The following is a 57,671-nucleotide window of genomic DNA, read 5'->3' as shown; positions in this document are numbered from 1 at the left end:
CTCAATTGTTGATAAATTAATTATTGAAGATTCACAAAGTAGAGTTGCATCGGAAGTATTTGTAGCGGGTAAACATATTGCAATTGGTGGAGAAGTAAAATCAAACTGTAAATTATCAGATGAAGATTATAAAAAGATTGTACTTGACGCTTTAGCTAAAATTGGTTATGACGGTAAATCGTCATTTACTAAAGAACAATGTTTACACCCAGATGATGTAGAAGTACAGGTTCTATTAAATCAACAATCACCTGATATTAATCAAGGGGTTGATCAAGAAACTGGAGAAATTGGTGCAGGTGACCAAGGAATTATGTTTGGTTTTGCCTCAACAGAGACAGCTGATTATATGCCAGCAGCTATTACATATGCAAGAATGTTATGTGATAAAGTGTATAATTATGCATTAAAACATAATCATAAACTTGGAGTTGATATTAAGACACAAGTAACAGTTGATTATGGAACAAAAGAGAATTTTGAGAATTGTAAACCACAAAAAATTCATACTATAGTTGTAAGTGCACCTTCTGTTGAAGGTATGCCAATAGATGAAGTAAGAGCATTAATTCAAGGTTTAATTGATGATACAGGACTTCCAACATCTATGTATAATAAAGATGAAACTATTATTCATATCAATCCAACAGGAAGATATGTAAATCACTCATCTTTACATGATAGTGGATTAACAGGTAGAAAATTAATTGTTGATTCATTTGGTGGATATGCACCAATTGGTGGTGGAGCTCAAAGTTCTAAAGATTATACTAAAGTTGACAGAAGTGGATTGTATGCAGCTAGATGGTTAGCAAAACATATTGTTGCAGCTGGTCTTGCAACTAAAGCTTTAGTTCAAATTTCATATGCAATTGGTGTTGCTAAACCTACATCTGTTGCTGTTGATACATATGGTACATATACAAAATATGATGATGATAAGTTATCTTCGTTTGTTATGGAGAACTTCTCTTTAACTCCAAGATGGATAACAGAAAAATTTGATTTAGATAAACCAAGCGCACAAACTTTCCTTTATGCAGATGTTGCATCAAGAGGTCAAGTTGGTCAAAGTGATTATCCTTGGGAAAAACTAGACGAATTAGACAAATTTAAAAACTTATAATTTACAAAAAGGGTTAATATGGATTTAAAGAATTTATTTAGCAAAATTTCTTTTGATAGTAGTTCAAAAGAACAACCTACTAAAAAAGATGCACCAAGTCACTGGGTTAAGTGTCCTGAGTGTAATTCTTTAATGTTTTTTAAAGAGGTAGAGAATCAAGATAATATTTGTCCAAAATGTAACTTTCATATGAGAGTTGGTGCAAAAAGAAGAATTGAAATACTAACTGATAAAGATAGTTTTGTTGAATTTGACGCAGATTTAAAACCAAATGATCCTTTAAAATTTGTAGATAAAACTTCTTATAAAAAAAGAGTAGAACAAGCTGAAAAGAAAACTGGTAGAACATCCTCTGTAGTAAGTGGTGAAGCAACTATAAATGAAACTCCTGTACAAATCGTTGTATTTGATTTCTCATTTATGGGTGGTTCTTTAGGTTCTGTTGAAGGTGAAAAAATAGTAAGAGCTGTTGATAGAGCAATTGAAAAACATCAAGGTTTAATAATTGTTTCTGCTTCAGGTGGTGCTAGAATGCAAGAGTCTACGTTTGCTTTAATGCAAATGGCTAAAACATCAGCAGCACTTAAAAGATTAGACCATGCTAAACTTCCTTATATCTCAATATTAACTGACCCTACAATGGGTGGTGTTTCTGCATCATTTGCATTTTTAGGTGATATTATTATGGCAGAACCAGGTGCTTTAATTGGATTTGCTGGTCAAAGAGTTATTAAGCAAACAATTGGTGCTGACTTACCAGAAGGTTTCCAAAGAGCTGAGTTCTTACTTGAAAAAGGTTCTATTGATATGGTAGTAAATAGAAGTGAAATGAAAAAAACATTATCTGATTTACTTACTATGTTTCAAAAAGAGAAAATTGCTAACTAATGATGAGTAATTTTGAAGAAGCATTAGGTTTTAAACTTAATGCTTCAAACCTTCTATATATTTTGTGTGATTTTGAAACACTACAAAAAAAATCTTTAAATCTTGAAAATTTTATTGAAATTTGTAAAAAATTGGATGTAAAACTAATTCAATACAGAGATAAAATATCTTCTAACTCTATACAAATACAAAATCTAAAATATTTAAAACAGAATTTAAATATTCCAATTATCATTAATGATAAAATAGATTTAATAGAGTTTGCAGATGGTTTACATTTAGGGCAAGAAGATTTTGATAAAGTACATTCAGATAAAAAAATAGCCATTAAACTAATTAGAAAAAAAATCGGAAATAAGCTTTTAGGTTTATCTACTCATAATGAGATAGAAATCCTTGAAGCAAATGATTTAAACTTGGATATGATTGGTTTAGGGGCATATAAAAATACTAGTACTAAAGATGTATCAACAGTTTTAGGTGATAAAATCTCTTATCTAGCAAAAATATCAAAACATCCTGTTTGTGCAATAGGTGGCGTTAAAATTGAAGATGAGATTGATAATGTTGCTTTTAATGTAGTTGGTTCAGCTATATACTCTATATAAAAGGTTACTTTTGCAAAAAATAAATATTTATACAATTGCTAAACCTTCAAAAGATGAATTTGATAAATTAGTTAATGAATTTAATAAAATGTCTTCAAAATATGCAAAGGTTGAGCTTCACTATATTTTTAATAAAACTATAGCAAAGGCTCAAAATATTGGAGAAAAAGAGGCTCAACAAGCCTATAGTGATGTATATGAACCTTTACTAAAAGGTCATAATATTGCATTGGATGTTCTGGGTAAAAAAGTTGATTCTTACAAATTTGCTAACCTTTTAGAGGGTAAAAATGAAATAAACTTTTTTATTGGTGGCGCATATGGTTTTCAAAGAGAGTTTCTAAAGAAATGTGATAGTATAATATCTTTAAGTGATTTGACAATGGCACATAAAGTAGCAAATGTTGTTTTGGGGGAACAAATCTTTAGAGCATTGAGTATAAATCATAATCATCCATATCATAAATAATTTATATGTTATATGAATTTTTGTATAATTTCAAAATTTAAAAATAAGGGTATATCAAGTGGCGAACACAAAACAGATTGAGGAATTAAAACAGACTTTACTAGAGAGAAAAGAGTTAATTACAAATAGTATTAACGATAGTAGAGAGAGTATCAACTCTTTAAAAAATTCTGAATGTAATGATGAGTTTGATTATGCTGAAGTTTCTAGTGATAGTTTCAAAGAGGGTATTATTGCCAATCAACAAATTAAAGAGCTTGAAGAGATTGAAGATGCACTAAAGAGAATTCAAAAGGGAACTTATGGTGTTTGTGAAATGTGTGATGAATCAATTGCCATTGGAAGATTAAGAGCAAAACCATTCGCGAAGTTTTGTACACCTTGTAGAGAGATTTACGAAGTAGAAAAATAGTAAAAAGGATTAAAGATGGGTTTTAAGAAATATGTTGTTTTTTCTGTAATATTTATCATAGCAGTTTACGGTTATGTATTTAGTTTAGAGTTAGGGAATTATAAAGTAACTGTACTTGATATTGCACTTACATTACCAGTTGCAGTTTGGATTATAGTTCCAATGGCACTATTATTTATTGCAACAATAGGACATATTGTGTTCTATGGTTTATTAAATGTATTTAAACAAAGAGCTATTGATAAAGATCATGAAACAATGATAAATATGATTAAATCAAATTTATTAGAAAAAAGTTTTAATAAAAGATTTAAAACAAAAGGTTTCAGAAACCTATCTTCTATTCTTAACCAATTTCAATTTAGTGTTAAAGATAAAACATTTTCATCTACTGATGAAGAGTTAAACAATGTTGTAGCAGCAATTCAAGATATTAATGCTGGTAAACATGTAGTTGATAAAAATGTTAAATTTAGTGAAGTTTCATCTATTACTAATAGAAATTTAATTAATAAAGTTAACGAACAACCAGATTTTGCTGTTGATGTTGTTAAAAAGAGTGAAAACTACTCTGATAATGTAGTTAAAGCTGCTTTTGAAAAAGTACTTGAAGATAAAAGTATGACAACAGTTAAAAAAATCTATAAAAACATTAAACTTGATAAGCATTTAGCAAAAAGACTTTTTGAAAAAGATGCTGCTAACAACGAGTTTGGATTTACGAGTGAAGAAATTTTAAAAATAGTAAAAGATTTAGATTATACTAAAGAAGATTACATGTCTTTAGCTAAAAACTATGAAGCTATTTTACAACCAGATCAAATCATTGATTTATTTGAAAAACTTTCTTCTGAAATTGACGAAGCTACATCTGCTTACTTACATGTATTATTTGAATACGAAATGATTGATAAAGTAAGAGATGTTATTGCTCCAACAGCAGATGATGAATTTACTGCATTTAAAGCTTTACTAGAGTTAAAAGACGCTGGTAAACACTACGATTTAGAGTCTATATCTTATAAATAATGAAAAATAAAATTGATTTTACTAAACCTCTAGTGGTATTAGCTCCACTAGCAGGTTATACAGATTTACCATTTAGGTCAGTTGTTAAAAAATTTGGTGCAGATATAACAATATCTGAAATGATTTCTTCTAATGCTCTTGTATATAAATCAGAAAAAACTTTAAGAATGATTGAAAAATCTCCAACTGAAGATCCTTACATTGTTCAAATTGCTGGAAATAAACCTGAACTTGTAAGAGATGCAGTAGAAATACTTAATGATATTGAAGGAATTGATGGTATTGATTTAAACTGTGGGTGTCCTGCACCTAAAGTATTTAATCATGGATCAGGTTCAAATCTTTTAGGTGATTTAAAAAAATTAGAAGAGATTTTGACAACTGTTAAAAAGTACTCAAAAAAACAATATACAACTGCAAAAGTTAGAATTGGTGTAAATGAGAAAATCCCTGTTGAGATTGCAAAGGCAGTTGAAGCATGTGGTGTTGACTATATGGCTGTTCATGGTAGAACAAGAGCAGGTAAATATAAAGCTCCTGTTGATTATGATGCAATTAAAGCTATGGTAGAAGCAGTATCAATTCCTGTAATTGCTAATGGTGATATTAAAGATTATGAAAAAGCTAAAGAGGTTTTAGAATACACTAATGCAAAAGGTGTAATGATTGGTAGAGGTGCTATTGGAAAACCATGGATTTTTTATCAATTAAAACATGGAATAGAAGATATTTCTGAAGAAAAGAAAAAAGAGATTATATTAGAGCATTTTGATTCTACTTTAAAATTCCATGGTGAACATGGTGCTTTAATGTTTAGAAAGCTTTTACATTCTTACTCAAAAGGGTACAAAGGTGCCCATGAATTTAGAGATATTATAAATCGAGTTTCAGATAAAACTGTAATGAGAGATATGATAGAGAACTTCTTTTAAGACTCTTAATTATATTCAAAAAATTATTTAGATAAAATATCCTATTTATACGCAAGATAATCTAAATCGTATAAAGTACAAAGGATATATTTGTCTGATAATTATTATGAATTAACAATTAAACCAGAAAAAAATTATGAACTTTTTTTAGACTTACTTAGTTCTTTAACTAATGAAGCTATTGAAGAGCTTGATGGCACTTTAATTGCTAGAAGTGAAAATGATTTAAGTGATGTTGAATTAGGTATCTTAAAGTTTGCAGAAGCTTTAGATACAAAATGTGAAACACAATGTTTAGAAAAAGAGAATATTGACTGGATAAAACAGTATCAAGAATCAGTTAAATCTGTTGAGATAGGTAACTATTTTATTAGACCTTCATGGGAAGAAAAGAATGAAGATAAAATAGATATTATAATTGATCCTGCTTTATCATTTGGTTCAGGTCATCATGAAACAACTTCATCTTGTGTAGAAGCTATTGATAAATATGTGCAAAGTAAGCAAACTGTTCTTGATGTAGGAACAGGTAGTGGTATATTAGCAGTAGCTGCAGCTAAAAAAGAGTGTATAGTTGATATTTGTGATACAGATGAAGTATGTATTAAAGATACAAAATCAAATTTTGATTTAAATGGTGTAAGTTTTAACTCTTCATGGGTAGGTTCTGCAAATAATGCTTCAAAAAAATATGATGTAGTAATAGCAAATATTGTTGCTGATGTATTAAGTATGATTGCTGGTGACTTAAAGAAATGTTTAAATGAAAAAGGTATTTTAATAATTTCAGGTATTTTAGATAAGCACCTTGCTAGAGTTCAAAATAGATTTAAAGATTTAGAGCAAATAGAGTTAATCCATAAAAATGAATGGGTTACAATAGTTTACAAAAATAAGGAGTCATAGTTTATGAATAATAAACCTCAAAATAACAATAATGGTGGAGATAATAACAACTTTTTTAATAATAATCCATTATTAGTATTTGTAATTTTTTCAATAGTTACAATTTTTGCATTTAAAGCAATTTTTCCAGAAGATCAAATGGGTGGTTCTTCAAATTCTCAAGTTGCAGCATTTGGACAATCTCAAAATAAAACTGTTCCATATTCTGATTTAAAACAGTTAATTGCAAGTGGAAAAATTGAGTATGTTGGAATAGGTAATACTCAAATTAAAGCAGTTTCAAAAAATGGTAATCAAATTATCACATATACTGCAAGAAGAGTTATTCCTGATGATACATTAATTCCTACATTAGAGAAGAATGGAATTGCATATGGTGGAGTTAATGAAGAAAATGTATTAGCTGACATTTTATTTGGATGGGTTTTACCTATTTTTATTTTCTTTGCTATTTGGATGTTTATTGCAAAAAGAATGCAAAAATCTATGGGTGGAGGTTCAGGAGGAATTCTTGGAATTGGAAGCTCTAAAAAGATGATTAACTCTGAAAAACCAAAAGTTAAATTTGAAGATATGGCAGGAAATAAAGAAGCAAAAGAAGAAGTACAAGAAGTAGTAGACTTCCTATCTGATCCTGAAAGATACGTAAAACTTGGAGCTCAAATTCCAAAAGGTGTATTATTAGTAGGACCTCCAGGTACTGGTAAAACTTTATTAGCAAAAGCAGTTGCTGGTGAAGCTGATGTTGAGTTCTTATCTGTTTCTGGTTCTGCCTTTATTGAAATGTTTGTTGGTGTAGGTGCATCAAGAGTTAGAGATTTATTTGAACAAGCAAAAAAATCTGCACCGGCAATTATCTTTATTGATGAGATTGATGCAATTGGTAAAAGTAGAGCTAGTGGTGGACCAATGGGTGGTAATGATGAAAGAGAACAAACTCTAAATCAATTATTAGCAGAAATGGATGGTTTCTCAACAGAAGCTGCTCCTGTTATTGTACTTGCTGCTACAAATAGACCAGAAGTATTAGATCCAGCATTATTAAGACCAGGAAGATTTGATAGACAAGTTTTAGTTGATAAACCTGATTATGAAGGTAGAATTGAAATTCTAAATGTACATATTAAAGATGTGAAATTAGCTAAAAATGTTGACTTAAAAGAAGTTGCAAAAATGACTGCTGGTTTAGCGGGAGCTGATTTAGCAAATATTATTAATGAAGCAGCACTTCTTGCAGGTAGAGCAAATAAAGATCAAGTTGAACCAAGTGACTTTAAAGAAGCAGTTGAGAGACAGATTGCAGGTTTAGAGAAAAAATCAAGAAGAATTTCTCCAAAAGAAAGAGAAATTGTAGCTTACCATGAATCTGGACATGCTTTAATTGCAGAAATTACAAAAGGTGCTAAGAAAGTAAATAAAGTATCAATCGTTCCAAGAGGTTTAGCTGCATTAGGATACACATTAAATACTCCAGAAGAGAATAAATACTTAATGCAAAAGCATGAACTTATTGCTGAAGTAGATACTCTTTTAGGTGGTAGAGCAGCTGAAGAGGTATTTATTGGTGAGATTTCAACTGGTGCTGGAAATGACTTAGAGAGAGCTACTGATATTATTAAAGCAATGGCCTCTGTATATGGTATGAGTGATGTTGCAGGTCTTATGGTATTAGAAAAAAGACAAAATCAATTCTTAGGTGGTCAAACTCAAAAAGACTTCTCAAATGAAATGGCTAAAAATTTAGATGAGCATGTAAAAACTGTTTTAAATGAAAGATATGAGGCTGTTTTAGAATCTTTAAGAGAACACAAAGAAGCAATTGAACAAATGACTAAAGAGCTTTTAGAAATTGAAGTTATTTCTGGTGAGAGAGTTAGAGAAATTATTAAAGAAAATGGTGGAGAAGTTTTTGAAGAAGAAGACTTACACTCAGCACCAATCAAAGATAATAAAGAAGTTGATGAATCTGAAGTTAAAGAAGAAGATACAAAGACTGATGATTCAGAAAATAACTCTGAAGAATCAACTGACAAAAAAGAAGAAGATAATAAATAACAACATTCTTTTTTATTGAAAAGTAAGCGAAAGCTTACTTTTTATTTACTATAATATTCCCTTGCAATATAACAAATAATATAATACTAATGCATGGAATACTTATGAAACTAATATTCAAATTATTAATTATTTCATTGTTAACTATAAATTTAAATGCTAATGAAAAAACATATGAATTTAAATCTACTTTTGGTTTTTTACAAACGGGAACTATATTAAATAGATTTAAAGATGCTAGAGTTGCTATAAAAGTGTGGCTTGAAGATATTGCAGCTTCATATGGTGGTAATTTGACTTTAAGATTTTATGATAACAATGCCACATTATATAATGACCTTAGAAATGGCAATCTTGATATGATTGTTTTAAATTTACCATTCTATTTTAAAAATAAATCTATTATTGATAAAGATGCAATTGAGTTTTGGTCAATAGCAATGAGTAAAGATAAATATATAAAATACTATTTAATAGCAGCTAAAGATAGTAATATAAACAGTTTTAAAGATATAAAAGGCAAATCAATTAGTATGATTACAAATGATTCTGTTGGTGATATTTGGATTGATAAAAATACTCTAATAAATTTCAAAAAAACTTATAAAAATGTTTTTTCTGAAATCCATCCTGTTTTAAAAGAATCAACAGCCTTATTGAATGTATTTTTTAAGAAAAAAGATTTAGCTGTTGTTACTAGAAAAACATGGGAAACAATGCTTGAGTTAAATCCTGCTATAAAAAATAGAGTTAAGATAATTGAAGAGTCAAAAGAGAAACATTTACCTTTTATTGGTTTCTTCTCAAAATATGCAGATAAAAAATCAATTGATGCTTTTTTTGAATTAAGTGCAAACTTAAAAGATTTAAAAGGAAGTAGACAAGTAATTGATCTTTTAAAGTTTGATTCAATTATAAAAGTAAATGAAGACTCTTTTTTAGAACTTGAAAAGTATTATAAAGAGTATGAACTATTACAAATGAGATATAAATGAAAAGTATTATAACTAAAGTATTTTTATTAATCTTTACATTGATTTTTACAGTTCTTGCAGTTTTTTCATACCAAGCAATAGAACTTCAAAAAGAATCTATTTTAGATAATTTAAAATCACAAGCAAAAAGTATTGCTTCTTCTATTACTTATGTAAATTCAGATGCAATGATTGTCGATGATGAGATTAGTCTTTTAGAGTTTTCTTATAATTATATACAAACCTCTAAACCTTTACACTCTTTTACAGTTGCTAGGAAAAATGGAAATAGCCTAATAATTACAAAATCTAAATGGTCTGTAGAAGCAACTTTAAATAAAGATTATGATTTTAAAGAAGAATCAAAAATTACATACTCAAAATATGCACAAAAAGCTGCATATTTTTATAGATATCCAATTATTTTATCTGGTATAAAATGGGGATGGATTGATTTAGAATTATCACTTGATGAGTATTATGCAAAACTTGATACTATGTATACACAGTTTTTTTACTTAGCAATCACAATGGTTGTTGTTGCTTTTTTTGCTTCATACTTTATTGCAAAGATGGTTAGTAAACCAATTGTTAAACTTGAAGCAGTTTCTGAAAATATTTCAAATGGTGATTTAAGTAAAAGAGCAGAGATTAATTCTTCTGATGAAATAGGAAGATTGGCTAAAAGTTTTAATAAGATGGTAGATAATCTTGAACTTTCTCAATATAGATTAAAAAAATCCCATGATGAATTAGAACTTAGAGTTTATGAAAGAACAAAAGAGTTAAAAGCCTTAAATGATACACTTGAAGATAGAGTAAAAGAAGAGATATCAAAGCAAAAAGAACAAGAACAGATATTAATCCAGCAGTCGAAACTTGCTGCCATGGGTGAAATGATTGGTAATATTGCTCATCAATGGAGACAACCTTTAAATGCTTTAGGTTTAGTTATGCAAAATATTCAGTTCTCATATCAAATGGATGAGTTAGATGATGAATTTATGCAAAGATCAATTGATAAAGTTAATACTTTAACAAAAAGTATGTCTAAAACAATTGATGATTTTAGAAACTTCTTTAAACCAACAAAAGAGAAATTGCAATTTAATCTAAAAGATCTTGTTCTTAAATCAAGTGCTTTAGTTGAATCAGCCTTTTTACATCATGAAATAAGTATTGAACATAAAAACTTTATAGATATTGATGTTTATGGTTTTGATAATGAATTTTCTCAAACAATTTTAAATGTTTTAAATAATGCAAAAGATGCAATTGTAGAAAATAAAATAGAAAATGGTTTAGTAACTATTAGTTTAGAAAAAGATGAAAAGTTTGGAAAAGTAATTATTCATGATAATGCCGGTGGAGTGCCTGAAGATATTATTGAAAAAATATTTAATCCTTATTTTACTACAAAAGAAGAAGGAAAGGGAACGGGTATTGGGCTTTATATGTCTAAAATCATTGTTGAGCAAAATATGGATGGTAAGCTTCAAGTTAAAAATGAAAATGAAGGTGCTACTTTTACAATTAGTGTTCCTTTATATAAAGATGTATAGAGTATAAAATGAGAAAAATTAATAAAGAACTATTTGAAAATATAAGTTTGTTATATGTAGAAGATGATTTAATGACTTCACAAGAAGTTACATTTTTTTTAAAAAAGTATATAAAGAATTTATATGTAGCAAAAAATGGTGAAGAAGGATTGGAGTTATTTAAAAAGCATAAGCCTGATATGATAATAACAGATGTTCAAATGCCAGTTATGAATGGCCTTGCTATGAGTGAAGAGATATTGAAAATAAGTCCAACTACACCAATAGCTTTAACTACAGCTTTTAGTGAAAGTAGATATATCTTAAAAGCAATAGAATTAGGAATTGATAAATATATTTTAAAACCTATCAATATTAAAGAAGTTCTTATTATTATTCAAAAAGCATTAAATTTAGAAATAAAAAAACATTTAGATAATTATGATGAGTATTTAAATTTTATTTTAAATACAAACCCAACTTTTATGTTTATAACACATAGTGAAAAAATTGAGTATATAAACAATGATTTTTTAGATTTTTTAGGATACACAAATAAAACAGAACTTCAAGAAGAATTAAATAAGTGTCAAGATATCTTCGAAATCAAGGGATTAGAAGAGTCTAATACTAATTGGATTGAATACTTAAAAAATAGTCCTCAAAAAGAGCATCAAATTAATTTTAAAGATAAAAATTTAAAGCAGAAATTTAATAGAGAGTTTGTTGTTACTTATAAGTATTTTAAAAATATGAATAAATCAGTTTTTGTTTTTAATGACAAAAATGAACTTAAATTAGATAAAATTAATTTATTAGCAACACAGTTATTAGAAAAAAATAGAGATAATAAAGAATTATCTTTTTATTTAGAAGAGATTATAAATACCTCAAATAAGATTGATTATTATGAATAACTTTAGTATAAAAGTAAAACTTATTGTAATCTTTATTTTAATAAAGATTATTCCTTTATTATTAATTTCTTATATTGCTTATAATGGGGCATTAAAATTAGATGTTTATTTAAAGCATAGTACTGATTATCTTTTTTCTCAAAGTAAAGAGATTATTATGCAAACAGCCGATCAATCAATTGAAGATAGTATTAAATTTCTTGATAAAAAATCCCAGTTATCTCTTGAGCGATTATCTTTAGAAATTTCTCATAAAGTAGCACAATTTTTATATCAAAGGGATGAAGATATACTTTTTTTATCTAAACTAGATATAAATCAAAAACTTCTTAAAAACTTTTATGAAAGTAAAAATAAAGACATAGTTATCCATGATAAATATTTTTATGATGATAAAACTGCTTCTTGGAATAAAAAAAATAGTGACCAAGAAATAGACTTAACGATTGAAGATATTTTAGAGGATAATAAAAAAGAGTTTAATTATACAAATCTAAAAACATTAAAGAAAAAAAGCATACCAATCTATAAAGAAGTTACTTTTTTTGATTTAGATGGAAAAGAGAGATATAAAGTATCATCAATTAATAATAAGTTATTAGATATCTCAAAAAAACACAATACATATATAAACTCAGAAGAGTATTTCCAAAAAATAGCTTCTCTTAAAAAAGGTGAGATATATGTTTCTAATGTTATTGGTGAATATGTAAAATCAAATGTAATAGGAACATTTACAAAAGAAAAAGCTAAAAAAATGAATATTGATTTTGAACCACAAAATCATGCCTATGCAGGTAAAGAAAATCCTTTAGGAAAAAAATTTGAAGGTATAGTAAGATTTATAACACCTGTTTATAAATCAGGTGAGAAAATAGGTTTCATTTCTTTGGCTTTAGACCATGAACATATAATGCAATTTACAGATACTGTAAATCCTACTTCAAATCAAGCTGTACAAGAAATAGCTGATGCAAGTGTTGGAAACTATGCTTTTATGTGGGATAATAAAGGTAGAAGTATTTCTCATCCAAGGGATTATTTTATTGTTGGTTTTAATAAAAATACAGGAGAGTATGAGAAACCTTGGTTAAGTAAAGATTTAGAAGAAAAGTTACAAGAATCAGGTAAAAGTTATAGCCAATTTTTGAAAAACTATCCAGCTTTTGATAATCAGACATTAAAAAAGAAGGCTAATATTCAACAATTATTACACGATGGAAATGTAGGATTAGATTGTAGATATTTAAATTTTGCTCCACAATGTAAAGGATGGATGCAAATTACTGAAAATGGGGGATATGGTTCTTTTTTAATTTATTGGAGTAAAGTATGGAAGCTTACAACTGCAGCTGCAATTCCTTATTATACAAGTCAATATGCTGAATCTAAAAGAGGTTTTGGATTTGTAACAATTGGTGCAAATGTTGATGAGTTTCATGAAGCAGCAAATCAAACAAAAAAGAGTATTTCTGAAATATTAGAACATCAAACTAATAGTATGGAAAAAGTTGTAAAACAAAATGAATTCGAAATTATAAAGTATATTAACTCTTTGATTAATGAATTGTCATTTATAACTGTTGTTATGGTTTTAGTAGTGATTATATTTGCTTTATATCTTTCTTCTTATATAAGTAATAAAATTGAGAAACTTTTAATTGGAACAAAAAGATTTTCAAATAATGATTTCTCTTATAGAATTGATGTAACAAGTAATGATGAAATAGGTAAGCTTGAGAACTCTTTTAATGAGATGGCTTCAAAACTTGAAAAGGCTTTAAATAAATATAAGAAGTTAAATAAATCTCTAGAAATTAAAGTAAAAGAAGAGATAAAAAAACAAAGAGAGCAAGAACAACTTTTAATTCATCAATCAAAACTAGCTTCTATGGGTGAAATGATTTCAAATATAGCTCACCAATGGAGACAACCATTAAATGCTTTAAGTTTAGTTATTCAAAATATAAAGTTTGCATATGAAATGGATGAATTAAATAAAGAGTATTTAGATAGGTCTGTGGATAAAGCTAATCTTCTAACTTCAAATATGTCTAAAACAATTGATGATTTTAGGGATTTTGTAAAACCAAATAAACTTAAAATAGATTTTGATGTTGAAAATGCAATTGATGAGGCTGTATGTTTAGTGGAAGCTAGTTTTAGTCACAATGAAATAAAAATCCATAAAGATTTTAATGCAAATAATATTAAAATCAATGGTTACAAGAATGAATTTGAGCAGGCTATCTTAAATATATTGAACAATTCTAAAGATGCATTAATAGAAAGAAATATTTCTACAAAAGAAATAATAATAAAAACTTCTGTAGAAAATAACAAACTAACAATTAGTTTTTTAGATAATGCAAAAGGTGTTAATGAAGATATTTTAGCGAAAATATTTGAACCATATTTTACAACTAAAGAAGAAGGAAAAGGAACAGGAATTGGTCTTTATATGGTAAAAACAATTCTTGAAACAAATATGAATGCTCATATTTCAGTTTATAATTATAATAATGGACTGTGTGTAGATGTTGTATTTAGTATTTAAGCATTTAAATAGTATAAATATATAATATAAAAAATTTGCTAGAATGAATTATAAAATAATTAGGTGTATGAAAAAATAATGAAAAAAATAAATAAAGAGCTACTTGCAAACCTTACAGTACTTTATGTTGAAGATGAAGATATGATTAGAGAAGAAGTGACATATTTTTTAAATCGTAATATACCAGATTTTCATACAGCAAAGAATGGAGAAGAAGGTTTAGAACTTTTCCATAAAATAAATCCTGATTTGATAATTACAGATATACAAATGCCAAAAATGAATGGTATTGATATGTTAAAAAAAATAAATAAGAAAAGTGTTCCTGTTATTGTAACTACAGCTTATTCTGATTTAGACTATTTCCTAAAAGCAATTGAACTACAAGTAAATAAATTTGTAATTAAACCAATAGATTTAATGCAGCTAATTTATGATATTCAAGATTGTTTTTTAACTACACATTTAAGAGATCAACTCTTTGAAAAAGATAATTTACTTGAAATAGTTGATGAAAATGTACTTTTATCAATTACAGATAAAGAAGGTAAAATTATAGATGCAAGTACTGCTTTTGCACAGTTTGTAGGTTATGATAAAACTGAGCTAATTGGTAATAAACACTCTATTTTAAGACATGAAGATACTCCAGATGAATTTTATGAGCATATGTGGAAACAAATAAGTTCAGGAAAAGTTTATAAATCAGAGATTAAGAATAGAAAGAAAAATGGAGATATTTATTGGGCAAACCTTTCAATTACTCCTGTTTTTGACAATGAAGATAATATTGTAAACTATACAGCTATTAGACAAGATATTACAGATAATAAAAAGCTTGAACTCTTATCAATAGAAGATGATTTAACAAAACTTTATAATAGAAGATATTTTAATGAGATTATTGAAAAAGAAATAAGAAGAGTAAAAAGAGAAGATATAAGTTTAAGTCTTCTTTCTTTAGATATAGATCATTTTAAAAAATACAATGATACATATGGACATCCAAAAGGTGATGAAATATTAAAAAGCGTTGCAAAAGCTTTAAAAGACTTAACATCAAGAGCAACTGATTATGTTTTTAGAGTTGGTGGTGAAGAGTTTTGTATCCTTTTTTCAGGATTAGATATTGAAGAGTCTTTAGTTTATGCAAAACAAATTGTTAAAAGTATTGAAGAACTTAAAATTGAACATTCTGCTAACTCAGCAAGTGAGTTTGTAACTATTTCAGCTGGTTTAATAGTTCAAAAATCTGAATATATTATAAATCAAGAAGAGTTATATAAAGCCTCAGATAAAGCCTTATATAAAGCAAAGGTTAATGGTAGAAATCAAGTTTATTTATCAAATAAATCTAAATAGTCTTGACAAATTTAAAATTATTAAATATACTTTGCACATAAATTACATAGGAGAGAAAATGAAAATTTTTGATTTTTACAATAATCATTTTATAAAAAGTGTTAACTCTCTTCTGCTTCTTAAAATCTCTCTCTAATTATCAAAATTAGACTTCACATATTTAAATCAAATATAAAATAAATCGTTATAGTTTTCTTTTTTATAAAATAAAAAAAGATATAATATTGCATATTTTAAAGGGTATATACAATGGATAAGAATAAAATTATAGTTTTCGATACTACATTAAGAGATGGTGAACAATCTCCTGGTTGTTCAATGAATACAGAAGAAAAAATAAAAGTTGCTTTACAGTTAGAAAAATTAGGTGTAGATGTAATTGAAGCTGGTTTTGCTGCTGCAAGTCCAGGTGATTTTGATGCAGTTTCAAGAATTGCAGAAGTTGTTAAAAACTCTTCAATTTGTTCTTTAAGTAGAGCAGTTGAAAATGATATTAAACAATCAGGTTTAGCAGTTTCAAAAGCACCATTACATAGAATTCACACGTTTATTGCAACAAGTCCAATTCACATGCAATACAAGTTAAAAATGTCACCTGATGAAGTAATTAAAAGAGCAGTTCATGCGGTTGAGTATGCTAGAACATTTGTTGATGATGTAGAGTTTTCATTAGAAGATGCAGGAAGATCAGAGATTCCATTTATGAAAGAAGTTATGGATGCTGTAATAAATGCAGGAGCTTCAACTATTAACTTACCTGATACAGTTGGATATAGATTACCAAATGAATTAGGTGCAATGGTAAAAGAGTTATCTGAATTTGCAGGTGATAGAGCAAGAATTTCTGTTCATAATCACAATGACTTAGGATTAGCAACAGCAAACACTTTAGCAGCAGTTGCAAATGGAGCTAGACAAATTGAAGTAACAATCAATGGTTTAGGGGAAAGAGCTGGTAACTCATCTTTAGAAGAAGCTGTGATGGCTATTAAAACTAGAAAAGATGCCTTTGGTGAATTATACACAACAATTAATACACCTGAAATTTACCCAACTTCAAGGTTAGTTGCAACTATCACAGGTGTTGAGCCACAACAAAATAAAGCAATCGTTGGTAAAAATGCATTTGCTCATGAAAGTGGTATTCACCAAGATGGTGTATTAAAACACCAAGAAACATATGAAATTATGAAGCCTGAAGATGTAGGTGTATTCAAAGATTCAACTTTAATCTTAGGTAAACACTCAGGAAGAGCTGCATTTAGAGATAAAATTGAACATTTAGGGTTTGACAAAGTAACAGATGAAGAGTTAAACTCTGCATTTGAAAAATTCAAAGTATTAGCTGATAAGAAAAAAGAAGTAACTGATGATGATATTAGAATGTTAATTACTGACGAGTCTTTAAATAGCGCTAAAACTTATGAGTTAGTTGGATTACAAATCTCTGATTGTTCAAATGGTTTACCAACAGCAGCAGTTTCAATTAAACACAATGATGATGTAATGAGTGATGCAAATATTGGTAATGGTACAATGGATGCAATCTTTAAAACTATTGATAGATTAACAGGAATAAATGGAGATCTTCAAAGTTATAATGTAACTTCAGTTACAGAAGGTAAAGACGCACTTGCAAAAGTTACAACAAGAGTAACATTTGATGATGAATCACCATCTTTTGTGGGACATGGTTTAAGCGTAGATACAATGCTTGCAACTGCAAAAGCTTACTTAGGAAGTGTTAACTCTTACCTTTCTCAAAAAGAAAGATTATCAAAGAAAAACGAACACCAAGTTTAATATTATAAAGTAGATTTTCTACTTTATAATAATCTCTTACATATTTAAAAATAACTTAACTTAAAAACTCAACTTTATCCAACAATTCAGTAAAAACAATGTAAAATAGATCTATTAACTAAAGTTAAAATAATTTTAGGATTAGTAGGAGACATAAAATATATGATGCAATTTAACTTCTTTTTGAAGCTATTAAAAGAGTCATTTAGGGATTTAATTCCCATAGTTGTAGTTATTCTATTCTTTCAACTAGCAATTATCCAAGCTGTACCCGAAGGATGGGTTAGCACTGCGATTGGATTAGGTATTGTTGGTGTTGGTTTAGCTATTTTTTTACAAGGGCTTGAAATAGGAATATTTCCTGTTGGAGAAGGCTTAGCAAAAAACTTTGCCAAACATGGCAGTATGGCATGGGTACTGTTTTTTGGTTTTTTAATTGGTTTTGGTACTACAATAGCAGAGCCTGCGCTTGCTGTTATTGCAGATAAAGCAGCCTCAATTTCTAGTGGTCGTATTGATGCCACTATGCTTAGACTTGTTGTTGCTGGCTCAGTTGGATTTGCTATTTTCTTAGGTGTTTATAGAATTTATAAGGGACACCCAATTCATTACTATATAATTGTTGGATATTTATTAGTAGTAAGTGTAACATTCTTTGCTCCAAAAGAGATTATTGGTCTTGCATATGATTTAGGTGGAGTTACAACTTCAACAGTTACAGTTCCTTTAGTAGCTGCACTTGGTATTGGTCTTGCTTCAACTATAAAAGGAAGAAATCCGGTTATTGATGGATTTGGTCTTATTGCTTTTGCCTCATTAACCCCAATGATTTTTGTACAGATTTATGGTATTGCAGTTTATAATCTAGTTGATGCTAAAGCTGTTGCTGAAGTTACTGTTCAAGCTGCTGTATCAAGTAATGCTGATATTTCAATTAGTTCAGTTATAAATGGTATTTTATCTGTTGTAAAAGATGTAGCACCTATTTTATTAATTATTCTTTTCTTCCAGTATGCTGTATTAAAAAAGAGCATTGAAAATGTTAAGACAGTATTTTTAGGTTTTGGTTTAGTAATTATTGGACTTTATGCATTTATTTTAGGACTTGAAATGGGTCTATTCTCTCTTGGAGAGACTATGGCTTATCAACTTACAAAATCTGATTCAATCTTAATGATTTATGCTTTTGCATTTGCTATTGGTTTTTCAACTACTATGGCTGAGCCAGCTCTTATGGCAATTGCTAAAAAAGCAAAAGATATTTCAGATGGTAAAATTAATGATTTTGTATTAAGAATATTTGTTGCAGGTGGTGTTGCTATTGGTATTGCTTTAGGTGCATTTAGAATTGTAGATGGTGGGCATATTCACTACTATATTATTGTTGGATATCTTGTAGTAATTATTCTTACATTTATTGCTCCTAAGTATATTATTCCTATTGCTTATGATAGTGGTGGGGTTACTACTTCAACTGTTACAGTTCCTTTAGTTGCTGCACTTGGTATTGGTCTTGCTACAAATATTGAAGGAAGAAGTCCTCTTATTGATGGATTTGGTCTTATTGCTTTTGCATCTTTATTCCCAATGATTACAGTAATGCTTTATGGTATTATCACTGAGAAAATTGGTGTTAAATCTGATACTGAAATCGAAAAAGAAGAGTTATTAAAAGATGCATTAATTGATGCTGAGAATATGGATTTAGCAACTGTAAATATTGATGGTTCATCAGTTAGACATTCATTAGACTTAGAGTTTAGTGCAGTTGTTATTATTGTTCCTGTAGATAAAAAACTAGATGCAATTGCAGCAGCACATAAAGCAGGAGCTTCAGGTGTTACTGTTTTAAGAGCAGATGGAATAGGTCTTGAAGAGATGGCCAACTTCTATAGAACAAATTTTGAAGCAAATGATACTTTACTTCTTTTCTTACTTCCTAAGTATTTAGTAAATGGTGTTATTAAATCAATAATTCATTCATTACATATTACAACTACAGGAAAAGGTATAGCTTTTGCTTTCCCTTTAACTCATATGAAAGGTATCTCTTTATCAAAAGAGGATATTTTTAAAGAAAAAGCATATGAAGTTAAAATAGATAAAGATGAAACTAAAGAGAAAGAGAATGAAAATGATAGAAGCGAACAACTTAAATCAGATTCAAAATAGTATTAATACAGGGGAACCTGTATTAATATATTTTTCAGGAGAAAACTGTTCTGTTTGTAAGGTTTTAAAACCAAAAGTTGAGAAAAGTGTAAAAGAAGAGTTTTCAAGATTTGTGATGTATGAAGTAAAAACAGATATACATAAAGAACTTACAAGCCATTTTACGGTATTTTCTATTCCTACAATATTGGTCTATTTTGATACAAAAGAGTTTAGAAGGTATGGAAGAAATATGTCTATTCCTTTATTTCTTGAAGAGTTAAGAAGACCTTATACTTTAATGTGTGAGTAAGGATATATGAAAAGAACACTTTTAATTTTTCTTTTAGTATTTATTGCAATGCAAGCAATACAAACTGAACAAAAAAACTATGCTGTTGAAAAAACTTTAGAGATTAAAGCTCCTGATGATATTATGACAATGTTTAAACAATCTTGTTATGATTGTCATTCAAACGAAGTAAACTGGCCTTGGTATTCAAATATTGCACCTTTTTCTTGGATTATTAGTGATCATGTAAATGATGGAAGAAAGTGGTTAAACTTCTCAGAGTGGGAAAACTACACTCAAGAAGAGAAAGAAAAGAAATTAAAAGGTATTTACAGAACAGTTTATGCAGTTATGCCTTTAAACTCATATCTTTGGCTTCATGAAGAAGCTGATCTTACAAAAGAGCAAAGAAAGCAAATAAGAGATTGGACGGGAGTTAGAAAGTAACGTGAGAGAAGAAGTAGCAGAACTTTTAGATAATAAAAAAACACTATTAACAATCACATATTTTAAACTTCAAGAACTTTTTGAAAAAAAGTATGGTGAAAATACAGTAGTTCTTATGGAAATAGGAACATTTTTTGAGGTTTATGAAGTTAATAATGATGAAATGCAAATAGGAAAAGCGAAAGAAATAGCTGAACTATTAAATATTCAATTAACAAGAAAAAATAAAACTATCTTAGAGAATTCTGCTGAAAATCCTATTATGGCAGGTGTTCCTGCTATATCTTTTGATAAGCATCTTGCAAGAATTATTGCAGAGCAAAAATACACAGTTGTAGTAATAAGACAAAAGGGAGTTCCTCCAAAAGTTACAAGATATTTAGATACTGTTGTAAGTCCAGGAACTAACTTTGATTTTGTAATTGACCAAGATGAAAACAATATTACATCACTAGTTATTGAGCAAATAAAAGGTATTTATTTAGTTGGATATAGTGCTATTGATGTAACTACTGGTAAGTGCTACTACAACGAGGTTCATGGAACAAGTGAAGATAAGTTTTATGCTTTAGATGAAGTGTTTAATTATATGAATATGCATAAAACAAATGAAGTTATTGTAAGTTTTGCTGATAAAAGTATAAATCAAAAAGAAGTAATAGATTACTTAGAGCTAAACTTAAAAACTTTTCATATAGGCTCTTTTCGACCTAAAATAAATTACCAAAATGAACTATTTAAAAATGTATTTGATATTCAGTCTTTATTAACTGCGATTGAGCATTTGGATATGGAAAGAGTTCCTTTAAGTACAGAAGCTTTAGCTGTTTTGATTGATTTTGTAATAGGTCATGATTCAAATATTATTCAAAAACTATCTCTTCCTCAAAAGTTAGATGTTGGAAAATATATCTATTTAGGAAACAATGCTTTAGAGCAGTTAAACATAATAGAAACAACTCATAATCCAAGCTTGATTAAGCTTATGAATAACACTTCTACTGCAATGGGAAAAAGACTTTTAAAGGAAAGATTAACTCATCCTGTAAAAGATAGCAAAGAAATATTAAGAAGATTTAATCTTTCAAAAGAGTTGTTTGATTATCACGGACCAATAGAAAATGAACTAGCAAATATCTATGATATTGAAAGATTAACTAGAAGAATTAAATTAAGTAGACTTCATCCTTTTGAACTAAACTATTTATATGATTCCCTTCTTAGTATAAAAGAAGTTGTAACTTTCATGGAAAACTATAAGTTTTTAACACCTCCTTGTAGTAGTGCAGAGCTTGGACTTTTTATTCAGTCAATTGATTCTACTTTTGATTTAACAGTATCTGGAAAGTATATGCTAAAAGATGTGGAAGCAAATATGGTTTGTGAGGGAATAAATACACAAATTGATGAGTTAAATACTCAAAATATTGAACTTTATTCAAAACTAGAACTACTTAGAAAACATATTTTAAAGTTTTTAAATGCAAATGATGAATCAAACTTTGTGAGTATAAATCGACTTGATAAAGAAGGTTTTTTCTTAACGATGACTAAAAATAGGTTTAATCTTATAAAAGAAGAGCTTTTAAATTCTCATATAATTATAGATGATGATTTACTTTTATTTAAAGATTTTAAGATAAAGGTGCAAACAAACTCAGTTAAGATTTTTTGTAGATTAACTGAGAGTGTAAGTGATAAATATGTACATAATCTAAAAAAAATAGTTGAATTAAATAAGTTAGTATTTAAAGAAAAACTAGTTGAGTTTGAAAAAAAGTTTTCTAAACTTTTAGAAGAATTAGTTCAGTTTATTGCTGAGGTTGATTTAACTGTATCAAATATCAAAACAGCTAAAAAATACAACTATACCTGTCCAAAAATAGTTAAAACAAAAGATGATGAAAATTTTATTGAGCTTATTGATTTAAGACATCCAATCATTGAAGCAAATGAAGAACAAGGTATTTATGTACCAAATGATATTATCTTAGGACAGTTATCTTATGCTTCAAAAGAGTATAAAGATAATGTGATTATCAAAAATTCAAATCCTGTAAATATCAAAGATAATAAAATGCATGGGGTTTTACTTTATGGTATAAACTCATCAGGTAAGTCTTCACTTATGAAATCAATAGGTATAGCAGTTATCTTAGCACAAGCTGGTTTTTATGTACCTGCAAAGTCTATGAGGTTTTCAATCTTTGATGCTGTTTATACTAGAATTAGTGGAGCTGATAATATAGCAAAAGGTTTATCATCATTTGCAGTTGAGATGTTGGAGCTTAAAAATATTTTTAATAGAGCAAGTAAAAAATCACTTATTTTAGGTGATGAAATTTCCCATTCAACTGAGACGATGAGTGGTTTAAGTATAGTTGCAAGTGCTATTTTAAAACTTGCAAAATTAGAGTCTATTTTTGTATTTGCCACACATTTACACCAACTTCCAGAAATAGAAGAGATTCAAAAACTTAAAAATATTATCTCATTGCATTTATCTGTTATGTATAAAGATGATGAAGATAAACTTATTTTTGATAGAAAACTAGCATATGGAAGTGGTTCATCTATGTATGGTTTAGAGTATGCAAGGTCACTTCATATGGACAGAGAGTTTTTAAGTGTAGCAAATGATATTAGAAAAAGATTAACAGATGATTATGATAAAATAGAAAGACTTACTCATAGAAAAACATCTAAGTATAATAAAAATGTTTTTGCTTCAACTTGCGTAATTTGTGGTAAGGCCTGTGATGATGTTCATCATATAAAAGAGCAAGCTAGAGCAAATAGAGATGGATTTATTGAACATATTAATGCAAATCATAAATATAATCTTATTCCATTGTGTAAAGAACACCATAAAATGGTGCATGATGGTAGTATAAATGTAAATGGATTTGTAGCAACTTCTAATGGACTAGAATTGCATTATACAATGGTAGAAAAGTAAAGAGAGTTAAAACTCTCTTTCTTTTTTTATTTTAAGTATATTTCTTATAAGTAAACCTATAAAAAACAAAGCAATCCCACCATTTAGTAAAAAGCCTTCCATATTTCCATCGTGATAGAAAATATATGAAAGTGCTATAAAAACAAGTGAAATTACTAAACACATATTAAAGTGCTTTGAAACCTTCTTCTAAGTCAAGTGTTCCTTCATAGAATGCTTTTCCTACAATAACACCTGCAATATTTCCGTTTTCTTTACAGTTTGTGATGTCATTTATATCTTTTACTCCACCTGAAGCAATAGTATCAACTCCAGAAGCTTTAGCAATTGATTCTGTAAACTCAACATTTACACCACAAAGCATACCATCTTTAGAAATATCTGTACAAATGATAGCTTCAACACCTGCATTTGCAAACTCTTTTGCTAAATCAGTTGCCTTCATAGTTGAAACTTCTGCCCAACCTTCAACAGCAACCATTCCATTCATAGCATCAATTCCAACAGCAATAGGGTATTTTGCTGCCATATCTTTTACAAATTGTGGATCTTTTACCGCAATAGAACCTAAGATAAGTCTATCAATTCCAAGTTCTACATACATCTTGATAGTCTCTTCATCTCTGATACCACCACCAACTTCGATTTTTAGATTACAGTTTTCTTTGATTTTTTTGATTTGTTCTAAGTTTGCTGGTTCACCTGCAAACGCACCGTTTAAGTCAACTACATGAACCCATTTAGAACCTAATTCTTCAAATCTTTTTGCAACTTGCCAAGGCTCATCTGAATAGATTTTTGCACTATCCATAAGTCCTTTACTTAATCTTACAGCTTTCCCGTCTTTTAAATCAATCGCTGGTAAAATATCCATACTTTTAATGTCTCCTGTTTTTATAATTCTTCTTTTCTTTTTAGCATAAATTTTCTATTGTTTCATCAATAGTTTTGTATTTAAATTCAAAACCTAAATCCATAAGGTTTTTAGGAATAGCGCTTTGTCCATCAGTTAGAACTTTTGCACCTTCACTAAATATTATATTTAAAACAAATTCAGGTAATGGAAGTATAGTAGGTCTTTTTAGTGTTTTTCCTAAAGCAAGTGTTAAACCTTTATTTGTAGTTGGATTAGGAGCTGTCAAATTAAAAATGTTTTCATGATTGTTTTCAATTACAAATTTATAAGCATTTAGTAAATCTTCAATATGAATAAAACTAAAAGCTTGCTTTCCACTTCCAATAACACCACCAAGTCCAAGTTTAAAAGGAGTTAACATTTTTTCTAAAGCACCACCATCTTTTCCTAAGACTATACCAAATCTAAAGATAGATACTTTTGTACTTTCACTTCTTGCTTTTAAGGCTTCTTCTTCCCAATCTTCAGCTAATTTCCCTAAAAAGTCACTAGTATGAATTCCATTTTCATCATATGTTTGTTTATTATCATAAATACCAACTGCTGATGTTGATATAAGTTGTGATGGCTTGTTTTCAACTTTATTTATAGCTTCAACTATTGCTTTTGTTGTATCAATTCTACTTGAATAAAGTAGCTTTTTATAACTCTCACTCCATCTATTTATGATATTTGCTCCTGCAAGATTTATAATTATATCACTTTGATTTATTATCTCTTGCAGTCTTTGCTGATTTGATAAGTCACCTCTAGCAATAGGCAATATTTCATAACCTAAATCTGTAAAATACCTTTTAAGATTTGTTCCTACAAATCCACTTGATCCTGTTATTGCTATTGTTTTCATTGTGACTCCTTTAAAAATTATTTAATTTTTATAAAGTTTTCTAAAATCTTAATTCCATTATCATGAGATTTTTCTGGATGTGGTTGGAATCCATAAACATTATCTTTATTTACAGCACTTGCAAACTCATATCCATAGATTGTCTTACCTATAATATTTTCTTCTCTTGTTTGAGCATGGTAAGAGTGAACAAAATATAAATATGGATTTTTAAGTCCTTCAAATAAAGCATGTTCTTTATTTATAATTGTATTCCATCCCATATGTGGAACTTTCATATCTTCATGCATTTTAGATTTGTCAAACTTTACTACTTCTCCATCAATTAAACCAAGACCTTCCGTATGCCCGAATTCCTGAGAACTTTCAAATAAAAGTTGCATACCAAGACAAATACCAATCATAGGTTTTCCAGTTTTAGAAAACTCATAAATTGCTTCTTTCATACCTGTCTCATTTAGGTGTTCCATTGCATCAGCAAAAGCTCCAACTCCTGGTAATATTACTCTGTCAAAATTCTTTAGTTCATTTGGGTCTTTTACAATTGAAGCTTTTGCATCAATTAGGTGACAAGCATTATAAACACTTGCTAAGTTTCCCATATTATAATCAATAATTCCTATCATATATACCCTTTAATAAAAACTTATTATACTAAAGTTTTGCATCAGCTAGGGTTAAAGAGAATAGTACTTGATTATTTCTTTTCTCTAAAGCTTTTTTTGCTTCTTTAATTGTAGCACCAGTTGTGATTAAATCATCACATAAAATTGTCGTTTGATTGGATATTTTTGTACATTTAAACTTACGGGGATTTTTCTGTCTAAATTCAAGGTCTTTTCCTGCATATTTGACTATATTTTGTGCTTTTAAGCAGTTGTATTTAGGCTTTATATTTTGTGAGTTTAAATACCGTGCTAATATTGCTGTATGTGAAAACTCATGCCTTACATGATCATCAATAGGAATGGCAAGAATATTTTGAAAATAAGTAAAATTTTGTGCAAATTTAAAAAATGATAACTTAGCTAAAAGATTAAAAACTATATCCCCGTGAAAATAGTATTTAGAACTAATAAGTTCTTCTATATCACTTAAAGCATAAAAAGAGTAGTTAAAAAAATCTTTTTCTATTTCTCTTTTATGAAAAGAGGCTTGAAGTAGGGTGTTTTGACATTTTTTACAAATGATTTGAAAGCTTAGATTTTCACATAATATACATTTCATAATAAGTATAATAACATAAAAAATTATAATGATATGGTAAATTAAGAAGATTTAAAGTAAAAATTGAATTTAAATAAGGTATAAAGTATATAAATAAAAGAGATACTGAAGATATATTATATCTTCAGTACAGCCATAAATGCTTCTTGTGGTACATTTACTTTACCAATAGCTTTCATTCTTTTTTTACCGGCTTTTTGTTTCTCTAATAGTTTTCTTTTTCTAGTGATATCACCACCGTAACATTTTGCAGTAACATTTTTCCCCATAGACTTTACAGTTTCTCTAGCAATAATATTTGTTCCAATTGATGCTTGAACTGCAACTTCAAAAAGTTGTCTAGGAATTAATTCTTTAAGTGCCTTAATAAACTCTCTTCCTCTTGATACTGCTTTATCTTCAGGAACGATAATAGATAGTGCATCCACTACTTCACCTGCAACTCTAATATCAAGTTTTTTAAGCTCACCTGGTCTAAATCCAATTGGTTCATAATCAAATGAAGCATAACCTTTTGTTGTTGATTTTAGTTTATCATAGAAGTCCATAACAATTTCGTTCATTGGAATATCATACTCTAATAAAACTCTTTTTCCTAAGTAATCCATTTTTATTTGGATTCCTCTTTTGTCATTAAGAAGTTTGATTACATTTCCTAAAAACTCATCAGGAACTAAAATAGTAGCTTTTACATATGGTTCAAAAATAGTATTTATATAGTTTGGTTCTGGTAACTCAGAAGGGTTTTGAATAACAACTCTTTCCCCATCACTTTTTTCTACTTCATAAACTACTGTTGGTGCTGTTGCAATTAAATCAAGATTAAATTCTCTTTCTAATCTCTCTTTAATAACTTCCATGTGAAGCATACCTAAGAAACCTGTTCTAAATCCACTTCCAAGTGCAGCTGAAGATTCTGGCTCAAAAGATATCGAAGAGTCGTTTAATTGAAGTTTTGTAAGTGCTTCTCTTAAGTCTTCAAATTTATCTGTTTCAATTGGGTAAATACCAGCAAATACAAATGGTTTTGCTGGTTCAAATCCATCAATTGCTTCTAATGTTGGGTTTTTAGCATCAGTCATTGTATCACCTACTGCAATACCATCTAATGTTTTAAGTCCTAGTACTACAATCCCAATTTCACCTGTTTTTATTTCAGTTGTTTTTTGTCTTTTTATTGGATGTGGATACATTAAGTCAAGTACAGGATGTTCTACTTTTGTATTCATCATTTTAAGTAATTGACCTTTTTTTATACTTCCATCATATACTCTTACAAGTGCTAAGGCACCTAAATAGTTATCAAACCAAGAGTCATAAATAAGTGCTTTTGTAGGTGCATTTTCATCACCTGTTGGTGCAGGAACTCTATCTACAATTGAATCAATTAAGTCCTTAACTCCAAGACCTGTTTTAGCAGAAATTAGATTGTGTTCTGTACAGTCAAGTCCAACAGCTTCTTCAGTCTCTTCAAGTACTCTATCTGGGTCAGCAGATGGTAAGTCAATTTTATTTACTACTGGTAAAAGTTCTAAGTCATTATCAAGTGCAATATAAACATTTGCAATTGTTTGAGCTTCAACACCTTGTGTTGAGTCAACAATAAGTAAAGCACCTTCAGATGAAGCTAGAGATCTACTTACTTCATATGAAAAGTCTACGTGCCCTGGTGTGTCAATAAGATTTAGAACATATTTTTGTCCATCTTTTTCATAATCTAGTCTTACACTTTGAGCCTTGATAGTAATACCTCTTTCTTGTTCAATGTCCATAGTGTCCATCATTTGTGATGACATTTCTCTATCACTAACAGCTCCACACTCTTGTATGATTCTATCAGCAAGAGTTGATTTACCATGGTCAATATGAGCGATAATACTAAAGTTTCTAATATTTTCTTGCAAAGTTAATCCTATTATTTTTAGTTATATATTCGCGATTATATCTAAAATTATGTAAGTTTATAGTTAAAAGAAAAAATAAGGGATTTTATAAGATTTAGAGATTATCTAAATCTTATAAATTTGAGAGATTATTGATTAATAAGTCCAGTAACTCTTCTGTTTTGTGCTCTACCTTCTGCTGTATCATTTGTAGCAATTGGTCTAGTCTCACCATACCCAACAGCAGTAAGTCTTGAAGCTTCAATACCAGTTTTTATAAGCTCTTTTACAATTGAGTTTGCTCTTCTAAGTGATAAAATTTCATTATATTTTTCACTACCTTTAGAGTCTGTGTGAGCTTCAATTGTAGCAGATAAGTTACTATTTTCTTTTAAGATTTTAGAGAAACTTGAAATTTGATTTTCATACATATCTTTCACATCAGCTGAGTTGTAATCAAAATTTATTTTTAAATCAACAGTTGCTACACAACCACTTTCATTAACTTTTACACCTTTTGAAGTATCAGGACATAAATCTAATCTATTTACAACACCATCTTTATCATCATCTAATTCACATCCATTTTTATCTACTTCTACACCTGGTAATGTATTTGGACATAAATCTTTAGAGTTTAAAACGCCATCTCTATCATCATCTTTATCTTCTACAACAACAGGCTTAATCTCTTCCTCTTCAACTACAGGAATTTTTGCAACGATTGGTTCATTATATTTTTTTCCAAGAGGCATTGCTAAACCTAAAGTATACATAAAGTCATTTCTACTGTTTTCAAAAGAGTATAAATGTCTTAAATCTCCTTTTACGGCAATACCATAATAAGGAATATCATATCTTAAACCAGCACCCCAATTAAAGAATATTGAGTCTTCATTTTCACCTAATTCTTGAGAAACATCTTGGTTTCCAAGTCCTGCAAGACCATAAGCTGAAAGCTTATCAGTAATTCCATATTTTTTAACGGCATTTAAAAAGATTCTATTCATGTTTGTATTAGAACCACTCTTATATTCAACACTTTGGCTTCTAATAAAACCTAACTCTACTTGATCAATCATCATATTATCTAGGTTTTTAGCTATTGATAAACCACCATTTAAATAGTTGTCATCTTTTAATTTATTACTTGAGTCACTTAAAATTCCTGCTGCATATCCTGTAACTTCATATCCATATTCATTACTTGGATTACTCGCTGCAAATAATAAAGAAGATGAGATTACTGATGCGAAAATAAGTTTTTTCATCAAAATCCTTTTGAAATAATTTGGTAAATTATATCATAAAGTATTTACATAAAAAGTTAAATAATAGAAAATAAGATAAAAAAATAAGATTAAATATTAGTAAAAAAGGAAATTTATTAAAAATCCTTTTTTTACTAAACTATTTTGTAATTACAGCAGTAACTCTTCTGTTTTCTGCTCTACCTTCAACAGTTTTATTAGTTGCAATTGGTCTTGTTTCACCATATCCAATAGCTGTTAATCTTGAAGGATCAATATTTTGAGCTTTTAGTGCTTCTACAGCAGATGCAGCTCTTCTTTCTGATAGTTTTTGATTATATTCATTTGAAGCAGTTGAATCAGTATGTGCTTCAATAGTAGCTTTTAATTTGTTATATTTTTTTAGAACTTTAGCAAATTCAATGATTTTAGAATCATATGTATCTTTTATTACAGATGAATCAACATCAAAATTGATTTTTAAATCAACTAAAGTTATGCAACCTAAATCATCTACTTGTGCACCTTTCATAGTGTCAGGACATTTGTCTTTTTCATCAATAATACCATCTTCATCTGTATCTTTTGGTACAATCTTCATAGGCTTTTTTTCTACAATTTTAATAGGAACAGGCACAGGCTTATTAACTTTTATAAATGAGTAAGCTAAACCCATTGTTGCTAATAAAGTATTATCTCCATGGTCTGTTTCAATTAGATGTCTTAAATCAAATTTAAAATCTAAACCATCAGTAATATTATATTTTACCCCAGCTCCATAATTTGCAAATATACTATCTTCATTTCCAGCATATTCATCATCAAAAAACTCATATCCTAGACCAGCAAGAGTATAAAGAGAAACATCAGAATTAATTTCATAATTTTTTACAACATTTGTAAATACTCTTAATATTCCAGTGTCTCTGTTTGCAACTTTTTTATAGTCAACATCTTCAATGGTTTGTAAAAAACCTATTTCAACTTGGTCAATAAAAGAATCGCCAAGCGTATTTATCCCAATAGTTAGCCCTGCATTAGAAAAATGATCTTCTAAATCAGTATTATGTTCAGCTATAGAAGCACCAATAATAGGAGTTACCTCGTATTTATACTCGTTGTTTGCAGCAAACATCATTGTTGCACATACAATTGATGATAATAATACTTTTTTCATGATGTATCCTTTTTTAGTATTCTTATAAATTATAACAGTATGAATATTGAAGTATTATTAAGCAAATTATAAAGATAAAAAAAGGGACACAGAAAACCTGTGTCCCTTTTTATTTGTGTATGTATCTAAAATTATTTAGAAATTACAGCAGTAACTCTTCTATTCTCTGCTCTACCTTCAGCAGTTTTATTAGTTGCAACTGGTTTTGTTTCACCATAACCAACAGCATTTAATCTAGAAGCATCAACATTTAATTCAGTTAAAGCTTTAATTGTTGAGTTCGCTCTTTTTTGAGATAATTTTTGATTATAAGCTTTGCTTCCAATTGAGTCAGTATGAGCTTCAATTGTTGCTTTTAATTTTGTGTTGTTTTTCATAACATTTGCAAATTCTACAATTTTTGAAGAGTATTGCTCTTTAATTTTTGCAGAGTTATTGTCAAAGTTAATTTTTAAATCAACTAATGTCATACATCCTACAGTGTCAACTTTTGCATCAGCCATAGTATTTGGACATTGGTCTAATCTATTAACTACACCATCTTTATCATCATCTAATTCACAACCTTGTGCGTTTACGATTGCATTTGCAACTGTATTAGGACATTTGTCATTTGCATCAATTACACCATCGTTATCTGAATCAAGTGGTGCAGGCTCTATTACTTTTTCTACAACTGGAGCTGGAGCAGCAACTTTTCCAAATGGAATTGATAATCCAACATTGTATAATAAAGTATTATCACCATGGTCAGTTTCAATAGCATGTCTTAAATCAACTTTAACAGCCATATCTTCATAGAACTTGATTTTTACACCAGCACCATAGTTACCAAAAAGTCCATTTTCATTACCAGCAAATTCATCTTCAAAGTACTCAACACCTGCACCTACTAATGCATATAAGCTGTAAGTTGAGTTTAATTCGTACTCTTTGATTAAGTTAGTAAATACTCTTGTAACACCTGTGTCTCTATTTGCTACATTTTGATAGTTTACATCTTCAATTGATCTTAAGAAACCAACTTCTACTTGATCAAAAATTGAATCAGTTTGATTAAATCCAATTGCAAGACCAGCACTTCCATAAGATTTTGGTAAGTCTGTATTATGCTCAGCAAATGCTGTTGAATACATTGGAGTAATTTCGTATTTGTACTCAGCTGCGTTTGCAGATAGCATCATTGATGCACATGCAATTGTAGATAGAATGATTTTTTTCATAATTTATCCTTGTTTGATAATTTTCAAAATTATAACAATAAATGTATTGATTTATTATTAAGCAATAAAAATTGAATTTACAGATTCGTTATTATGGATTCTTCTGATAGTTTCACCTATCATAGTTGAAGCCGATAAAACAGTAATCTTTTTAGCATTTTTTTGTGTAGGAATTGTGTCTGAAACAACTAATTCGTCTAATACACCTTTTTCAATTCTGTCATAAGCAGGTCCTGATAGTACTCCGTGAGTACAACATGCCATTACAGAATTTGCACCTTTTTTCTTTAATACTTCTGCCGCTTTTACTAAAGTTCCAGCTGTATCTACCATATCATCTACAAGTATAACATCTTTCCCTTTTACTTCACCAATGATATTCATTACTTCAGATACATTTGCTTTTTCTCTTTTTTTATCAACAATTACTAAGTCATATCCTAATTTATCAGCATAAGATCTAGCTCTTGCAACACCACCAATATCTGGGCTTGCAATAATTGGGTTTTTTAAGTTTTTAGATCTGATATAGTTTACAAATAAAATTGAACCAAATAAGTTGTCTGCTGGAATGTTAAAGAAACCTTGAATTTGTGCTGCGTGTAAATCAATAGTTACAACTCTATCAATTCCTGCTGCTTCTAATAAATCAGCTGTTAATTTTGCTGTAATTGGAACTCTAGGAGCTGCTTTTCTATCTTGTCTTGCATAACCGTAGTATGGAATTACTGCTGAAATTGACTTAGCACTTGATCTTTTTAGTGCATCAACCATAATTAGAAGTTCCATTAAGTTATCATTAGCTGGAGCACAAGTTGGTTGAACGATAAATACATCTTGACCTCTTACACTCTCTGTAATTTGAACAGAGATTTCTCCATCACTAAATCTATTTAAAGTAGCACTTGAAACTGGAACACCTAAATATTCCGCAACCTTTTCTGTAAACTCAGGGTTTGCTGAACCACTAAAAAGCTTAAATGTTGACATATAATTTTCCTTGAATGATTGTTGTTAGTATGTCGTGATTTTATCTAAAGAGTACTTAATGAAATGTTAGGTGTTTTTTTATAGTTTAGTTTAAGTTTTAAAATCAAAAATAAGATTAGAATATAATCTAATCTTATTTTATATTAAATTATTTTGAAGCTTCAATCCATCCACTTCCAATAACTTTTTCGTTATCGTAAAATACAGCAAGTTGTCCTGCTGCAACACCAAATGCTGGTTCATTAAGTTTAATAATTGCTTTATTATTTTTAATTTCAACTTCACAAGGGCTTGAAGCTGCTCTATATCTTAATTTTACAGTAGCTTTAAAATTATTTTCTTTAATAAACATGTTAAGGTTATTTGCAATAACTTCATTAACTTCTAATGCAGCTTTTTTACCAACTGTAATAGTATTGTCTTTTGCATTTAGTTTTGTAACAAAGTGAGGCTCTTGGGCTGCATAAACTGTAAATCCTCTTCTTTTACCTATAGTGTAATGAGCATATCCTTTGTGTTCACCAACTACATTTCCTTCTTCATCTAAAACTTTTCCTGGTTGGTCAATATTTGCATGTCTTTTTATTACATCTGTATATACAGTTTCAACAAAACAAATCTCTTGAGACTCATTTTTTTCTGTAATTCTTTTGTAAGCAACATCAAGTTCTGCTCCGAACTTTAAGATATCTTCTTTTTTATAAGTACTTAAAGGAAACATCATAAAAGCTAGTGCATCAGGGCTTACTTGTGATAAAAAGTAGCTTTGATCCTTAGTTTTATCATCAGCTTCATAGAAAAATTTTCCATCTGTTTTAGCATAATGTCCTGTTGCTAGGAACTGGGCTCCATGACTTTTTGCAAAGTCTAACATAGCACCAAATTTAATTTGTCTATTACATTTTACGCATGGATTAGGTGTAGTTCCTTCTAGATATGAGTCTACAAAATAATCATAAACTTCTTTAGAAAAATCATCTGCTAAATCTAAAATATGATATTTGATGCCTAAAAATTTTGCAACATCTTCGATATAAGCTAGATTTTTTTCATGGTATCCATCGGTTCTATTGTGAAGTTTTAAATAACAACCTTCAACTTCAAATCCATCTTTTTGTAGCATATAAGCTGTAACTGACGAATCAATTCCTCCACTCATACCTACCATTACTTTTTTTTTGTTCATTTTTATCCTTTTTATTTATTTAAAAGGAATAATCACTGACTCTCTATTTGCCCAATTTTATGAGGGACATTTATGTCCTTCTTTTTTACTATTAAAAATATAATATTTAATCTTGGTTTTAGGCGCATCTTGAAAGGATCGCTTTCTTCCATATTTAATCTTAATGTTAGGGATTAAGATAAAGCGGAATTATAGCATTTAAAAATATTTTATGGGATTATTTGGATTATTTTGTAAAGATTGTAGCAGGGGAGTTTCCCCATGCTAATATATTTAGATTTTAAATGAGTTTTTTTATGAGTAATAATTACTAATAAAACCACCACCTAAACAGTAATCACCTTCATATAAAACAAGACTTTGTCCTAATGTTACAGCTCTTTGTGGTGTATCAAATTTAACTAGAACTCTATTTTCATCTGCTTCAACAACTGTACAAGCTTGTTTGTGTTGTCTATATCTAACTTGAGCCATTAATTTATCACCAACTTTTGGAGCCTCTTCAAGTACCCAATGCATATGACTAGCTTCTGTATATTCACTCATAAGCAGTGGATGGTTTGTATCTTGAACAACTGTTAGTGTATTATTTTTAATATCTTTTTTGGCAGCATACCATGCTTTGTGAGTATTGTTTTCACCTTCAAGTTCTTTAATCCCACCAAGACCAATACCTTTTCTTTGACCTAATGTGTAACAAATAAGACCTTTATGCTTCCCTAAAACTTTTCCATTCTCATCTATAATATCACCAGGAATAGCTTTTAGATGCTGTGTAATAAAATCATCAAATCTTTGGTTTCCAATAAAACAAATACCAGTACTGTCTTTTTTATCACTTACAGGTAGATTATGCTCTCTTGCAATTTCTCTAACTTCTTTTTTAGTTAAATCTCCAAGTGGAAACATAGCATGAGAAAGCTGTTCACTAGTTAATGCATGTAAAAAATAACTTTGGTCTTTTGAACTATCTTTTGGAGTATCTAATACAAAATGGTCTTTATGTTTACCAATTTTTGCATAATGTCCCATTGCAATGAAATCAGCACCCATTTGTTTTGCTTCATTTAAAAATACATTAAATTTAATTTCTCTATTACATAAAATATCAGGGTTTGGAGTAAGACCTTTTTTTAGACCTTCTAAAAATACATCAAAGACTTTATTTCTATATTCTGCAACAAAGTCTTTACCTTTTACTTCAATTCCTATTACTTCTCCAACTTTTTTTGCATCTTCAAACTCTATTCTATTAGGACATTGGCTTCCTTTGATTCCATACTCCCAATTTCGCATGAATAAGCCAACTACGTCATAACCTTGTTGTTTTAATAGTAATGCTGTAACAGAAGAATCAACACCACCTGACATTCCAACAACTACTTTTTTCTTCATTCTTTACCTTTCTAGAAATAAAAATTTATATATGATTTATTTTTTAATTTAAGAATATTACATACTCTTTATATAGTTTAAAGGAATAATCACTGATTCTCTATTTGCCCAGCCTTTGTGAGGGATAATAAGTTGTTCTGTATTAATTTTTTTCTTATCAAAAAATATAATATCTATATCCAATGTTCTAGGCGCATCTTGAAAGGATCGTTTTCTTCCAAATCTATTCTCTAATCTTTGCATGTTTTTAAGAAACTCGTTAGGTGCAAGATTAGTTTTAATTACTATTATACCATTTAAAAAGTCATTTTGCTCTAAATAACCAAAAGGAGGATTTTTAAGCAATGGACTTGTCATAAGTATATCAAATTTAGTGTTTTGACTTAAAGATAAGAATAACTTATCAAAAGTTTTTTTAACATCACCAATATTACCCCCTATACCTATAGTTACAGTATATCTTTTTTTAGACTCTCTTTTTGAATAAAAAGGAAAGTTAGAAGTTTTATAAAGGGTTAAATTTTCATTTAATTTTTTTTTCAAATTTCTCTCTTTTGAATTCTATTACAATTTAAAGAATAATTGCTTTACCATTTTTCATAACAACAGTGTCTTCAATTCTTACACCAAATTCATCTGGTAAATAAATTCCAGGTTCAATTGTAAACACCATGTTATCTTCAATAATTACATCAGATTTAGAATTAATATTTGGGAATTCATGAATGTCTAAACCAACACCATGACCTGTACTGTGTACAAAGTATTTTCCAAAACCAGCTTTTTCAATTATATCTCTTGTAAGTTTGTCTATTTGACTTGCTTTCATTCCAACTCTTGCATTCTCAATTGCATTTAATTGGGCTTTGTATACTAAATCATAAATCTTTTGATGTTTTTTATTTTTGAATTTTTGCTCTCTTTTAAAAGTGAAATTTTCAAAGTTTGCATTTGATGTGCATGTTCTATCAGAGCAGTATCTTTTGTACTTTACACCTGCATCTACTAAAAGTAGATTATTTAGTTTTAGTTTTTTACTAGTTGGTAGGGCATGAGGTTTGGCTGCATTTTTATTTATTGCAACAATTGGGTCAAAACTAAGTTCTAATTTTCCAGTTTGACTCATTTTTTCAATAGCTTTAAAATGTAAAAACTCTTCTGTTTGATTAAAACCATTTTTTCTAATATATTTAGCTAAATTATCAAAACCTTTTCTTCCTAATTTTGCAGCTTTTTTTAAATATTCAATCTCTTTATCAGACTTTATAATTCTTTTTTCTTTTGAAAAGTTTGCTTTTGGTATAAATTGAGTTTTCAACTCAGCAGTAAGATTTGTATAAGTAGCGTATTTAAAATCATTTGGATCAAAAACTATCTTTTTTATCTTATTCTTTTTTAATATTTCTTGAGCTGTAAGTATTAAATTGTTAGATTCTATAACTTCACAGTTTTTTGTATATTCTTGAGCTTCAATAGTATATCTAGCATCTGTAATAAAGTATTTATCTTCACCTAAATTTAAAAAAATCACATTGTCGCATGAAAAATTGGCTTCAAAGTAAATAGCATTTTCATTTAATAAAATAAAATTTTTCATAATCTCTCTTTCTTTGGTAGGGTTTAACATAAATTTAAATATAATCTTACCTAAATTTTATAAAAGGAATCTAATATGAAAATAGCAGTAATTCAAGGGCCAAACCTAAATATGTTAGGAATTAGAGAACAACATATTTATGGTCCAATGAGTTTAGAACAAATTCATGAACAGTTAAAAAATGCAGCAAGTCAAAATGGAGTAGAGTTAGAGTTTTTCCAATCAAACTTAGAGGGTGAAATTGTTGATAAAATTCAAGAGTGTTTAGGTGAGGTTGATGGAATCATGATTAACCCAGCAGCATTCTCTCATACTTCGATTGCAATTAAAGATGCATTATCAGCTGTTGAATTACCAACAGTAGAAGTTCATATTTCAAATATTTATAAAAGAGAAGAATTTAGACAAAAATCAATTACAGCAGGAGCTTCAACTGGTGTAATTACTGGATTTGGACCATTTGGATATCACATGGGACTTATAGCTTTAATGCAAATCATCTCTGAAATTAAAGCTGTAGAAGAGTCTGCACAAAACGCTCAATAAATTTAAAAATTTATGAAAATCTTAAGTTCAAAGTGGGTTGTTACCTGCGATGAAAACAACAGCATCATTGAGAATGGTGCTATTGTTTTTTCTGATAAAATAATAGACATAGACACAAAAGAAAATATCCAAAAAAAATATCCAGATATAGAAATTCAAGAAGAAAAAGAAAACTCTGTTTTAATGCCAGGGCTTATAAATTCTCATGTTCATTTAGAGTTTAGTGCAAACTCAACGACTTTAAAATATGGTAATTTTATGAATTGGTTAAATTCAGTTATTAAAAATAGAGATACATTAATAGAAAAAGCAAATAAAAAGCTTATTGAAGAAAAATTAAAAAAGATGAAAAAAACTGGTACTACTACGATTGGTGCTATTTCATCATACTCTTTTGATTTAGAAGCTTGTTTAACATCTCCATTAAATAAAGTGTTTTTTTGTGAAGTAATAGGAAGTAAAGCAGATATGGTTGATACATTATTTGCTGATTTTAAAGCAAGACTTGAAACTGTTAAGAAACATGCAAGTTCAAATTTAATCCCAGCAGTAGCAATTCATTCACCATATTCAGTACACCCTTTTTTAATAAGAGAGAGTTTAAATATTGCAAAAAAAGATAAATTAGCAGTAAGTTCACATTTTTTAGAATCACCAGAAGAGTTTGAGTGGTTACATAAAGATGAAGGTTTATTTATTGATTTTTTCAAAAACTTTTTGGGACAAGATAAAGCTGTAACAAAACCAATGGAGTTTTTAAATCAGTTTAATGGAGTTGAAAAACTTTCATTTACGCATTGTGTAGAAGCAAGCAGTGATGATTTAAAAAAGATTGAGTCTTTAAATGCAACAATAAACCATTGTGTTACATCAAATAGAGTTTTAAATAATACAAAATTAGATATTAGTAGACTTAATAAAATAAATTTAAGTATTGGTACAGATGGTTTAAGTTCAAATAACTCCTTATCAATCTTTGATGAATTAAGAAATGCTTTAATGATCCATGTGGATGAAAATATTTTAGCTTTATCTAAAAAGCTTTTAAGTGCTGCTACTACAGGTGGAGCAAAAGCTCTTGGTTTAAACAAAGGTATCTTAAAAAAAGATGCAGATGCTGATATTATATCTTTTACATTACCTGATAATGTAAGTGAAAAAGAAGATTTAGCAATGCATATAATTTTACATACTAAATTTGTAAATAAAACAATAATAGGAGGGGAAGATGTTTAATTTTATTAAAAAGCTTTTTTATCCAATTATTGCTGTATTAGATTTTATTACTAAATATTTTAAAACAATAGTTTTTTTAACAATAGTATATTTTATTGTATATGGTACAGGTAATAATAGTGAGACTAAAGGCACTTATGAAGTAGCAAATTTACAGAAAATAGTTTTATTTGGACCTATATTAGATGTTAATAAAACTTTAGAAGAATTACAAAAAGCAAAAGAATCTGATAATATTAAAGGTGTTTTACTTGAAGTTAATTCTCCTGGCGGCGCTGTTGCTCCATCTGTTGAATTAGCATATGCTATAAAAGAGTTAAAAGAAGTAAAACCAGTAGTTGTATATGCAAGTGGTGTAATTGCAAGTGGTTCATATTATGCTTCTATTTGGGCAAATGAGATTGTTGCAAATCCTGGAAGTATGGTAGGGTCAATTGGTGTGATTATGCAAGGTGTTAATACAGAAGAGTTAATGGCAAAAATTGGTATTTCAACTCAAACTGTAAAAGCTGGTAAATATAAAGAATCAGGAACACCAACTAGAAAATGGTTTGATTATGAAAAAGATCAACTACAATCAATAATTGATGATACATATAATATGTTTATTACAGATGTTGCAAATGCTAGAGGATTAAAAATAGAAGATCATACTAAATTTGCAGATGCTAGAGTTTTTACATCTAGGCAGGCAAAAGAAGTAGGCCTTGTTGATGAGGTTGCTACTATTTCATATGCTAAAACAAAATTAGAAACACTTGCTAAAGTTGAATATCCAATCTGGAAAAAACAAGATAAGTTTGAAAAGTTTATGGATAAAATCATAAATGAAACAGTTTCTAAAATTTCTATGAGTTTTGTTAATTCATTAAAAGCTTATTAGTTCAAATATATTTTTTTAATAGGTATAAAAAAAGGGTGAAGTTAAAACTTCACCCTTTTTTATTTATCTATATATTTATAGATTAGTTAGTACCTGTAACTACTTTGTAAGTATCATTTGCAATTACATACTCTTCATTTGTAGGAATAACAAAGATTCTTCCTTGTGAACCTGGAGTTGCGATATCTCTAGCTTCTTTTGATCTCTTGTTATTTTTTACTGGATCAAGAACTAATCCCATGAAGTCTAAACCAGCACAAACTTTTTCTCTGATTAATGATGCATTTTCACCAATACCACCTGTGAAACAAATAGCATCTACACCATCTAATGCAGCTGCATAAGCTCCAACATAGTGCTTGATTTTGTAAGCAATCATATCAATTGCTAATCTACATCTATCATCACCAGCTGCAGCACCATCTAATACTTCTCTTAAGTCAGAAGACTTTCCAGAAATACCAACGATACCAGATTTTTTGTTCATGATATTTAATGCTTCATCAATTGTTAAACCTTCTTGGCTCATCATGTATTGTAATGCACCAGCACCAACATCACCAGCTCTTGTTCCCATCATTAAACCTTGAACAGGAGTAAGACCCATAGAAGTATCAATTGATTTACCATCTAATACAGCAGAAACAGAAGAACCATTTCCTAAGTGACATACGATGATTCTAGTATTTTTCTTTTTGTCTAACATTTGTCTAGCTTCATTTGATACGAAGAAGTGAGAAGTTCCGTGGAAACCATATTTTCTAATACCATGTTTAGTATATTGGTCATATGGTAAAGCATACATATAAGCGTAATCAGGCATAGTTTGGTGGAATGCAGTATCAAATACAGCTACATTTGGTTTACCTGGCATTAAATCTTGACAAATTTCCATACCTAAGATATTTGCTGGGTTATGTAATGGTGCTAAAGGAATTAATCTTTTCATTGTTTCAATAACTTTTTCAGTAACTAAAACAGAACCAGAGAACTCTTCTCCACCGTGTACAGCTCTGTGTCCGATTGCTTCAATGTCATTAATTGAATCAATAACTTTTCCTTCTCCTGAAGTTAAAGTAGTTAATACAGACTCAATAGCTTCTTTATGAGTTGGCATATCAACTTTGATTTCAATTTCATTTTCACCGAACTCGTGCTTTAATACACCGTCAATACCAATTCTTTCACATAAACCTTGAGCGAATACTTTTTTATTAACTGGGTTCATTAATTGATACTTAAGAGATGAACTTCCTGCGTTTAAGATAAATACTAACATATTTTGCTTCCTTTTAAATTTTATTTCGTTTTAATTATTTGATTTGTGTTGCTGTAATAGCTACTAAGTTCGCGATATCGTCAACTGAACAACCTCTTGATAGGTCATTAACTGGTTTTGCTAAACCTTGAACAACTGGACCGTGTGCTGCAGCTCCAGCAAATCTTTGAACTAATTTGTAACCAATGTTACCTGATTGTAAATCAGGGAATACAAGAACATTTGCTTTTCCAGCTACTTCTGAATCTGGTGCTTTTTTAGCTCCAATTGCTTCAACGATAGCAGCATCAGCTTGCATCTCACCATCAAATGAGAAATCAACATTTCTTTCTTGTAAAATATCTACAGCGTATTGTACTTTATCAACTAATGGGTGGTTTGCACTTCCTTTTGTTGAGAATGATAACATTGCAACTCTTGGATCTAATCCAACAACAGAATTAGCAGTAGCAGCAGTAGCACAAGCAATATCAGCTAATTGCTCAGCATTTGGCTCAGGAATTACTGCACAGTCTGCAAATAAAATTAATCCATTATCACCAAATTTACCATCAGCTGTCTCCATAATAAATGCAGATGAAACTGTGTTAATACCAGGTGCAGTTTTAATAACTTGAATAGCAGCTTTTAAAACATCAGCAGTTGGTGAGTTTGATCCAGCAACTAGACCATCAGCATCTCCAAGTCTTACCATCATACAACCAAAGAATCTTGGCTCGTTTAACATGATTTCAGTAGCTTCTTCTCTTGTTAAACCTTTTTTCTTTCTAAGTTCAACTAATTCATCAATATATCTATCAATGTTTTCAAACTTTTTAGGGTCAACAATTGTTGCTCCTTCAATGTTCGCATCACATGATGAAGCATCAGATTTGATTGTTTCTTCATTACCAATTAATATAACATTTGCAGTTTTCTCTTCAAGAACTTTTTGAGTAGCTTTTAATACTCTCTCATCTTCTGTCTCTGGAAGAACGATAGTTCTTAACTGTAACTTTGCTTTTTCTTTAATGCTTTTAATTAAACCCATTAAGTTATCCTTTCTACTTTAAAACTTGTGAAAGATTATAATTTATAACCGTAGCAAAAAAATAGCATTGGTTTATAATCTTGATCGTTTATATTGTATATTATATTTTTCAAAAAGTACATAAAATATACATAATATTTATAAAAAAATCAAAATGTGAAAAATCGTAATAAAATATGCTCTAATTGGGCTTTGAGTGTTATATTTTACATATTGTTTGTACTAAAGTTGTACAAAATGAATAAAAATTTAGCGTTATTAGTAATTGACAAAAGTAAATGTAGTACTTTTGTCAAAAGGTTACACTTTTTAGAAATTTAGCTTATTTTTAACTTTGGAATATTCTTAAGCTTAAGAAAAATTAGTGATGTCATAAGAGCATCATTATAAGCATCATGTTTTCCCATAAATGGAATTTCAAGTTCATTCATAATAGTATCAAATCTTAAATCGATATTTCCTTGTGGAATTGTTTCAATTTTATAGTCATGATAAATACCAGAAACTTCTACTCTTTTATTTGGTAAGTTAATTCCTAGTCTTGGTTTTAAATACTTATCAATCATTGCTATATCAAACTCTAAATAGTATCCAACCAAAGTTCTATTTCCAATATACTCTAAAAATTCGTAAATAACATCATCAATATCTAATGCATCTTCTAAATCCATCTCTCTGATATGATGAACTTTTATTGCATCTTCTTGAAGTTTTGTTTTAGGTTTAATAAACTTTACAAACTTTCTACTTGAAACTACAGTATTGTCTTTTATAATTACTGCTCCAATTGAAATAATTTCATCTTTTTTAGGATCAAGACCTGTTGTTTCACAATCAAAACAAACATACTCATCTTCGTGTGGTTTATCAAATAAGTATAGATATTTTTCATCTTTTAAATTTTTCTTATTAAAATAGTTTTTTATTGTTCTAAACATAATTCAACTTAAAGTGGTATTCTAATTTCTTTTTTAACTTATTTACAATTTTGAAAGAGTCTTTTAATAAGTCTTTTTGCATTGTATTTAAATCATCAGGATTGATATAATTATCAATTTTCTCTTTTTTATCAATTTTTTCAAGGTTAGATTTTAGTTTTAGACTTGATAAAAAGTTAAATGCCATAATAACTTCTTGTGCAAACTCATCATCAAATACACCTAACTGTTTTAGTGCCTTAACTCTTTTAGTAGTATTTGTATTAAAAAGTTTTTTCTCTAAAGATAAGGCTCTAACACTTTGAACTAAAATAAAAATACCACCTTTTTTAATATCTAGTTCATTTTTGTGTTCTTTATCATCACTGTCAAAAACAAATCCATCAAAAAATCCTAATGGAACATCAAAATTTGTAATTACTTTTGCAAACTGTGAATTGAAAGTTTGTGTATTTCCTACAACATTAAATAAGTACTCTTTCAAATTCAAAATAATTTGTTTATTTCCTGCAACACAAATAGAATCATAGAAAATTGCAGTATTCATCATATTATCAGGAGAAGGTTCATTTACCCAAGAGTAGATTAAATCTTTAAAATCTTTTTTTCTTCTTGTCCAATATGGATTTGAAACCATGATATTCCCTTCACATCTAGGAAAACCAAAATCCACAAGTGTTTGTGTAAACTTTTGAGTAAACTCATTTAGTTTCTCATCACTAATTTGGCAATCATCATCAAGAATTAATGCATTATCTTGATCCGTTTTTAGTATTTGTTCACTTCTTCCTTCACTACCCATTACAACTAAACAAGATTTACCTTTTAGTTCTTCGGGTGCTAGGAAACTAAATAGTTTTGCTAAAAGCTTTTTATTAAGTTGATTTATTAGTTTAGAAATAAATTCAATTTTTACACCTTTTGCATTTAATGACTTAACAATTTTAATAAATGATAGGGATGCTACTTTTAGCTCTTCAATTGTTTCTGCTTTAACAATTTCATTTGATACAGAAAAAGTATTTGTTGCGAAGAATGATGATAAAGATATTTGGTCTAATATTCCAACTATCTTATTTTGGTCATTTCTTACAACAACTCTTTTTAGACCATGTTTTGCCATGATAAGTTGAGCATTAAATAAGAAGTCGTTTTCATTTACATAAACTAAACCTTTTGTTGCAATTTTTACAATTTTGTCATCAAAGTCCATTCTATTTAAAATTACTTTTTGTCTAAAATCAGAATCTGTAACAATATATAGCTCTTCATTTTCATCTTTTAGAAGTAGAGTAGGAACTTTTTCTTCTTTGATTATTGTTGCTGCTTCAAAAATAGTTTTGTTTGTATCTGTGATTACTGCTCTATGCACATTTGCGTCTTTTACTTTTGCAACCATGATATTTGCAATTTCTTTGTTTTTTTCTTGGTTTATGTGATTGTTTAACTTTTGAGAAATAGATTGAAAAAAGTAACTCTCTAATTCAGAATTTGCATGTAGCGTTTTTATAAATACTTCTCTTGGTAGAGAATAACAGATTGTTTCTTGTGCTGTAACAAATGTATGTTTTGAATAGTTTTCAATTAATGAAATAGCATCGAATAGTTCATTTTTTGAAAAGATAGATAAAACTTCATCTTCTTGTTTCTCTTGAACAATACCTTTTAATACAAAATATAAAAACTTAGGTTCTTCCCCTTGTTTTTGTATTATCTCATCTTTTTTAAAATATACAATGTCAATATGTTCTGAAAATTCATCTAGTTGAACTTTTGTTAAATGTTCAAAAGGATGAATTGAACTTAAAAATGCTTTTTGTTCTAATATACTCATTTATGCTTCCTAATTTATCTTAATATATTTTAGCCAATAAAAAATAAAATAATAATTACTAGAATTAAATAGTGTAAAAAAAGATATAAGAAATTTTTATAATATGTTTATAAGAAAGATTTTAAAATTTAGTAAGTAATAATAAATATCAAAGAAACGAAGTTCTTTGATATTTTAAAAGGCTTAGTGATCAACAGCTCCTGCTGCACCAATACCTGTATTTGCTCTAATATTTTGAGCTTTGAATAATTCTTTTTCTGCTTTACCTTTCTCAGAACTATCTGTCTTAGAGAAGAACCAAATAGCAACAAACGCAATTGTTACAGAGAATAGAGCAGGGTGTTTATAAGGGAATAAAGCTTCTTCATTTCCTAAGATTTGTACCCATACAATTGGTCCAACAATTACAAGTGTAACAGCAGAGATAAGACCACATAATCCACCTAAGAATGCTCCTCTTGTTGTTAATTGAGACCAATAAATTGATAAGAATAAAATTGGGAAGTTAGCAGATGCTGCAATACCAAATGCAAGACCAACCATATAAGCAATATTTTGTTGTTCAAATGCAATACCTAAAGTAACACCAACAATACCAACTAAAACAACCGTATATCTAGATACTTTAACAACTTGCTCATCTGTAGAGTTTGTGTTAATTACATTTGCGTAAAGGTCATGTGAAATAGCACCTGCTGCTGATAATGTAAGACCAGAAACAACTGCTAAAATAGTAGCAAATGCAACAGCTGAAATAAATCCTAGGAATGCATTACCACCTAACATGTGTGATAAGTGAATAGATGCCATATTGTTTCCACCAAATAACTTACCATCAACAAAGTACGCAGCACCTGCATCAGAGTTTAAGAAAGCAATTGCACCAAAACCAACGATTGTAATAATAATCCAGAAGTACCCAACAAAACCAGTTGCATAAACAACAGATTTTCTAGCTTCTTTAGCATTACCAACTGTAAAGAATCTCATTAATACGTGAGGAAGACCAGCAGTTCCTAGCATTAAAGCCATACCTAAAGAAATAGCTGAAATAGGATCAGAAATAAATCCACCTGGAGCTAAAATTGATTCACCTGCACTGTGATTTTCAACTGCAGAAACAGCTAAAGATTCAAAACTAAAATCAAAGTGATATAGAACCATGATAGCCATAAATGAAACACCAGATAAAAGTAAACATGCTTTGATAATTTGAACCCATGTAGTTGCAAGCATACCACCAAATGTTACGTAAATAATCATCATAACACCAACAAGGATTACTGCAAATTCATACTCCATACCAAATAAAACTTGAATTAGTTTACCAGCACCAACCATTTGTGCAATAAGGTATAATATAACAACAGAGATAGTACCAAATGCAGCTAATGTTCTGATTTGTTTTTGACCTAATCTATATGCAGCAATATCTGTAAATGTAAACTTACCTAAGTTTCTTAACTTCTCCGCCATGAAGAAAAGAATAATTGGCCAACCAACTAAGAATGATACAGCATAGATAACTCCATCATAACCTTTCATGTAAATAAGACCAGATACACCTAAGAACGCAGCTGCTGACATATAATCACCTGCAATTGCTAAACCATTTTGAAAACCTGTAATTCCTCCACCAGCTGTGTAGAAGTCGCTAGCAGATTTTGTTTTTTTTGCTGCCCAGTATGTTAAACCTAATGTTCCTAAAATAAATATGAAGAACATAATAATTGCAGGAATATTTAATTCTCTTTTTGTAGCTTCAAAAGATGCATCACCTGCTGCAAATGCTGTTAAAGCAATAACTGAAATAAGCGCTAAAATTCTAAACATTACACTAAATCCTTTACATCTTCTTTAATTTCATTTGTTAGGTCTTCAAACTCCCCATTTGCTCTTCTAACATAAATCACTGTTGTGATAAAACTGATAACTAAGATAGCTAATGCAATAGGAAATGCAATAGTTGTTAAACCATCACCTATTTTTGTTGCTAAAATTTCTTTGTTAAATGCAATTGTTAAGATATATGCATAAAACATCACTAATACAAATATCCCTAATTTGATACCAAAGCTATTTCTTTTTGAAACAAGCTCATGATATTTAGGGTTATTGTCAATCCTCTCTACTAACTTTTCGTTCATTCTGCTTCCTTTTTCGTTATTGCATAAAAATTATGCATAAAACTAATTCTTACTTGCACTAAAACTAATATTTATATAGCATTAGAGTAGCAAATAAGAAAAAACACTATTCATTATACATACAAAAAATTATTTAAACTTAAAAAAAATTGATTAAATATGTAAATAAAATGTAAAAAATGTAAAAAAGTAACACAAAATGCTATGATTATATATTAGAATTAATTATGTTTTTTAAGTAAAATTTAATAGTTTCAGAAAGTGATTTATAAATTGTATTTTAGTGTGAATATTAGTAATAGTTGTTATAAAAATGTTACTAAAGAGAAAAATCTCTTTAGTAATTTAGAATTAGTGATCAACAGCTCCTGCTGCACCAATTCCAGTGTTTGCTCTAACATTTTGAGCTTCAAATAATTCTTTTTCGTCTTTTGCTCTTTGAGAATTATCTGTTTTCGAGAAGAACCAAATTGCAAGGAATGCAACAGTTACAGAGAATAGAGCAGGGTGTTTATAAGGGAATAAAGCTTCTTCATTTCCTAAAATTTGAACCCATACGATTGGTCCGATTACAACTAAAATAACAGCAGTTGCTAAACCAATAAATCCACCAATGTAAGCACCTCTTGTTGTTAATCCTCTCCAGTAAATAGATAAGAATAAAATAGGGAAGTTAGCAGATGCAGCAATAGCAAATGCAAGACCAACCATGAATGCGATATTTTGGTTTTCAAATGCAATACCAAGTACAACACCAATTACACCAATAGTAATAACAGCGATTTTAGAAACTCTAATTTCTTGCTCTTCTGTAGCATTTGGATTAATTACACAAGCATAAATATCATGTGAAATTGCAGATGCACCAGCAAGAGTAAGACCTGCAACAACTGCTAAGATTGTAGCAAATGCAACAGCTGAGATGAATCCTAAGAATACATTTCCACCAACAATATGTGATAAGTGAATAGCAGCCATGTTGTTTCCACCAAATAACTTACCATCAACAAAGTAAGCAGCACCTGCATCAGAGTTTAAGAATACGATTGCACCTAAACCAATTACAGCAATTACTAAGTAGAAGTAACCGATAAATCCAGTAGCATAAACAACAGATTTTCTAGCCTCTTTAGCATTACCAACAGTAAAGAATCTCATTAGTACGTGAGGTAAACCAGCAGTACCAAGCATTAAGGCCATACCTAAAGAAATAGCTGAAATAGGATCAGAAATAAATCCACCTGGCTCCATAATTGCTTGACCTTTTTCATGTGTCTCAACAGCTTTTGTAGCTAGTGCTTCAAAAGAGAATCCAAAGTGACTTAGTACCATGAAGCCCATGAAAGTTACACCTGAAAGTAATAATACGGCTTTAATGATTTGAACCCAAGTAGTAGCTAACATACCACCAAACGTTACGTAAATAATCATCATAACACCAACTAGGATAACTGCGTACTCGTACTCTAAACCAAATAATACTTGAATCAGTTTACCTGAACCAACCATTTGTGCAATAAGGTATAAAGTAACAACTGATAATGAACCAAATGCTGCTAATGTTCTAATCTCTTTTTGGCTTAATCTATAAGCAGCAATATCTGCAAATGTAAATTTACCTAAGTTTCTTAATTTCTCAGCCATTAAGAATAAAATTACAGGCCATCCAACTAGGAATCCAACTGCATAAATTAAACCGTCATAACCACTTAAGTAAACAAGTCCAGAAATACCTAAGAATGATGCTGCAGACATGTAGTCACCAGCAATTGCCATACCATTTTGGAATCCAGAAATTCCTCCACCTGCTGTATAGAAGTCAGATGCAGATTTAGTTTTCTTAGCTGCCCAGTATGTAATACCTAAAGTACCACCAACAAAAATAAAGAACATAATAATCGCAGGAATATTTAATTCTCTTTTTGTAGCTTCGAAGTTAGCATCACCTGCAGCAAACATTGCTACAGCGAAAATTGAAATAAGTGTTAATATTCTTAGCATTACATTAAGTCCTTTACATCTTCTTTAATATCATTTGTTAAATCTTCAAATTCACCATTAGCTCTTTTTACATAAACTAGTGTTGTAATAAATCCAACAATAATAATACCTGCTGCAATAGGAAATGCAATAGTCATCACACCTTCGCCAGTTCTTATACCAAGTAATGTTGGTTCAAATGCAATTGTTAAAATATATGCATAGAACATTACTAATACAAAAATAGCTAACTTTAAAGAGAACCCATTTCTCTTTTCTACCAACTCCTGATATTTAGGGTTGTTTTTGATTCGTTGTACTAACTCATCATTCATTTTTTGCCTCCTTAGTTATTTTATTCAAATTTAAGAATACTAAATTCCCTTGAAAATAGCGAAAATAGCATTAGTGTAGCATTTAAATAAAAATAACAACAATTATACATATATAAATTTATAAGGAAGTATCATTTTAGTAATTTAAGTTGAATTTAATTCAATAAATTTGCAAGTGTAACTTTTAGAAGCTAAAAAAAGAGAAGTTTTTTATATAAAAATTCTCTTTTTTAATTTGTGTAAAATGTAGTTTTAGCTGGAGTTAAGTCTTTAAGTTTTAAGAACATCATTGAGGTCATAATTGCATCATTTAATGCATCATGTTTTCCAAGAGCAGGAAGATCTAACTCTTTCATTATCGTGTCAAATTTTAAGTCAATAAATTCATATTCACTAGATTTTTTTCTTGTTTTATAAAACATTGAAGAGACTTCAATCTTTTCATTTGGAAGACTAATTCCAATATATCTTTTTGTATATTTTGAAATCATTGCAACATCAAAGTTAATATAGTAGCCAACAATTGGTCGATTACCTATAAAGTCTAATAGTTCATAAATTGCATCTTTTGGATCTATTGCATTTTGTAAATCAATTGGTCTAATGTGATGGATTTTAATTGATTCAGCATCTATTTTTTTTGAGGGTTTTACAAAAATATTAAGTGTTTTTCTCATTAATATTTTATTCTCTTTTATAATAACTGCACCAATTGAAAGTATTTCATCTTTTTTAGGACTAAGTCCTGTTGTTTCACAGTCAAGACATACATATTCATTTTTTTTCGGTTCATCAAAAAGATATTCATATTTTTTATCTTTTAAAGATCTTTTTTTCCAATTTTTAATTAAATTTGAGAACATTACGAAATCTTATCTATTTTGAATGTATATGTAATAAATTTTTTGAAATCAATTACAATTTTAAAAGAGTCTTTTAGTAAGTCCCTTTCAATTTTACCTAAAGAGTGAGTATCAATTTCATTTATAACTTTTTTATTTTCTTGTAAATAATTTAAATGAGCATTTAACCTTAGTGTATTTACAACATCAAAAGCTTCAAGTAGTTCAGCAGCTTTATCTTTTTCTAGAATTTTTCTTTGTTCTAGAATTTTAATTCTTCGAACTGTAGTAGTTTCTCTAATTCTTTCTCTTAATGCTAAACTTCTAATTCCTTGAACTATAGGAAAAACAGCAGTTTTTTTAATATCAATAGTATGTTTTTTAGTCATAAAATTAGCAACTGTGCTTGGCGTGTCAAATGTCAAAGTTGCTTTTGCAAAATATGCCATAAATACATCTTTATCATGTAATTTATTGAATAAATCATCTTTTAAATTAATTAAAAGTTCTTTATCTCCTGCAACTGCATATGAGTCAAAGAATATTGCTAAGTCCATATAGTTTTGCATATCAGGTGCTTCAATCCATCTAGCTGTTTCTTTCTTATAATCATCAGCTGTTTTACACCAAAATGGGTTTGAAACCATAATATCACCTTCACATGGAGGGTAACCAAAATCAATTAATGTTTCAGTCATTTTTTCCATATATGGTCTATATTGCTCAACATCAACACCATTTTTTACAACTAATGCATTATCTTGATCTGTTTTTATAATTTGTTCATTTCTTCCTTCACTACCCATTACAATAAAACAAGCATCTTTTTGTAACTCTTCAGGAAGAATTAATTTATAAAGTTTTTTATAAACTTTTGTATTTAATTGACCAATTAAATTTGAAATATGATGAACCTTAACACCTTTTGCTTGAAGTGATTTTATAATACCTAATAAATCTTTACTTGCATTTTTTAAATCTTCAATATTGTTAGACTTTTTAATTTGTGTATCAACTATATAAGTGTTGTTCGCAAAATGTGAAAGTACATCAATTTGTTCTAAAATTCCTTGCATTTCACCTTGTGAATTTATAACTCCAACTCTTTTAATATTTCTTTTTATTAAAACAGAAAGTGCATCAAATAAATAATCATCATGGAAAACTGTCATTAAAGGGAAAATTGCAATATCTTTTACTGGAATAGTTAAGTCTCTACCTTGTAATAATACTTTTACTTTAAGAAGAGAATCAGTAATAATCCCAAATTCACCATCATCTTTTTTTACAATAATAGTTGAAGTTTTGTACTCCATAGATTTTTCAATTGCATCTAATAGTTTTGTATTCTCTTCTACAATACATGCTTCATGTACTAATGCATCATCAACTTTTGCTATCATAAATGATGATAGTTGAGATGTGTACTCTTTATCTTTTAATGTTTTAATTCTATTTACAAGGTTTTCTAAAAAGAAATCTTTGAAAGCTTTATTATTTTCAATTAGATTTAAAAAAGTTTTTTTCTCTAATTCATAACAGATTAAATCTTCATGAACTTTAAAAGTATTTTTACTTTCACCATATATCAGTGAGTTAGCATCAAAAGAGTCTTGTTGATGATAATCCATAACAATTTCATCTTCTTTATATTCGTAAACAGTACCTTTTATTATGATAAAAAAATAGTTGGGAATTTTTTCAGGACTAATTAGTACAGAATCTTTTGGATAATAAGCGATATCCATATGTTTGATACAAGTATCTAATTGTTCTTGCGATAATACTTCAAAAGGGTGAATTTTTGATAAAAAAGCTTCTTGATCTCGTAGACTCATATAAGTCTCCTTGTTAGTATTTTTTTATATTAGTAAAAGAATAATAACATAAAAAAACACTAAAAGTATACCCGAAGGTATACTTGTTTTAGTGGTCGTGAGCCTCTCCCGCATTATTCGGAAGTCTAATAGACTCAACTAGATCTTGAATCTCTTGAGGTGGTTCTGGTGTCATTCTAGATACAACAATCGCCACGATTAAGTGAAGAAGTGTACCAATTGTACCAATACCAGTTGGATGAATTCCTAAGAAGTAATCTTTTGGATCTCCACCTAAGAATACGAAGTAGATAATGTAACCGAATGTGAAAATTAATCCAGTTAAGATACCTGCAATCGCACCTTCTTTGTTCATTCTCTTATCAAATACACCAAGGATAATTGTTGGGAAGAATGCTGCTGCCGCTAAACCAAATGCGAACGCAACAACTTGTGCAACGAATCCTGGAGGGTTGATTCCTAAGTAACCAGCAACACAAATTGCAGCTACTGCTGAAACTCTTGCCCACATTAACTCAGTTTTCTCGTTTAATGTAGATTTACCAGTCTCTTTATCTTTAAATAATACTTGTCCCATTAAGTCATGAGAAATTGCTGAAGCAATTACAAGTAATAAACCTGCTGCTGTAGATAATGCTGCTGCAAGTCCACCAGCTGCGATGAATGCGATTACCCAGTTTGGTAAGTTTGCAATCTCAGGGTTTGCAAGTACCATAATATCTCTATCAACATATAACTCATTTGCGATTCCATTACCTTTAGCTAATTCAGCTTCAGACGCAGGTCCCATTGGGTTAGTAGTTAATCTATGACCATCTTCTGCTCTTTTTTCACCATCGAATGCAGGCTTACCTTTTCCACCTTCGAAAGCTTTTCCAGTAGCATATTGGATTTTACCATCGCCATTTCTATCATTCCATGCGATTAATCCACCATTTTCCCAAGTTTTAAACCAGTTACCATCATTTGGAGTACCATCTGCATGTTTTAACTCACCAGCAACAAACGCTTTATACTCAGTATTTTGTAAGTTTTTAATTAAGTTCACTCTTGAGAATGAAGCAACAGCTGAAATAGTTGTATACATGATAGCAATAAATACTAATGCCCATCCAGCAGAAATTCTAGCATCTTGTACAGTTGGAACTGTAAAGAATCTAACGATAACGTGTGGAAGACCAGCAGTACCTAACATTAATGCTGTAGTTAACATGAACATATTCCATAAGTTACCTGGTTGAGTATAGTCATTGAAACCTAAATCTGAAACGGCTGTATCAAGTGCATGCAGCAAGTATGTGCCTTCTGGAATAACTTGAACTCCTGAATCAAATGCAAATGTAGTTTGACCGAAAATACCTAACTGTGGTAAGAACGTATCAGTAACTTGTAATGATAAGAAAATTGCAGGAATCATGTATGCAAAAATCATTACTACATATTGTGCAACTTGTGTATATGTAATACCCTTCATACCACCAAGAACAGAGTAGAAGAATACAATTGCCATACCAATTAATACACCAGTATTTACATCAACTTGTAAGAATCTAGAGAATACGATACCAACACCTCTCATTTGTCCAGCAACATATGTGAACGAAACGAAGATTACTGAAATAACTGCAACTAATCTTGCAGTATCAGAGTAGTATCTATCACCAACGAAATCAGGAACAGTAAACTTACCAAACTTTCTTAAGTAAGGTGCTAATAACATAGCTAGTAGAACGTATCCACCAGTCCATCCCATTAAGTAAGCTCCACCATCAGAACCTTTAAATGAAATAATACCTGCTAAAGAAATGAATGAAGCAGCTGACATCCAGTCTGCAGCTGTTGCCATACCATTCGCTACTGGGTGAACCCCACCACCAGCAACATAGAAGTCCTTAGTTGAACCAGCTTTTGCCCAAAGTGCAATACCAATGTATACTGCAAATGAAATACCTACGAACAGGTAAATTAATGATTGTAATTCCATCTTTAAACTCCTATTCGCTTACGCCATATTTCTCATCTATATTTGCCATAACTTTTACGTAAATAAAAATTAATACAACAAATACATAAATTGCACCTTGTTGTGCAAACCAATAACCTAATTTAACACCACTGATTTCAATAGCGTTAAGTTCATTTATGAATAAAATTCCACATCCGAAAGAAACAATGAACCAAACTACTAATAGTTTAAGAATCATTGAAATATTTTCTTTCCAGTATGCTTGTGCTTTTTCTGGACTCATATTCTGCTCTCCTTATTGATTTTGATATTAAACTTAAATGCGTTTAATAATCTAACATTGAAAGTATAATAAGTGTAGATAGCAAAAAGGTAGCAATTGAAAAAAAATTTTTAAAAGTTTTTTTGAAAGTAGGATTAACGTAGCAAAATGACTCTAGAAGAGCCATTTTATGGTAGTTTATTAAGAAGAATAATATCTGTCAATTTTGTAGCCTAAACCTCTGATATTCTTGATAAAGTCTTCTTTAAGTGCTTTCTTTAATCGTGAAATTTCAGCTCTAATCGTAGGATTGTCAATATTTTCACCATCCCAGATGTCAATTCTAAACCTTTCAAAGTCCACAATCATATTAATATTAAGAGCTAATATATGAATAATCTCTAATTGTTTTTTAGTTAAGCTTTGTGGTTCACCATTAAAATATAGTGTTTGCTTATCTTTTGAGTAAGAATAGTTCTCAGAGAATCTAATATGAGAAGTATTACTTTGTTCTTTTTTTAGAATAAGATTTATTTTAATTCCAAGTTCTTCTAAATGGAATGGTTTTTTTAGATATTCTCTAGCTCCAAGTTCATATGCTTTTGAAATATCTTCTATATCTATTAACGCAGAAATAAAAATAGTAGGAATATATATTTTCTTTTTATTTAAATCTTCAAGGATTGTAAAACCATCTTTTGATGGAACATTTATATCTAATATCAATAAATCAAAAGAAGTATCAATATTATCAATGGCATCTTGACCATCAGTAAAATTCTCTACCATATGTCCAATACCTCTTAAATATTCACAAATGGCGTTATTTAACATTAATTCATCTTCAAGTAGTAGTATCTTCATTTATCTTAAACCTATATGTAAATTTTGTTTCCTTATCATTAGACTTTAGCTTAATAGCAACACTGTTTTTATCACAAATGTCTCTTACTATTTTTAATCCTAAGCCAAAGCCACCTCTTGCACTATTTTCCCTGTAGAAATCATCAAAGATCTTCTCTTGTGATTCTATTTTCTTGGAGTTTGTACATACTGAGAACTCAACCTCCTTATCATTTATATAATCTAACCTAACAAAAATCGGTGACTTAGGAAAAGAGTATTTAATAGCATTAGAAAGATTATTATCAATAATTCTTTGTAATTCAGTCTTATTAAACTTGATATAAATATCATCTTCTATATTGCTAATGAAATATAAAGAGTTTGATACTGCAATTTCATCAAAGAAATCAATTCTATGGATTAATATTTTTGAAAAGTCTAAATACTCTTTTTCATAAATAACTCTATCTTTTTTGATTAAATAAGATAAATCATCATAAATATACTGAATGATTTTTGAACCAGATTCAATATGAGTAATATATTTATTATTTGGAACTTTCATCTTTAATAAATCTATATTTGTTTGAATAATAGATAAAGGCGTATTAATTTCATGAACAGAGTTTTTAATAAAATCTTTTTGTGATTGTATTAGTTTTGTAAGCTCTTTTGTCTTTTCATCAACTTTATACTCAAGATTTTTGTTTAAGTCTTCTAACATATGCGTTTTTAGCTTTATATTTGTCATTGCATCATTTGCATAGTTTGCAATGACTTTAAATTCACCAAATATAATTCTATTTTGATCTATTTCTTTATCTGTATTTTGTGATTCTTTAAAGTATTTACCAATTTCTTTTACGTCGTTTACTATTAAAATAGTTGCATTTTTGTAAATAAATATTGAATATAAAACTAACATTATTGTAAGTGATGTTATTTGTAAAGTATAATCAGACATCTTTTGATTATATTCTTCGTTCTTTTCTCTAACCAATTGATCAATTTCATCTAAGTAAACACCTTTACCTACAGTCCAATTCCATTGATTATATGAATTAGAGTATGAGATTTTATTGGCATCTTTACTAATATCTGGCTTATACCAAATATATTCAACATATCCGCCATTAGATTTTTTAGAATTTTCAATAAGTTCTTTTATTACAAATTTTCCATTATTGTCTTTCATATTAATTCTATTATCACCAATACTGCTTTTTGCAACAGGATGATAAAGTAAAACACCATTAAAATCATAAATAAATATATAATCACTGATACTTTTGCTTTTCTTCATTTGAGAAATAGCTTCTAAAACTTCTGTTTTAATTTGTTCTTCTGTTTTAATGTCTTTATATTTATTGTGATAATAGTCTATGAAACTTATAATAGAGTTTATGTCATTTTTTAGAAGTTCTTTTTGATTATTTGTAAAATCTTCTTTTAATGCCACAATCTTTTCTTGTAGTTCATCATGTGCATTATCAATTATAATAAAAGTAAAAAAAGAGATTAATACTACAATAAATAGAATACTGTAAACGATGAGATGGTATAAACTTTTTGCTTTAAACATTTATTTCTTGCTTCCTGAAATTAAACTATAATAGGATAGCCTTTTTTTTATAAAATAATACTTTTATTGGAGGATTAAATAAATTATTAAAAGATAAATGGGAAATTTTAAATCATGGCGCGGATGACGAGACTCGAACTCGCGACCTCCTGCGTGACAGGCAGGCATTCTAACCAACTAAACTACATCCGCATGATTTAATATATTAGGAAAGTGGTGGTCGATAGTGGACTCGAACCACTGACATCTACCTTGTAAGGGTAGCGCTCTACCAACTGAGCTAATCGACCGGTAATGGTGACCCGTGAAGGATTCGAACCTTCGGCCACCTCCTTAAAAGGGAGATGCTCTACCAGCTGAGCTAACGGGTCGCTCTTATTTTAAAGTGGCGCGGATGACGAGACTCGAACTCGCGACCTCCTGCGTGACAGGCAGGCATTCTAACCAACTAAACTACATCCGCACTAATGTTAGAAATTTTTATATAATGGTGACCCCTAGGAGACTCGAACTCCTGTGACATGGATGAAAACCATGGATCCTAACCGCTAGATGAAGGGGCCAACATAATAATGGTGGTCGATAGTGGACTCGAACCACTGACATCTACCTTGTAAGGGTAGCGCTCTACCAACTGAGCTAATCGACCGGTAATGGTGACCCGTGAAGGATTCGAACCTTCGGCCACCTCCTTAAAAGGGAGATGCTCTACCAGCTGAGCTAACGGGTCGCTCTTATTTTAAAGTGGCGCGGATGACGAGACTCGAACTCGCGACCTCCTGCGTGACAGGCAGGCATTCTAACCAACTAAACTACATCCGCACTAATGTTAGAAATTTTTATATAATGGTGACCCCTAGGAGACTCGAACTCCTGTGACATGGATGAAAACCATGGATCCTAACCGCTAGATGAAGGGGCCAACATAATAATGGTGGTCGATAGTGGACTCGAACCACTGACATCTACCTTGTAAGGGTAGCGCTCTACCAACTGAGCTAATCGACC

General features: G+C 29.3%; 49 protein-coding genes and 10 tRNA genes (1 of these 59 running past the window's edge). 22 read left to right on the top strand and 37 right to left on the bottom strand.

Features of this window, described 5'->3' with window-relative positions:
- The 19 genes from metK to ACH5BF_RS04325 all read left to right on the top strand — a co-directional run.
- On the top strand, positions 1-1,126 hold the 3' portion of the coding sequence (gene metK / locus ACH5BF_RS04415) for a methionine adenosyltransferase (RefSeq protein ID WP_423272963.1). It extends 83 nt beyond the left edge of the window; 1,126 of the gene's 1,209 nt are visible here — the last part of the coding sequence; its start codon lies off the left edge, out of view; the stop codon is at positions 1,124-1,126.
- Between the two features lie 18 nt (positions 1,127-1,144).
- Positions 1,145-2,014: an acetyl-CoA carboxylase, carboxyltransferase subunit beta gene (gene accD, locus ACH5BF_RS04410; RefSeq protein ID WP_423272961.1), complete on the top strand. Its 870-nt coding sequence runs from the start codon at positions 1,145-1,147 to the stop codon at positions 2,012-2,014.
- Positions 2,014-2,622: a thiamine phosphate synthase gene (locus tag ACH5BF_RS04405; protein WP_423272960.1), complete on the top strand. Its 609-nt coding sequence runs from the start codon at positions 2,014-2,016 to the stop codon at positions 2,620-2,622. Before accD ends, ACH5BF_RS04405 begins: the two co-directional genes overlap by 1 nt.
- Before the next feature lie 10 nt (positions 2,623-2,632).
- Positions 2,633-3,091 carry a 23S rRNA (pseudouridine(1915)-N(3))-methyltransferase RlmH gene (locus ACH5BF_RS04400; protein ID WP_423272959.1) on the top strand — a complete coding sequence of 153 codons (459 nt, stop codon included), beginning with the start codon at positions 2,633-2,635 and terminating at the stop codon, positions 3,089-3,091.
- Between the two features lie 58 nt (positions 3,092-3,149).
- Entirely contained in the window at positions 3,150-3,503 is a 354-nt protein-coding gene (dksA, locus tag ACH5BF_RS04395) for an RNA polymerase-binding protein DksA (protein WP_423272958.1), read from the top strand.
- Between the two features lie 15 nt (positions 3,504-3,518).
- The gene (locus ACH5BF_RS04390) at positions 3,519-4,532 is read left to right on the top strand and encodes a hypothetical protein (RefSeq protein WP_423272957.1); all 1,014 of its coding nucleotides are present in this window, start codon (positions 3,519-3,521) and stop codon (positions 4,530-4,532) included.
- Positions 4,532-5,464, top strand: a complete 933-nt coding sequence (locus tag ACH5BF_RS04385) for a tRNA dihydrouridine synthase (RefSeq protein ID WP_423272956.1) — start codon at positions 4,532-4,534, stop codon at positions 5,462-5,464. Before ACH5BF_RS04390 ends, ACH5BF_RS04385 begins: the two co-directional genes overlap by 1 nt.
- Before the next feature lie 90 nt (positions 5,465-5,554).
- Positions 5,555-6,370: a 50S ribosomal protein L11 methyltransferase gene (locus tag ACH5BF_RS04380; RefSeq protein ID WP_423272955.1), complete on the top strand. Its 816-nt coding sequence runs from the start codon at positions 5,555-5,557 to the stop codon at positions 6,368-6,370.
- A 3-nt stretch (positions 6,371-6,373) separates the two neighbouring features.
- Positions 6,374-8,425 (top strand): ATP-dependent zinc metalloprotease FtsH, encoded by a 2,052-nt coding sequence (ftsH, locus tag ACH5BF_RS04375; RefSeq protein ID WP_423272954.1) that lies wholly within the window; start codon positions 6,374-6,376, stop codon positions 8,423-8,425.
- A 104-nt stretch (positions 8,426-8,529) separates the two neighbouring features.
- Positions 8,530-9,420: a PhnD/SsuA/transferrin family substrate-binding protein gene (locus ACH5BF_RS04370; protein WP_423272953.1), complete on the top strand. Its 891-nt coding sequence runs from the start codon at positions 8,530-8,532 to the stop codon at positions 9,418-9,420.
- The gene (locus tag ACH5BF_RS04365) at positions 9,417-10,961 is read left to right on the top strand and encodes a sensor histidine kinase (protein ID WP_423272952.1); all 1,545 of its coding nucleotides are present in this window, start codon (positions 9,417-9,419) and stop codon (positions 10,959-10,961) included. Before ACH5BF_RS04370 ends, ACH5BF_RS04365 begins: the two co-directional genes overlap by 4 nt.
- Positions 10,962-10,969: 8 nt before the next feature.
- Positions 10,970-11,857, top strand: a complete 888-nt coding sequence (locus ACH5BF_RS04360; RefSeq protein ID WP_423272950.1) for a response regulator transcription factor — start codon at positions 10,970-10,972, stop codon at positions 11,855-11,857.
- On the top strand, positions 11,850-14,414 hold the full coding sequence (locus ACH5BF_RS04355) for an ATP-binding protein (RefSeq protein ID WP_423272948.1): 2,565 nt from the start codon (positions 11,850-11,852) through the stop codon (positions 14,412-14,414). The genes ACH5BF_RS04360 and ACH5BF_RS04355 overlap by 8 nt, the downstream gene beginning before the upstream one ends.
- A 78-nt stretch (positions 14,415-14,492) precedes the next feature.
- Positions 14,493-15,776: a GGDEF domain-containing response regulator gene (locus tag ACH5BF_RS04350; RefSeq protein ID WP_423272947.1), complete on the top strand. Its 1,284-nt coding sequence runs from the start codon at positions 14,493-14,495 to the stop codon at positions 15,774-15,776.
- Positions 15,777-16,025: 249 nt separating this feature from the next.
- Positions 16,026-17,579, top strand: coding sequence for a 2-isopropylmalate synthase (locus ACH5BF_RS04345; RefSeq protein WP_423272946.1), 1,554 nt, complete (start codon positions 16,026-16,028; stop codon positions 17,577-17,579).
- Positions 17,580-17,741: 162 nt separating this feature from the next.
- Entirely contained in the window at positions 17,742-19,751 is a 2,010-nt protein-coding gene (locus ACH5BF_RS04340; RefSeq protein ID WP_423272945.1) for a DUF1538 domain-containing protein, read from the top strand.
- A complete protein-coding gene (locus tag ACH5BF_RS04335; RefSeq protein ID WP_423272944.1) occupies positions 19,708-20,043 on the top strand; it encodes a thioredoxin family protein in 336 nt (111 codons plus the stop codon). The genes ACH5BF_RS04340 and ACH5BF_RS04335 overlap by 44 nt, the downstream gene beginning before the upstream one ends.
- A 6-nt stretch (positions 20,044-20,049) precedes the next feature.
- The gene (locus ACH5BF_RS04330; RefSeq protein WP_423272943.1) at positions 20,050-20,469 is read left to right on the top strand and encodes a heme-binding domain-containing protein; all 420 of its coding nucleotides are present in this window, start codon (positions 20,050-20,052) and stop codon (positions 20,467-20,469) included.
- Position 20,470: 1 nt separating this feature from the next.
- Entirely contained in the window at positions 20,471-23,428 is a 2,958-nt protein-coding gene (locus tag ACH5BF_RS04325; protein ID WP_423272942.1) for a MutS-related protein, read from the top strand.
- A gap of 166 nt (positions 23,429-23,594) precedes the next feature.
- On the opposite strand, the gene hisA is transcribed toward ACH5BF_RS04325, so the two are convergent.
- The 13 genes from hisA to ACH5BF_RS04260 all read right to left on the bottom strand — a co-directional run bounded on the left by hisA (position 23,595) and on the right by ACH5BF_RS04260 (position 37,119).
- Entirely contained in the window at positions 23,595-24,302 is a 708-nt protein-coding gene (hisA, locus tag ACH5BF_RS04320) for a 1-(5-phosphoribosyl)-5-[(5-phosphoribosylamino)methylideneamino]imidazole-4-carboxamide isomerase (RefSeq protein ID WP_423272940.1), read from the bottom strand.
- A 40-nt stretch (positions 24,303-24,342) separates the two neighbouring features.
- Positions 24,343-25,191: a TIGR01777 family oxidoreductase gene (locus tag ACH5BF_RS04315; RefSeq protein ID WP_423272939.1), complete on the bottom strand. Its 849-nt coding sequence runs from the start codon at positions 25,189-25,191 to the stop codon at positions 24,343-24,345.
- A gap of 17 nt (positions 25,192-25,208) precedes the next feature.
- Positions 25,209-25,817: an imidazole glycerol phosphate synthase subunit HisH gene (gene hisH, locus ACH5BF_RS04310; protein ID WP_423272938.1), complete on the bottom strand. Its 609-nt coding sequence runs from the start codon at positions 25,815-25,817 to the stop codon at positions 25,209-25,211.
- A gap of 28 nt (positions 25,818-25,845) precedes the next feature.
- Positions 25,846-26,418 (bottom strand): ComF family protein, encoded by a 573-nt coding sequence (locus ACH5BF_RS04305; protein ID WP_423272936.1) that lies wholly within the window; start codon positions 26,416-26,418, stop codon positions 25,846-25,848.
- A 116-nt stretch (positions 26,419-26,534) separates the two neighbouring features.
- Complete coding sequence (lepA, locus tag ACH5BF_RS04300) at positions 26,535-28,322, bottom strand: translation elongation factor 4 (RefSeq protein ID WP_423272934.1); 1,788 nt, start codon at positions 28,320-28,322, stop codon at positions 26,535-26,537.
- Positions 28,323-28,450: 128 nt separating this feature from the next.
- Entirely contained in the window at positions 28,451-29,572 is a 1,122-nt protein-coding gene (locus ACH5BF_RS04295; RefSeq protein ID WP_423272933.1) for an OmpA family protein, read from the bottom strand.
- 139 nt (positions 29,573-29,711) lie between these two features.
- The gene (locus ACH5BF_RS04290) at positions 29,712-30,728 is read right to left on the bottom strand and encodes an OmpA family protein (RefSeq protein ID WP_423272932.1); all 1,017 of its coding nucleotides are present in this window, start codon (positions 30,726-30,728) and stop codon (positions 29,712-29,714) included.
- Between the two features lie 131 nt (positions 30,729-30,859).
- Entirely contained in the window at positions 30,860-31,951 is a 1,092-nt protein-coding gene (locus ACH5BF_RS04285; protein WP_423272931.1) for an OmpA family protein, read from the bottom strand.
- 57 nt (positions 31,952-32,008) lie between these two features.
- Positions 32,009-32,941 carry a ribose-phosphate pyrophosphokinase gene (locus ACH5BF_RS04280; protein ID WP_423272930.1) on the bottom strand — a complete coding sequence of 311 codons (933 nt, stop codon included), beginning with the start codon at positions 32,939-32,941 and terminating at the stop codon, positions 32,009-32,011.
- 148 nt (positions 32,942-33,089) lie between these two features.
- Positions 33,090-34,127 (bottom strand): tRNA 2-thiouridine(34) synthase MnmA, encoded by a 1,038-nt coding sequence (mnmA, locus tag ACH5BF_RS04275; protein ID WP_423272929.1) that lies wholly within the window; start codon positions 34,125-34,127, stop codon positions 33,090-33,092.
- 294 nt (positions 34,128-34,421) lie between these two features.
- Positions 34,422-35,522 (bottom strand): tRNA 2-thiouridine(34) synthase MnmA, encoded by a 1,101-nt coding sequence (gene mnmA / locus ACH5BF_RS04270; RefSeq protein ID WP_423272928.1) that lies wholly within the window; start codon positions 35,520-35,522, stop codon positions 34,422-34,424.
- Between the two features lie 57 nt (positions 35,523-35,579).
- Complete coding sequence (gene folK / locus ACH5BF_RS04265) at positions 35,580-36,065, bottom strand: 2-amino-4-hydroxy-6-hydroxymethyldihydropteridine diphosphokinase (RefSeq protein WP_423272927.1); 486 nt, start codon at positions 36,063-36,065, stop codon at positions 35,580-35,582.
- A gap of 28 nt (positions 36,066-36,093) precedes the next feature.
- A complete protein-coding gene (locus tag ACH5BF_RS04260; RefSeq protein ID WP_423272926.1) occupies positions 36,094-37,119 on the bottom strand; it encodes a M24 family metallopeptidase in 1,026 nt (341 codons plus the stop codon).
- 75 nt (positions 37,120-37,194) lie between these two features.
- Between ACH5BF_RS04260 and aroQ the strand changes: the two genes are divergently transcribed.
- Genes aroQ through sppA form a run of 3 tightly spaced genes read left to right on the top strand, consistent with a single transcriptional unit; the run spans position 37,195 to position 39,784 of the window.
- Positions 37,195-37,665 (top strand): type II 3-dehydroquinate dehydratase, encoded by a 471-nt coding sequence (aroQ, locus tag ACH5BF_RS04255; protein WP_423272925.1) that lies wholly within the window; start codon positions 37,195-37,197, stop codon positions 37,663-37,665.
- A gap of 12 nt (positions 37,666-37,677) precedes the next feature.
- A complete protein-coding gene (gene mqnF, locus ACH5BF_RS04250; RefSeq protein ID WP_423272924.1) occupies positions 37,678-38,901 on the top strand; it encodes an aminofutalosine deaminase family hydrolase in 1,224 nt (407 codons plus the stop codon).
- Positions 38,894-39,784: a signal peptide peptidase SppA gene (gene sppA, locus ACH5BF_RS04245; protein ID WP_423272922.1), complete on the top strand. Its 891-nt coding sequence runs from the start codon at positions 38,894-38,896 to the stop codon at positions 39,782-39,784. The genes mqnF and sppA overlap by 8 nt, the downstream gene beginning before the upstream one ends.
- An 82-nt stretch (positions 39,785-39,866) precedes the next feature.
- Here sppA and ACH5BF_RS04240 read toward each other — a convergent pair whose 3' ends face one another.
- The 24 genes from ACH5BF_RS04240 to ACH5BF_RS04125 all read right to left on the bottom strand — a co-directional run bounded on the left by ACH5BF_RS04240 (position 39,867) and on the right by ACH5BF_RS04125 (position 57,671).
- Positions 39,867-41,063, bottom strand: coding sequence for an acetate/propionate family kinase (locus ACH5BF_RS04240; protein WP_423272921.1), 1,197 nt, complete (start codon positions 41,061-41,063; stop codon positions 39,867-39,869).
- Positions 41,064-41,097: 34 nt separating this feature from the next.
- Entirely contained in the window at positions 41,098-42,093 is a 996-nt protein-coding gene (gene pta / locus ACH5BF_RS04235; RefSeq protein ID WP_423272920.1) for a phosphate acetyltransferase, read from the bottom strand.
- Positions 42,094-42,410: 317 nt separating this feature from the next.
- Entirely contained in the window at positions 42,411-43,031 is a 621-nt protein-coding gene (locus ACH5BF_RS04230; protein ID WP_423272919.1) for a 3'-5' exonuclease, read from the bottom strand.
- Positions 43,024-44,865, bottom strand: coding sequence for a putative nucleotidyltransferase substrate binding domain-containing protein (locus ACH5BF_RS04225; RefSeq protein ID WP_423272918.1), 1,842 nt, complete (start codon positions 44,863-44,865; stop codon positions 43,024-43,026). The genes ACH5BF_RS04230 and ACH5BF_RS04225 overlap by 8 nt, the downstream gene beginning before the upstream one ends.
- A 183-nt stretch (positions 44,866-45,048) precedes the next feature.
- Entirely contained in the window at positions 45,049-46,698 is a 1,650-nt protein-coding gene (locus ACH5BF_RS04220) for a cation acetate symporter (RefSeq protein WP_423272917.1), read from the bottom strand.
- Entirely contained in the window at positions 46,698-47,012 is a 315-nt protein-coding gene (locus tag ACH5BF_RS04215) for a DUF485 domain-containing protein (RefSeq protein WP_423272916.1), read from the bottom strand. Before ACH5BF_RS04215 ends, ACH5BF_RS04220 begins: the two co-directional genes overlap by 1 nt.
- A gap of 351 nt (positions 47,013-47,363) precedes the next feature.
- Positions 47,364-49,013, bottom strand: a complete 1,650-nt coding sequence (locus ACH5BF_RS04210) for a cation acetate symporter (RefSeq protein ID WP_423272915.1) — start codon at positions 49,011-49,013, stop codon at positions 47,364-47,366.
- A complete protein-coding gene (locus ACH5BF_RS04205; RefSeq protein WP_423272913.1) occupies positions 49,013-49,327 on the bottom strand; it encodes a DUF485 domain-containing protein in 315 nt (104 codons plus the stop codon). Before ACH5BF_RS04205 ends, ACH5BF_RS04210 begins: the two co-directional genes overlap by 1 nt.
- Before the next feature lie 230 nt (positions 49,328-49,557).
- Positions 49,558-50,190, bottom strand: coding sequence for a 3'-5' exonuclease (locus ACH5BF_RS04200; RefSeq protein ID WP_423272912.1), 633 nt, complete (start codon positions 50,188-50,190; stop codon positions 49,558-49,560).
- The gene (locus ACH5BF_RS04195; RefSeq protein ID WP_423272911.1) at positions 50,190-52,007 is read right to left on the bottom strand and encodes a DUF294 nucleotidyltransferase-like domain-containing protein; all 1,818 of its coding nucleotides are present in this window, start codon (positions 52,005-52,007) and stop codon (positions 50,190-50,192) included. The genes ACH5BF_RS04200 and ACH5BF_RS04195 overlap by 1 nt, the downstream gene beginning before the upstream one ends.
- A gap of 88 nt (positions 52,008-52,095) precedes the next feature.
- Complete coding sequence (locus ACH5BF_RS04190) at positions 52,096-53,991, bottom strand: sodium:solute symporter family protein (protein WP_423272910.1); 1,896 nt, start codon at positions 53,989-53,991, stop codon at positions 52,096-52,098.
- Positions 53,992-54,001: 10 nt separating this feature from the next.
- The gene (locus ACH5BF_RS04185; protein WP_423272909.1) at positions 54,002-54,256 is read right to left on the bottom strand and encodes a DUF4212 domain-containing protein; all 255 of its coding nucleotides are present in this window, start codon (positions 54,254-54,256) and stop codon (positions 54,002-54,004) included.
- A gap of 180 nt (positions 54,257-54,436) precedes the next feature.
- Positions 54,437-55,099: a response regulator transcription factor gene (locus ACH5BF_RS04180; protein WP_423272908.1), complete on the bottom strand. Its 663-nt coding sequence runs from the start codon at positions 55,097-55,099 to the stop codon at positions 54,437-54,439.
- Entirely contained in the window at positions 55,080-56,663 is a 1,584-nt protein-coding gene (locus ACH5BF_RS04175) for a sensor histidine kinase (RefSeq protein WP_423272907.1), read from the bottom strand. The genes ACH5BF_RS04180 and ACH5BF_RS04175 overlap by 20 nt, the downstream gene beginning before the upstream one ends.
- A gap of 115 nt (positions 56,664-56,778) precedes the next feature.
- Positions 56,779-56,855 (bottom strand) — tRNA-Asp (locus ACH5BF_RS04170).
- Between the two features lie 22 nt (positions 56,856-56,877).
- Positions 56,878-56,953: transfer RNA gene (locus tag ACH5BF_RS04165), tRNA-Val, on the bottom strand.
- Positions 56,954-56,958: 5 nt separating this feature from the next.
- Positions 56,959-57,034: transfer RNA gene (locus ACH5BF_RS04160), tRNA-Lys, on the bottom strand.
- Positions 57,035-57,049: 15 nt separating this feature from the next.
- Positions 57,050-57,126, bottom strand: a tRNA-Asp gene (locus tag ACH5BF_RS04155).
- Positions 57,127-57,151: 25 nt separating this feature from the next.
- A tRNA-Glu gene (locus tag ACH5BF_RS04150) sits at positions 57,152-57,226 on the bottom strand.
- Between the two features lie 10 nt (positions 57,227-57,236).
- A tRNA-Val gene (locus ACH5BF_RS04145) sits at positions 57,237-57,312 on the bottom strand.
- Between the two features lie 5 nt (positions 57,313-57,317).
- Positions 57,318-57,393: transfer RNA gene (locus tag ACH5BF_RS04140), tRNA-Lys, on the bottom strand.
- Between the two features lie 15 nt (positions 57,394-57,408).
- Positions 57,409-57,485, bottom strand: a tRNA-Asp gene (locus ACH5BF_RS04135).
- Positions 57,486-57,510: 25 nt separating this feature from the next.
- Positions 57,511-57,585, bottom strand: a tRNA-Glu gene (locus ACH5BF_RS04130).
- A 10-nt stretch (positions 57,586-57,595) separates the two neighbouring features.
- Positions 57,596-57,671, bottom strand: a tRNA-Val gene (locus ACH5BF_RS04125).

This window comes from Arcobacter pernae (genome assembly GCF_049472135.1).
Lineage (GTDB): Bacteria > Campylobacterota > Campylobacteria > Campylobacterales > Arcobacteraceae > Arcobacter_B.
The sequence above is the reverse complement of the archived record's forward strand: the minus strand, read 5'-3'. Positions and strand labels throughout refer to the sequence as shown.

Excerpts from the sequence above, each read along its gene's own strand:
- ACH5BF_RS04345 (WP_423272946.1), top strand. The coding sequence starts at position 16,026 with ATGGATAAGAATAAAATTATAGTTTTCGATACTACATTAAGAGATGGT.
- ftsH (WP_423272954.1), top strand. The coding sequence starts at position 6,374 with ATGAATAATAAACCTCAAAATAACAATAATGGTGGAGATAATAACAAC.
- aroQ (WP_423272925.1), top strand. The coding sequence starts at position 37,195 with ATGAAAATAGCAGTAATTCAAGGGCCAAACCTAAATATGTTAGGAATT.
- ACH5BF_RS04205 (WP_423272913.1), bottom strand. The coding sequence starts at position 49,327 with ATGAATGATGAGTTAGTACAACGAATCAAAAACAACCCTAAATATCAG.
- ACH5BF_RS04390 (WP_423272957.1), top strand. The coding sequence starts at position 3,519 with ATGGGTTTTAAGAAATATGTTGTTTTTTCTGTAATATTTATCATAGCA.
- ACH5BF_RS04285 (WP_423272931.1), bottom strand. The coding sequence starts at position 31,951 with ATGAAAAAAATCATTCTATCTACAATTGCATGTGCATCAATGATGCTA.
- ACH5BF_RS04280 (WP_423272930.1), bottom strand. The coding sequence starts at position 32,941 with ATGTCAACATTTAAGCTTTTTAGTGGTTCAGCAAACCCTGAGTTTACA.
- ACH5BF_RS04355 (WP_423272948.1), top strand. The coding sequence starts at position 11,850 with ATGAATAACTTTAGTATAAAAGTAAAACTTATTGTAATCTTTATTTTA.
- ACH5BF_RS04305 (WP_423272936.1), bottom strand. The coding sequence starts at position 26,418 with ATGAAATGTATATTATGTGAAAATCTAAGCTTTCAAATCATTTGTAAA.
- mnmA (WP_423272929.1), bottom strand. The coding sequence starts at position 34,127 with ATGAACAAAAAAAAAGTAATGGTAGGTATGAGTGGAGGAATTGATTCG.
- mnmA (WP_423272928.1), bottom strand. The coding sequence starts at position 35,522 with ATGAAGAAAAAAGTAGTTGTTGGAATGTCAGGTGGTGTTGATTCTTCT.
- ACH5BF_RS04190 (WP_423272910.1), bottom strand. The coding sequence starts at position 53,991 with ATGGAATTACAATCATTAATTTACCTGTTCGTAGGTATTTCATTTGCA.
- ACH5BF_RS04200 (WP_423272912.1), bottom strand. The coding sequence starts at position 50,190 with ATGTTCTCAAATTTAATTAAAAATTGGAAAAAAAGATCTTTAAAAGAT.
- ACH5BF_RS04315 (WP_423272939.1), bottom strand. The coding sequence starts at position 25,191 with ATGAAAACAATAGCAATAACAGGATCAAGTGGATTTGTAGGAACAAAT.
- hisH (WP_423272938.1), bottom strand. The coding sequence starts at position 25,817 with ATGATAGGAATTATTGATTATAATATGGGAAACTTAGCAAGTGTTTAT.
- ACH5BF_RS04210 (WP_423272915.1), bottom strand. The coding sequence starts at position 49,013 with ATGCTAAGAATATTAACACTTATTTCAATTTTCGCTGTAGCAATGTTT.
- ACH5BF_RS04360 (WP_423272950.1), top strand. The coding sequence starts at position 10,970 with ATGAGAAAAATTAATAAAGAACTATTTGAAAATATAAGTTTGTTATAT.
- ACH5BF_RS04385 (WP_423272956.1), top strand. The coding sequence starts at position 4,532 with ATGAAAAATAAAATTGATTTTACTAAACCTCTAGTGGTATTAGCTCCA.
- ACH5BF_RS04240 (WP_423272921.1), bottom strand. The coding sequence starts at position 41,063 with ATGTTAGTATTTATCTTAAACGCAGGAAGTTCATCTCTTAAGTATCAA.
- ACH5BF_RS04405 (WP_423272960.1), top strand. The coding sequence starts at position 2,014 with ATGATGAGTAATTTTGAAGAAGCATTAGGTTTTAAACTTAATGCTTCA.
- ACH5BF_RS04215 (WP_423272916.1), bottom strand. The coding sequence starts at position 47,012 with ATGAACGAAAAGTTAGTAGAGAGGATTGACAATAACCCTAAATATCAT.
- ACH5BF_RS04335 (WP_423272944.1), top strand. The coding sequence starts at position 19,708 with ATGAAAATGATAGAAGCGAACAACTTAAATCAGATTCAAAATAGTATT.
- ACH5BF_RS04195 (WP_423272911.1), bottom strand. The coding sequence starts at position 52,007 with ATGAGTCTACGAGATCAAGAAGCTTTTTTATCAAAAATTCACCCTTTT.
- ACH5BF_RS04295 (WP_423272933.1), bottom strand. The coding sequence starts at position 29,572 with ATGAAAAAACTTATTTTCGCATCAGTAATCTCATCTTCTTTATTATTT.
- hisA (WP_423272940.1), bottom strand. The coding sequence starts at position 24,302 with ATGGATATTTTACCAGCGATTGATTTAAAAGACGGGAAAGCTGTAAGA.
- sppA (WP_423272922.1), top strand. The coding sequence starts at position 38,894 with ATGTTTAATTTTATTAAAAAGCTTTTTTATCCAATTATTGCTGTATTA.
- accD (WP_423272961.1), top strand. The coding sequence starts at position 1,145 with ATGGATTTAAAGAATTTATTTAGCAAAATTTCTTTTGATAGTAGTTCA.
- ACH5BF_RS04220 (WP_423272917.1), bottom strand. The coding sequence starts at position 46,698 with ATGTTTAGAATTTTAGCGCTTATTTCAGTTATTGCTTTAACAGCATTT.
- ACH5BF_RS04330 (WP_423272943.1), top strand. The coding sequence starts at position 20,050 with ATGAAAAGAACACTTTTAATTTTTCTTTTAGTATTTATTGCAATGCAA.
- ACH5BF_RS04350 (WP_423272947.1), top strand. The coding sequence starts at position 14,493 with ATGAAAAAAATAAATAAAGAGCTACTTGCAAACCTTACAGTACTTTAT.
- ACH5BF_RS04365 (WP_423272952.1), top strand. The coding sequence starts at position 9,417 with ATGAAAAGTATTATAACTAAAGTATTTTTATTAATCTTTACATTGATT.
- ACH5BF_RS04370 (WP_423272953.1), top strand. The coding sequence starts at position 8,530 with ATGAAACTAATATTCAAATTATTAATTATTTCATTGTTAACTATAAAT.
- ACH5BF_RS04260 (WP_423272926.1), bottom strand. The coding sequence starts at position 37,119 with ATGAAAAATTTTATTTTATTAAATGAAAATGCTATTTACTTTGAAGCC.
- ACH5BF_RS04225 (WP_423272918.1), bottom strand. The coding sequence starts at position 44,865 with ATGAGTATATTAGAACAAAAAGCATTTTTAAGTTCAATTCATCCTTTT.
- ACH5BF_RS04180 (WP_423272908.1), bottom strand. The coding sequence starts at position 55,099 with ATGAAGATACTACTACTTGAAGATGAATTAATGTTAAATAACGCCATT.
- ACH5BF_RS04175 (WP_423272907.1), bottom strand. The coding sequence starts at position 56,663 with ATGTTTAAAGCAAAAAGTTTATACCATCTCATCGTTTACAGTATTCTA.
- ACH5BF_RS04230 (WP_423272919.1), bottom strand. The coding sequence starts at position 43,031 with ATGTTTAGAACAATAAAAAACTATTTTAATAAGAAAAATTTAAAAGAT.
- mqnF (WP_423272924.1), top strand. The coding sequence starts at position 37,678 with ATGAAAATCTTAAGTTCAAAGTGGGTTGTTACCTGCGATGAAAACAAC.
- ACH5BF_RS04340 (WP_423272945.1), top strand. The coding sequence starts at position 17,742 with ATGATGCAATTTAACTTCTTTTTGAAGCTATTAAAAGAGTCATTTAGG.
- ACH5BF_RS04185 (WP_423272909.1), bottom strand. The coding sequence starts at position 54,256 with ATGAGTCCAGAAAAAGCACAAGCATACTGGAAAGAAAATATTTCAATG.
- pta (WP_423272920.1), bottom strand. The coding sequence starts at position 42,093 with ATGGGTTTAATTAAAAGCATTAAAGAAAAAGCAAAGTTACAGTTAAGA.
- ACH5BF_RS04290 (WP_423272932.1), bottom strand. The coding sequence starts at position 30,728 with ATGAAAAAAGTATTATTATCATCAATTGTATGTGCAACAATGATGTTT.